We start from the raw sequence: 51,935 nt of genomic DNA, 5'->3' as shown, positions 1-51,935 counted from the left end.
AGAAGGCACAAGGGCGCGAATACATCAAAGAGGCCGAGGTAGCACCTCATCAAGAGCCCGGATATAAGCACGCAATCACACTAATAATGCTAAAAGTGGCTTGTACAATTGGAGGAGTCCATATAAGGTGGTTTATCCGCCGATAGGTTGCAATGAAGTTCCGGCAAAAACCATGTACATAAAAACCCGTTACAGTAATGCAGCGGGTTTTTTGCTGTTTGGGGTATAGAGATTTGATAGATATAAAACCTCGCAAGCCAATCAACACATCGCGAGGTAAACTCGCTTCTACCACCGAATACACAGCATTGTGGGAGTGCACGCATCCATGCGTTTATTTCCTGAGTTGCTAAACTGCGTTTTTGGACTTGATTATGAAAAGACGACTGTTTTATTGCCGTTAATGAAAAGCTTATGCTCGCAGGCTAATTGTAACGCGTTACAAAATACTGTTTTTTCAATGTCTCTACCGATTTTTGCCATCTCTTCAGCATTTTGAGCATGGCTAACTTGCGTGACATTTTGGGCAATAATAGGTCCTTCATCTAATTCATCATTAACAAAGTGAGCGGTAGCGCCAATAATTTTCACGCCACGCTCAAATGCCTGATGGTAAGGTTTTGCACCGATAAAGGCAGGCAAGAATGAGTGGTGAATATTGATAATTTTCCCGTCAAAGCGTGATACAAATTCCGGTGTTAAGATCCGCATATACTTTGCCAAGCCAACAATATCAGGATCATATTGTGCGATTAAATCGGCCATTGCACTGTCGTGTTCAGCTCTACTCAACCCTTCATGTGATACCAGATGAAAAGGAATACCAAAGCCTTTAACAAGGGGTTCCAACGTATCATAGTTTGCGATAACGGCTTGTACTTCAATATTGAATGCTTGTTCGTATTGTTTAAGCAACACGCCACCTAAGCAGTGCGCTTCCTTCGTCGCAAGTAGCACCACTTTTGTTCGTTCTTGCCCGTATAGGTTTAATTTGGCGCCAGTTGGTAATGACTGACGAAGTTGTGTCAGAAAGTTATCACTGGGTGTGCCTGTGAGCTCTGTACGCATAAAGAAGCGCTGTCCTTCTTTATCTACAAACTCATTATTACGCGTGATGTTTAGGTCGTGCTCATGACAAAGGCTAGTGATCTTCGCGATCAGTCCGATGTCATCTTTGCACTCTGTCGTTAGTATGTAACTCATTTCCTCATTCCAATTCGTCTAAGCGAACTTTCAGAATACTGCGAATTGGCAGTGAGATAAATGCTTAACGACAAAAAACTTTGCGATTGCTATCGTATTCAACAGCTGTCTGTACGCTCACCGCCCATGGTTGAGCAGTGCCTTGAGTTTTGCTGGTTTTACTGGCTTAGACAGGTAATGGATCTGCTCACTCTTAGCGGCGACTTTTACTTCTTCATCCCTCACGGCGGTAATTAAGATAGCAGGAACCGTATCTTGCCACACGGTGCGTAGCGATTTGATCAAAGAGATCCCATCACAGTTATCGTTAAGTTGGTAATCCATTAAAATAACATCTGGTGCGGAATTATGTTTTGCGTAAGCAAGCGCATCTTCTACTTTGTAAAACAGCTGATAGTAGCAATGCCATTTATCTAGCAGGCTCGCCATGGCTTCTAGGTTTTTCGGATCGTCATCAACCGCGATGACATTAAGTTGAGTTTTGCTTTGCGGTTTTTGGCTAATATCTTCTTTTACTTGGAGTAAATCCACATTGCCATAGGGTATGTCTATGGCAAAGCGGCTGCCTTGATTGACAACCGAGTTCACAGAAATTGTGATGGATAAGAGATCGCATAGACGTTTTACAACACCAAGCCCAAGCCCAATACCTTTATTATCGCCTGCTTGAATACGATAAAAATCGTTAAAGATCTTATTCTGCTCATGGTTTGAAATACCTGGACCGGTATCCCACACTTCAAGCCTTAAACTATGTTTACGGCGTCGACAGGCGATGAGCACTTTGCCACTGTCGGTATATTTAACGGCATTGGAAACCAGGTTTTGAATGATCCGGCGCAGGTAAGTGGTGTCACTGTGCACAATGCTGTGGGAGCTTCTCACCTTAAGTTCTAGACCTTTCTCTTTTGAAATGATGGCATACTCATTTGCCAGTGGTAGTAAGATATCGTCAATGTTAAAATGCCTAGGGGTTGGTTTCATTGCACCTTGTTCAAGTTTTGCAATATCCAAAAGCGCACTCATCAGATGTACGGTGGAGTCTAGGCTATCGGTGAGTTTTTCAAAGTTACCCTGATCTTTACTTATTAGATTGTGGGTATCAATCGCTGCTAAGTATAGGCGTGCGGCATTGAGTGGCTGCAAAATATCATGACTCGCAAGCGCTAAGAAGCGGGTTTTACTCTCATTTGCTTGTTCTGCTTCTTTTTTAGCTGCCATTAACGCCTGCTCTGTTTCGTGACGATTGGCTATTTCCGCTTTAAGATCCATATTAATAGTGCGGATCTCTTGGGTTCTGGCTTCAATACGGTTCTCTAGATCCATATTGATTTCTTCCAGTGCGTTTTGCGTCGCAATATGCGTAGTGATATCTGAAAAACTCGTCACAAACCCGCCTTCAGGCAGCGGGTTCCCCGTCATCTCAAATACTTGGCCATTACGACGGTGGCGAATAAAGTGGTGAGGAGTGCCATTTTTCAGATGTTGAACTCGTTTATCGACGTGTTTATCAATTTCACCAGGACCGCATTCACCGCGCTCGGCGTTAAATCGGATCACTTCCTCTATCGGTTGTCCGACTTCTAAGAAACCATCTGGGTAGGCGAACATCTCGTGATAACGCCTGTTCCATGCAACAAGTTTTAGATCTTTATCAACAACCGAAATCCCATGGCTTAGGTTTTCTAATGAGGTATAAAGTAGGTTTTGGTTGAACTGTAGTGCTTGTGTGGTTTCATCAAAAAAGTTAACCACCTCTTCAAATGCCATTTGGCGACCCGATGACACGGTACGGATCAGAGCTTGGGCAGATGAAGCACCGAGCACTCCCGTGAGTGCGCGCTCGCAGAATGAGATAAATTCAGGAGCTGGGTACGCGTCATTATCTTCTAAAATATTATTTTGAGCATAGTGCCCGAGCAGTTGCTGACTACGCTGAACGCCCAAGAAGGTTTGTAGTAGCACTTTAAAGTCATACACGGTAGCGCGAACTTGTTTATTCAAGCGTTTAGAGAGAGCAGCCTGATCTTTAGGGTTTACGAATGCCGCGGCCTGAATACGGTCGATTAGGCGCTCCTGTGCACCGATAGAAAAGCTAATATAGCAGCTAATGTTAGCGAGCAGTGCAAGTAAAGTTCCTCGGGTGATAAGGGTCTGACGCATTTCATAATCAAGTAATCCTCCAGCTTCCAGAATTGGAAACATAAGAAATAGCATCCAGCAGATAAAACCCGCGATGAGCCCCGCATATACGCCATACGCATGGCCTTTACGCCAATAAAGTCCACCGACAATCGCAGGCAATAGCTGAGTAACTAATGAGAAGGCAACTAACCCCATATTCGCGAGAGCTTCACCATGACCAAACCATTGCTGGTACATATACGAAAGTAATAAGATGGCGGCGATAACAAAGCGTCGAACTAAGAGTATTTGACTCTTAAAACTGCTGTTTAGAATGTTCTTCTTAAATTTACGCTTGAACAACAAAGGCAATACCACATCGTTTGATAACATGGTGCTAAGTGTGAGAGTCGCAACGACTATCATGGCCGTTGCCGCTGATAAACCGCCGATAAAGACAAATGTAGCGAGGATCGGATGCTCCATCATGATAGGTAAAGCAAGTACGAAACTATCCGGTGCGGCGCCATAGCCAATATCGGGGTGGATAGCGGCGGTAGCGATTGGGATGATCATGGCTGCTATCAATAACAAGTAAAGCGTAAATGCCCAGCGTGCGGTTTTTAAGTGTGAAGTATTGTGGTTATCTACTACTACAACATGAAATTGTCGGGGCAAACAGACGATGGCAGCCGCTGCCATAAGCGTTTGTCCAACGAAGTTGAAGTTAAAGAAGTCAAAAGATTGCCAATGTTCGCTCAATGCTTCAAATGAGTCTGGAACTTGAGCTAAAGATTGCCATGCAAGCACGGCAACAATACCGAGTGCGAGTAACTTAACGATAGATTCAAAAGCAACGGCCAACATCAACCCTGAGCGATACTCAGTCACATCTACCTTTCTAGTGCCAAAGAAAATCGCAAATAATGCCATGATCAAGGTGCCAGCTAATGCGAGCGCAGTGCCAGATACTTGCTCATCCTGCTGTAATAACAAAAAGCTACTACTCAAGGCTTTGAGCTGGAGTGCAATATACGGAATGGTTGCCAATAGGGCTATCATCGTTACCATGACGGCCGTAGTTTGGCGTTTACCGTATCGTGCCGAAATGAAGTCGGCAATGGTGGTGATATTCTGCTTTTTACTGACCAATATGAGTTTGCGCAAAAACCCCTGACCGAACAAAAACAGTAAAATGGGCCCTAAAAGAATGGGGAAGTAATGCCAACTACTGGTGGCCGCAGTACCTACCGAGCCGTAATAAGTCCAAGAAGTACAATAAATCCCTAAGGAAAAGGCATAAACAAACGGATGATGACTAATTTTGAGTGCGCGGGGGGTGGTTTTATCTCCCCAGTTGGCGAGCCAAAAAAGTACACCAATATAAGCAGCGGCAACAAGGAGTAAAATGGCAGTCATAATGTTTGTTATAGTTTTTGGTATTAATATCGTCATACTTTAGCAAACAAATGGCACCCATAGTCTAGTTTGCTCTATAATTTTATTTGAGATTTATATCTTATTTAAAATCAAAGTGTTATAGTTTTGTTTGGTGAGTAAAGAGGTTCATTCACCATTCAAGTTAGACTAATGTCTTACTGTCGTACCCACTCATTGAAAATACATCTTCATCCAACCTGTTTTGATTTATCTATTTGTTTATAAAGACTTTTTAATTCTAATGAATACCACGTATTTGCAGTTTACGTAAACGTTAACTTGGCGTTACGACTAAGGTCTCAATTTCAACTTACTAAGCCGTTGCTACTCTCATTAAGGTCTATTAACACAACTTGCTCCATGTTGGAGCGGGTGATAGGAGATTTAAAATGGCTTTTAAAAGTGAAGAACAAGCGAAAGCATATTGGTCAGAAAATCTCGCCTTGATGTTTAAGCTACTCGCTATCTGGTTTGTCGTTTCATTTGGATTCGGCATCCTGTTAGTTGATGTGCTCAACGAAGTTCGTTTTTTTGGATTTAAACTCGGATTTTGGTTTTCTCAGCAAGGCGCAATTTATACCTTTGTTGCGTTAATTTTTGTCTACGTTTCAAAAATGAATGCGTTGGACAAAAAATACGGCGTGGATGAGTGAGGAGCTAATCGATGGATGTTCAAATTTTAACTTTTATTATCGTCGGCCTTAGTTTTGCGCTTTATATCGGTATCGCTATCTGGGCGAGAGCTGGGTCCACGAATGAATTCTATGTTGCTGGCGGCGGTGTACCTCCTGTTGCAAACGGTATGGCAACTGCAGCAGATTGGATGAGTGCAGCGTCCTTTATTTCAATGGCGGGGATTATTTCCTTCGCTGGTTACGACGGCGGTGTTTACCTTATGGGGTGGACCGGCGGTTATGTATTACTTGCCCTGTGTTTAGCACCTTATTTGCGTAAATTTGGTAAGTTCACGGTACCAGATTTTATCGGTGATCGTTACTATTCTCAGGTTGCACGTGTGGTTGCGATCCTGTGTGCTATCTTCATCTGTTTTACCTATATTGCCGGTCAAATGCGTGGTGTTGGTGTGGTGTTCTCTCGTTTCCTTGAAGTGGATATTGAAACGGGTGTTTACATTGGTATGGTGATTGTATTCTTCTACGCGGTACTTGGTGGTATGAAGGGGATCACTTATACACAGGTCGCTCAATATTGTGTACTTGTCTTTGCTTATTTAGTTCCTGCTATTTTCATCTCACTGATGATGACGGGCCATTTACTACCACAAACTGGTTTTGGTGCAACGTTGGCTGATGGCTCGGGCACCTATCTACTCGACAAGCTAGATGGACTCAGTACCGAGCTCGGTTTTGCGCAGTACACCGAAGGCTCTAAGAGTATGGTTGATGTGTTTGCTATTACTGCTGCACTTATGGTTGGTACTGCTGGTCTGCCACATGTAATCGTTCGCTTTTTTACCGTTCCTAGAGTAAAAGACACTCGTATTTCAGCCGCTTGGACCTTAGTGTTTATCGCTATCGTATATACAACTGCACCCGCTGTTGCTTCGTTCGCTCGTGTAAACATGATCGATACTATCAACGGTAAAGATGGTAGTGGCACGGTATATGAAGAAGCACCACAATGGGTGAAAAACTGGGAAAGAACAGGCCTTATCGTATTCAATGATAAGAATGGTGACGGCAAAATGCAGTACTCTGCAGGCAAGATTGATGATCCTGCAAGTGCAAACGAAGTGAAGATTGACCGCGATATTATGGTATTGGCAAATCCAGAAATTGCGAATCTACCTGCGTGGGTGATTGCATTGGTCGCTGCAGGTGGTATTGCTGCGGCGCTATCGACAACCGCTGGTTTGCTACTGGTTATTTCAACATCGGTATCACATGACTTGTTGAAGCGTACCATCAAGCCGGATATCAACGATAAACAAGAATTGCTGGCTGCGCGCTTAGCGGCGATGGTCGCTATCGCAATCTCGGCATACTTTGGTATAAATCCGCCAGGGTTTGTCGCCTCGGTGGTTGCATTTGCCTTTGGTTTGGCTGCGGCGAGTTTCTTCCCTGCGATTATTATGGGGATATTCTCTAAGCGAATGAATAAAGAAGGTGCGATTGCTGGCATGGTTACGGGTATAGGCTTCACTGCAGCTTATATTATTTACTTTAAGTTTGTCAGCCCTGAGCTAAATGCCCCTGCAAACTGGTTGTTTGGGATTTCTCCTGAAGGGATCGGTATTGTAGGTATGCTAGTGAACTTCGTTGTAGCTGCACTGGTTATGAAGGTAACCGCGGATACACCTGAAGAAGTCAAAGTGATGGTTGATGGGATCCGTAACCCTAAAGGGTCTAGCGCTGCTCACGCACACTAAGCAATGCTAATCGAATTTGCCCAGCCAGTGTGCTGGGCAAATTTGTTTTTGATAGTGCAAAATTGTAGACGATTAAAAGGACAGTTAGGTATGACGCCAGAAATTCAAGATGTCTTTCAGTTTGTTTATAAACAAGCCCCGTTTTCTGAATTGCCCGAAGCGGCTGCCAGCTACTTTTCAAAACATATCGAAATTGTTTATCTTAGCCAGACGAATCAACAAGATTGGCTTCAAGATGGCAAGCCAAATCTATATTTGCTGCGCTCGGGTGTGGTTGATCTTATCTCAGCAAAAGACGAAGTCATTGGTCGTATGAGCGAGGGAGACTACTTTGGTTATCCTTCTTTATTAACCGGTGATGCCATTCAAAATCGCATCGAAGTTCAAAAAGATGGCTTGGTTTATATTCTCAATGAGCAGAACTTTGATTTTTTGCGCCGAGAATATAAACCTTTTGAGCAATACTTTGTTAGAGCACACGCTAACCGACTACTTTCTTCTCGTTATAAACAGCAAAGCGAAACTTGGTCAGAGCGGAAAATATCTGAGCTAATGACTAAAGATGCGGTTACTATCGCGCCGACAGCGAGTATTCGTGAAGCTGCCAAATTGATGAGCCAGCATCGTGTTTCATCAATTATGGTCACGGAGCAAGCGCGCTTGGTTGGCGTTGTGACGGATAGAGATCTGCGCAATCGAGTTCTAGCGCAAGACAAAGATCCCAGTGCTCCACTTGCTGAGATCATGACGGAAAAGCCAAAACATATTTTTGAAAACAATCGTGTGTTTTCGGCCCTGCATTTAATGCTTAAGCACAATATTCATCATTTACCTGTGTTAAATGAAGCGTATAAACCATTGGGCATGCTGACCAGCACCGATCTGCTGAGACAGCAAAAAAGTGATCCAGTGCAACTTATTGGCAGGATCTATAAAGCACAAAATCTTCTGGCTATCAAAAACTGCGCTCAGGAGATCCCAGATCTATTGCGTCAATTTTCCTATCATATCGAAGATATTTCACTGATTGGCAAGCTATTAAGTGGCCTCACTGATGCGCTAACATCAAGATTAATCTATTTATATCAACAGCAGCATGGTGCCGCGCCATGTCGCTTCGCGTGGATCTGTTTTGGCTCTCAGGCACGAGAAGAGCAGACCTTACATTCAGATCAAGACAATGGTTTATTGCTACCAGACAATATCAGCGAAAACGATCGTCGTTACTTTGCTGCTTTAGGCGCGTTTGTCTGTGAGCAACTCAACGAGTGCGGTATTCAATCTTGCCCGGGAAATATCATGGCTAGTAATGCAGATTGCCGTGGCACAGTTGCCCAGTGGACCGCCAAATTTAGCAAGTGGATCTTGTCTCCTACGCCAAAAGCGATGCTTAATTGCAAGATCTACTTTGATATGCGTTTTATTGATGGCGCCAGCGATCTCTATGCGACCCTGCGCCAATCTTTGGAGCAGATCAGTCGAAACGAGTTGTTTTATGCGGCAATGGCGACAGACATCAACGCAAACTCGGTACCGATCGGGATCTTTCAACAATTTAAGCTGGAAAAAGACAAGAGCAAACATAAGTATTTAGATCTGAAAAAGCGTGGGGTTGCTATTATCAACGATGTGGTTAGGTTGTATGCGCTAAAAGTGGGGGTTGCAAGAGCTAACACCTTAGAGCGCCTAGAGGCACTGACTAAAAGCCCATTGCTTGCTAAGTCGGATATCGACAATCTAAAAGACTGTTGGCGATTCTTAACACAATTGCGGTTAAAGACCCAAATTAACCGTGAAGGATTACCTGGAAATTGTATTAACCCAGAAAACCTCTCTTCTCTTGAACGCCATCAACTCAAAGAAGCATTTTATTTAGTCAAACAAGCACAGCAGGCGAGTGCGTTTAAGTTTGCTCGAGGGAGTTTATAAGCAATGAACTGGTTTTCTCACTCTGTTGCTAAGTGGCGCTATAAACATCAGCCGTTTGCGCAAGCCGAGTTGGTGGTGCTAGACCTTGAGCTCACCGGGCTTGATCCAAAGCGCCATGAAATTGTGTCGGCTGGTTGGTTGCCGATTAAAAATATGCGGATCCAGGTGAAAGATGCACAGTATCATTTGAACAGTGAAGTGCGAACGCTTGCACAAAGTCCAGTTTTTCACGGTATTGATAGTAGTCAATTGGCAGATGGTGAGTCCTTACAAACTTTGTTGCTGGCGCTTCAGCGCGCGCTCCACGGTAAAGTGTTGGTATGTCATAACGTACAGATGGATTGGGCGTTTCTTAAGGCGGCATTTCAGCGCTTTGAGCTAAACGTAAGACCTGCTTTGTTGTTAGATACCATGCAGATAGATAAGCGTCGTGTGTTAAAGCAAGGCTATCCGTTGGCGCAAGATGCATTAACACTAAACGCTTGTAGAATGCGTTATGGTTTACCTCCTCACCAATTGCATGATGCGCTTAGCGATGCTTTAGCGACAGCGGAACTACTGTTGGCGCAATCTCAGGCCATTTGTGCTGGCGGTAAATGTAAAATTGCGGATTTAACTTGAGTTAAAAAATTGCCCTAGCCCCTTACACATTTCACTCAGGTCGATTACAATAGCGCCATCAAAACGAAGGGGAACTTTCGTACTTGCGACTTCATGGATTTTCAATTTAATGACAATCAAGCTTGCAATTAATGGCTTTGGTCGAATAGGGCGTAATATCGTAAGAGCACTCTATGAGTCGGGTCGTCACCACGAAATACAAATTGTAGCCATCAATGAGTTGGCGGATCCTAAAGGGATCGCGCATCTTCTAAAATACGATACCTCACATGGGCGTTTTGCTTTTCCAGTTTCGTTAACAGAATCTTTTTTGGAAGTAGCTGAGGATAAGATCCAGTTATTTTCAGAGCCAGATCCAAGTCACCTGCCTTGGCGCGCGCTGGATGTTGATGTGGTGCTCGATTGCACTGGCGTCTATCATTCTCGTCAGCACGCACTTGCGCATATTCAGGCTGGGGCAAAGAAAGTATTATTTTCACATCCTGCGGATGCTGATGTTGATGCGACGGTGATCTTCGGTATCAACGAAGAAATACTGTTACCTGAGCACACCATTGTGTCTAACGGCTCATGTACAACAAACTGTATTGTTCCGGTAATTAAAGTGCTAGACGATAAGTTTGGTGTTGAGTCCGGTGCTATTACTACTATTCACGCCTCTATGCATGATCAACAAGTGATTGATGCTTATCACAGTGATTTGCGTCGTACGCGTGCGGCAAGCCAATCCATCATTCCTGTTGATACTAAGCTGGCTCGCGGTATTGAACGTATTTTACCTAAGTTCCAAGGTCGTTTTGAGGCGATCGCGGTACGGGTGCCAACAATCAATGTTACGGCGATGGATCTGAGTGTGACGCTCAATGAAAATGTCACAATTGATGCGGTAAACTCAGTTCTAAAGCAGGCTGCTGGTGGCCGTTTAGAAGGGGTACTGAGCTACACTGAAGAGCCGCTAGTGTCGGTTGATTTTAATCACGATCCACATTCTTGTATTATAGATGGTACGCAAACTCGAGTGAGTCACAAGCGCTTGGTTAAGCTACTAGTTTGGTGTGATAACGAGTGGGGTTTTGCTAATCGTATGCTTGATACCGCTTGCGTGATGATGCGTGGCTAATCATTTGTTTCAGACGCTGTTATAATCAAATTGTCTGCACAAAATTAAAACAATAATTCAAACCGAGGTAGCAAACGATTGCTGCCTTGTAGATAACAAAATGTATCGTTCTTTAAGGAGATGTCCAATGTCAGTCATTAAGATGGCGGATTTAGATTTAAACGGCAAGCGTGTGTTGATCCGCGAAGACCTAAATGTGCCAATTAAAGATGGCAAAGTCGCGTCGGACGCGCGGATCCGTGCTGCACTACCTAGTATCAAATTAGCGCTAGAAAAAGGTGCTAAAGTGATGGTGATGTCTCACCTTGGTCGTCCAACTGAGGGAGAATATGATGCACAATATTCTATGCAGCCGGTTGTGGATTATCTTAATGATGCGTTATCTCAAGATGTACGTTTAGTGACTGACTATCTTGACGGCGTGGATGTACAAGACAATGAAGTTATCGTATTCGAAAACGTGCGTTTTAACGTTGGCGAGAAGAAAGACGATGAAGTACTTGCGAAAAAACTAGCAGCGCTTTGTGATGTCTACGTGATGGATGCCTTTGGTACTGCGCACCGCGCACAGGCTTCAACACATGGTGTTGGCTTGTATGCTGAGGTGGCTTGTGCAGGTCCATTGCTTGCGGCTGAACTAGACGCACTTGGCAAAGCACTAGATAACCCAGCTCGTCCTTTGGTGGCCATCGTTGGCGGCTCTAAAGTATCAACCAAACTAACCGTGCTTGATTCATTGTCTAAGGTTGTTGACCAACTCGTGACTGGTGGCGGTATTGCAAATACTTTCATTGCTGCAGCGGGTAACCCTGTCGGTAAGTCGCTGTACGAAGCGGATTTGATCCCTGAAGCGAACAAGCTAGTGGCCGCTGCTAGAGCGAATGACGGTGATATTCCTGTTCCGACTGATGTGGTTGTAGGTAATGAGTTTTCAGAATCTGCTGTTGCTACCATTAAAGATGTAAGCGAAGTTTCAGACGAAGACATGATCTTCGACATCGGTCCTGATACAGCAACTCAACTTGCTGATATCATTGCAAATGCTGGCACTGTGGTTTGGAATGGCCCTGTGGGCGTATTCGAATTTGACCAATTTGGTAATGGTACTGAAGCGATTGCCAATGCTATCGCTAAGTCGTCAGCATTCTCAATTGCTGGTGGTGGTGATACGTTAGCTGCTATCGATAAGTATGGTGTTGAGCAAGATATCTCTTATATTTCTACAGGTGGTGGTGCTTTCCTTGAATTCCTTGAGGGTAAAACGCTTCCTGCGGTCGCCATGCTTGAGCAGCGAGCTAGAGACTAAAATTGATTGAGGTAGCGTTAAGCTGCCTCTTAATATCAGGTAAACATCACTCTCTCACATACTTGATGTTTACTTGACGACGCGTAGCGTCCGGTTAGCCAACAAATAAAGTGGTTAACTTCATCAGTTTAAGCTGGTGTAAACATATTATCCGTTCAAACCGATAGCGGTGGCTATCAACAATTGGAGAAAAGCAATATGGCTTTAATCAGTATGCGTCAACTTCTCGATCATGCAGCTGAGCATGGTTATGGCGTTCCGGCATTTAACGTGAATAACCAAGAGCAAATGCGTGCGATCATGGAAGCTGCGGACAAGACAAATAGTCCGGTTATCGTGCAAGGTTCTGCTGGTGCACGCAAATATGCTGGTGCACCATTTATCCGCCACATGATTTTAGCGGCTGTAGAAGAATGGCCTCATATTCCAGTTGTAATGCACCAAGATCATGGTACTTCACCTGCTGTATGTCAGCGCTCAATTCAACTTGGTTTCTCATCAGTCATGATGGACGGCTCTCTAATGGAAGACGGTAAAACGCCTTCAAGCTACGAGTATAATGTGGATGTTACTCGTCGTACCGTTGAAATGGCGCACGCGTGTGGCGTGTCTGTTGAGGGCGAGCTAGGTGTACTTGGTTCTCTTGAGACTGGTGAAGCTGGTGAAGAAGACGGTATTGGCGCTGAAGGTAAATTAACAGAAGATCAGCTACTAACAGATCCTGAAGAAGCCGCAGACTTCGTCAAGAAAACCAATGTAGATGCGCTTGCTATTGCATGTGGTACATCACACGGTGCTTATAAATTTACTCGTCCACCAACGGGCGATATCTTAGCAATTAACCGCATCAAAGAAATCCACGCTCGTATTCCTGATACTCACTTAGTAATGCATGGTTCGTCTTCAGTTCCGCAGGACTGGTTAGCAATCATCAATGAGTTTGGTGGTGAAATCCCTGAGACTTACGGTGTACCGGTTGAGCAAATTGTTGAAGGTATTAAATTCGGTGTTCGTAAAGTTAATATCGATACCGATCTACGTTTAGCATCAACAGGTGCTATTCGTCGCCACCTTGCGCAAAACCCAAGCAATTTCGATCCACGCAAATTCTTAGCTGAAGCGACGAAAGCGATGACTGAGATCTGTATTGCGCGCTACGAAGCGTTCGGTACAGCAGGTCAAGCAGCTAAGATCAAGCCAATTTCACTTGATGATATGCACTTGAGATATCTAACAGGTGAGTTAGATCCTAAAGTGAAATAACTTACCGGATCAAAATTTGACTAAGTAAAATTGTGCATCGCACTTTGATACCTCAAAAAGCCTCTGAAATAGAGGCTTTTTTGTATCTGATCCTTGATTGGAAGCCAATGTTCAATAGCGCTTGCAAGGTGAAAATATACTTAGATCGCCATTTTACTAGCGAGGTAAATAACCTGAGCTGCGGATAATTAATGTCTTTCTAGCAGCCAGTTTTAGCGCTAACTGCGTCCAGCTATTGGTGCGTAAATTCGCCTTGTTTTCCCTAAAACTCTCTGGCTAGACAAGGAAAAAACTAAGTTGTGGCTTAGTAACAATAAGTTGGAACATTTCTTATCCAAACCTCAGGTTAAATAGGGATCAGATCTTTACTAACAAAGATCATTGTTTGACTAAGTGGATATATTTCAAAACCTCAGATCAATAAGTTAGCTTCGCTTAGATCATTTTTATACCAACTTGATCCAGCGTGAAGCAGTAAGAAGTTAGTAAGAAAATGATCTTGGGGACGATCTTGTTAGTAAAAATCTGATCCTGACAGTGGATGATCCCTAGCAGTTAATAAAATACTGATCCCGGAGTCAGTTTCTTGATCTCCAGCTAAAAGTGTCTAACTTTAAAAATACGAGATCTGTTCGCTGCGTCCTCTCTGTCTGGCTTCGGCATCTCAAACCTTGTTGTACTGCGCCCAAATACTATCCAAGGTGATCAAAGATGAAAATGAAATACCTACCATTTGTTGCTCTAAGCCTTTGCTCTATGAGTGTTTGTAGTTATGCAAACGAAGCTGTATCTCTATACGGTAGAGCTCATGTCGGTGTACAGAATTCTGATAAAGATGGTGACAGCGATACTTCAATTGAAAGTTATAACTCTCGCATGGGATTAAAGGGAGCTGCAAAGCTGCAAGAAGGACTTGAGATTTTTTATAAATATGAATTCCAAGTTGAGATCACGGATCAAGACAAAGATGGTAAATCAGGTGATAACCTTACAGCACGCTCTCAGTATCTTGGGGTTAAAGGGAGCTATGGTCAGCTCCTGATCGGCCGTGATGATACACCGATGAAAAAGTCGCAAGGCAAAGTGGACTTAATGAATGACTTTTTTGGTGATATTAATTCGTTCTTTGTTGGTGAAAATCGCCTTGGTGACACCGTGCAATATACGACTCCAGCGATCAATCATTTGCAGTTTACGGTGAGTTATATTGCCGAAGACAACAGCAAACAAAATGGTGAAGATGGCTTATCTTTGTCGGCAAGTTACGGTGATAGCAAACTCAAGAAAACCAATGTATATGTTGCTGTTGCCCATGATAATAAAGTCGCGGGACAAGACATTAATCGCGTGACGGTACAAGGAAAACTAGGGGACTTTAAACTCGGCGGTATGTATCAACAAAATGAAGCGATAGATAGTGATGAGGAAGTAGACAGTTTTATGGTGAGTGCTGCCTACCAAATTGAGTCATATACCTTACTGGCTCAATATCAAGATTCGGATGGGGCAGCAGGTAAGCTGAAGGACTCTGGCAATGCAGCCTCTGTGGGTGTGGAAAAAAGTTTAAGTAAACAAGCTCGTATGTATCTTTGGTATTCGAAATTTTCTTTGGATAACAACGAAGATCACAACACGATGGCGGTCACATTGAGGTATGACTTTTAATTTACAAAAGCGTATGGCTATTTACAAAAGGCGTGCTGATTTTGCGGTGAATTGCGGCGTCGCTTTTATTGTATGGCTTGGAGGTCTTAGTCTATATTTCGAAAACACTATTTTGAAACCAATGTTTAGCATAAAATATGTTTAAAATCATATGACTATAAATAAATAAGGTATTCCCTTTGTAGCCAAAAAAGAGATTTTTTTGGCTTGTTTTGCGTTTACACGTTACACTTTCATAAAAATGTCACAGTTAGTCATAATAATGACATCAACAACGTCGGTAACGAGAGAACATTGGGAATGTCACGTAAAGTACTTGTAGTTGATGATGAAGCACCTATCAGAGAAATGTTGGTGTTCGTACTAGAGCAAAATGGTTTTCAAGCAATTGAAGCGGAAGACTATGATTCAGCGGTTGCTGCTATGGTAGAACCTTATCCAGATATGGTGCTACTAGACTGGATGCTGCCAGGAGGCAGTGGTATTCAAATTGCTAAAAAGTTTAAGCAAAGTGAATATACCCGTCAGATCCCAATCATCATGCTAACGGCAAGAGGTGAAGAGGAAGACAAAGTTAAAGGATTAGAGGTTGGTGCGGACGATTATGTGACAAAGCCTTTCTCTCCCAAAGAGCTAATGGCTCGTATCAAAGCGGTAATGCGCCGAGTTTCGCCTACGTCGCTAGAAGAAGCGATAGAAGTTCACGGATTACGTTTAGACCCTATTTCTCACCGAGTGACATCTGCAGGCACTGAGTTAGATATGGGGCCAACAGAGTTTCGTTTATTACATTTCTTCATGACACACCCTGAACGTGTTTATAGCCGTGAACAGCTGTTAGATCACGTATGGGGTACTAATGTGTACGTTGAAGATCGCACTGTAGACGTTCATATTCGTCGCTTACGTAAAGCTATCGCACCGCTTGGTCATGATCGCTTAGTGCAAACCGTACGTGGTGCAGGTTACCGCTTTTCGAGTAAACTGTAATTAGTATTCCAAGAGGAACTGAATTATTTGGTTCCTAAATGGATTTAGTCTATGTATCGAGTGATTGATAAGCAGGCGTTAACAAGACGCCTGTTTTTGTATTTCCTACCATTAGCCTTAATTGGCTATTTAGTCAGTGCACCTTTTCTGTTTCTTTTCATCGGTGCTTTCGTCTTATTAGTTTGGCATTACAAACAACTCTATCGTTTGAGCGACTGGCTGCTCAACCAACGTAGTTTTAATCCACCTGAAGGTAAGGGCGCTTGGGAACAAGTGTTTGAAGGGATCTATCAGCTTCAACAACGTAATCGCAAAAAGCGTAATGAACTCGCTGAACTGATCCGACGTTTTCGAGAGGGCGCTGAAGCTATCCCTGACGCGGTCGTTGTACTGCAACAAGATCTCAGTATTGTGTGGTGTAACCAATTAGCCTTGAAAGTGTTAGGTTTGCAATGGCCTACAGATCATGGCCAAAGATTGGATAACCTTATCCGAGATCCTAAATTTGTAAAATACATGCATGAACATCGCTTTGATGAAGCATTAGAGCTTGAGACCGGGCTTGCACATGAGCAAGTGTTGGAAATACGAGTAATGCCTTATGCCGAGCAGCTTATGCTAGTGGCGCGTGATGTTAGCCGACTAAAGCAATTAGAGCAGATGCGCAAAGACTTTGTTGCAAACGTATCTCATGAGCTAAGGACGCCGCTAACCGTCATGGCTGGCTATCTAGAGATGATGGATAGCGATAATATGCCACCCCCCGCAATGTGGGCTAAAGCACATGGTACTATGATAGATCAGTGTAAACGGATGGACAGTCTGGTAAATCAGCTTCTTTCCTTGTCTCGAATCGAAGGGGCGAGAAAGCAAGACAATGACAAAGCCGTGAATATTCCAGCGATGCTTGACCTTATTCATACCGAAGCGAAGTCACTTAATCAGGAAAAGGGCCATGAGCTCGTTTTTGATATTGATCCGACTTTGGATATCAAAGGGGCTGGGGATGAGTTACGCAGTGCTTACTCAAATTTAATTTTTAATGCTATTCATTACACCAAACCCGGTGGGCATATTCATGTACGTTGGTATTTAGAAAACGACTTGCCGACGTTTAGTGTCGTCGATAATGGCGATGGTATCGCGCCTGAACACATTAACCGACTAACTGAACGTTTTTACCGTGTGGATAAAGCACGAAGCCGAAAAACAGGCGGCTCGGGCCTTGGTTTAGCAATTACTAAACATGTGTTGTCTCGCCATGACTCAGCTTTACATATTGAAAGCAAAGTGGGTGAAGGCTCTCGCTTTTGGTTTGCTTTCCCCAAACAAAAGCGAATTTTTATGACAAATGATGAAAGTCATAAAAGTGTAATTTAAGGGTAATTTTATTGTCATTTTATCGCTGCACAATGAGCTGCGTAAAATAACTGGGACCAACAACTGGAGTGACCCCAATGAAATTTAAAAGCTTAGTTGCCGCAATGGGTGTGGCTATTACTACATTAGTTTCTACTCAAGTATCTGCTTTAGACGAAAAGTTACCAGAGTATAATAAAACCAGCGGTATCTCAGGAAACTTCTCTTCTGTAGGTTCTGATACGCTTGCCAACATGATGACGTTTTGGGCAGAAGAATATAAAAGAATTTACCCTAACGTAAATATCCAAATCCAAGCTGCTGGTTCTTCTACTGCGCCACCAGCACTAACGGAAGCAACGGCAAACTTCGGCCCTATGAGCCGTAAGATGAAGTCAAAAGAAATCGAAGCTTTTGAAAAGCGTTATGGTTATAAGCCAACAGAAATCCGCGTAGCAATTGATGCGCTAGCGGTATTTGTACACAAAGATAACCCAATTGAAGGCTTAACAATTGAACAGGTTGATTCAATCTTCTCTTCAACGCGCAAGTGTGGTTCGGCAGCACAGGCAAATCGCTGGAGTGATGTTGGTCTAACGGGTGATTGGGCAGCAAAAGATATTCAGCTTTATGGTCGTAACTCAGTATCTGGTACTTATGGTTACTTCAAGAAAAAAGCACTGTGTAAAGGTGACTTCCGCAATAATGTTAACGAGCAGCCAGGTTCTGCGTCTGTAGTACAGTCTATCTCGTCTTCAGTGAATGCGATTGGCTATTCTGGTATCGGTTATAAAACGTCAGGCGTACGTACCGTACCACTAGCGAAAAAAGGCACGAACTACGTTGATGCAACATTAGAAAATGTGGCACAGGGTAAATACCCACTGGCTCGCTTCCTATACCTATATGTGAACAAGCACCCTAATAAAGAATTAGCACCTATCGAAGCTGAATTCTTGAAGATGGTATTGTCTAAAGAAGGTCAAAAAATTGTTGAGAAAGACGGTTATGTTCCTCTTTCTAGCGAAATGGCGACACGTGAATTGAAAAAGTTAGGTTTACTTTAATCAATTACTCAACCCGCTAATTACTTGTTGTTATTGATGCCGCTCATTGAGCGGCATTTTTTATTTTCACACTTCCATGTTCCCAGATTGAATAATTTGTTTAAATCTTCATCCTCAAGCGGCAAAAAAGCTGGAAATATTCTATATTTAGTTAAAATTTATAATAAATCAGTCGATAATGAACTCGTCTTACTTCAAAAGGTGTATATATGAGTCTAGGTACTGCTTTTGCTGATCTTAGTATCACCAAAAAGATCCACGCAATTACGCTCGTTGCGGTTGTCGCTTTTGTGGTTATCGTGTTTGTTAATTACAACGCTATTAGCTCTAATCAAAGGGCATTAAATGAATTAGAGGAGCAGACATACAAAATTCTTAACCTCGCTACAGAAAACGCAAATAAGCTGCAGAATTTAGATGAGCTATTCACTCAAGCTGTAACCTTCGGGGATGCTGAATTACTAGATAAAGCAAAAGAATATCAACAGCAAATCCAAGCTAACCTGCAAAAAATTGAGTCGGTACAAAGCGGCTTTATGCCTTCAGATAATAGCGACGAACTTGCACAATACGGCAAAATTGCGCAACAAATTGCTGGGGGAATGATAGATGGTACAGCCGATTTTTCCCGTATCCAAGAAGATGCCAAAAAGAAAACTGAAATCTACGAAGGCCTAGTTGCAGATTTTACCAAGGCTAAAACGAACGCGAATGATCGTTTTGTTGAATTACTTCAAAATACCGAAGAGCGCTCAGCAAACGCGCTCACGATAATGTTGATTGTGGCCGTTATTTCTTTACTTGTGCTGGTTTTCTTAGCGGTTGTGATTGCAAGAGGTATTGGCAACTCTGCTAAGGATGCGGCGCAAAATCTGAAACTATTAGCGCAGGGGCAGGGTTCTTTGTCTACTACGCTCAATGTACGCTCTCACGATGAAATTGGCCAAGTATCTATAAACTTCAATGAGTTTGTTGCGTTACTAAAAGGGGCGGTTGTCGAGGTGATGAGTGTCGTCGAGCCTTTGATGAAAGACTCAAGTCGTCTAGTTCAGGGGATGGAAAAAGCAGAAGGGGCAACGAATCAACAAACGCATGACGCGGAAGTGGTACGTCAATCTATGGAAGAAATGCGGTTAAGTGTGGGTGATATCTCTCACTCGGCGTCACAGGCGTCTGATGCTGCCCAGCTGGCCGAACAAGAAGTTGAGCAGAGTAAGCGCCAAATTCAGGTGTCAGTTAACGAATCACAAGCGTTAAGTGAAGAAATTAATCATGCAGCAGAGACGATCAATAAGCTAGCTGATGATACGCAGAACGTGACGCAAATATTAAATGTGATCACATCAATTGCAGAGCAAACCAATTTACTAGCCTTGAATGCTGCGATTGAGGCGGCTCGTGCTGGTGAGCAAGGTCGAGGTTTTGCGGTGGTTGCCGATGAAGTCCGCGAATTAGCCTCAAGAACAGCAAAGTCGACCAATGAGATAAGAGAACTTTTAAATGTGTTAACAGAAGCGGCAAATCAAGCGGTGAAAGCAATGACAAGTGCAAGCAGTATGGCAATTAATAACGCTGAAGCTGCAGCACAAACCGGGCAGTCGATTGAGCAGATAGCAGCACAAATCTTGTCAATTAATAGCATGAATGGTCAAATTGCTGCGGCAACGGAAGAGCAGACCTCGGTAGCAGCTATGGTAGTAAATAATGTGACATCTATGCACCAGTCTTTCCAAGACACAATGCAAGCGTTGAATGAAGTGCAAGACGTTGCTGAAAATCTCCATGTACTGTCCGACAACTTGAAAGATGCAACCTCAAAATTTAGAGTCTAGTGGCTTAATTTGTAAACGATAAATAAAAACAGCCACATTAAGTGGCTGTTTTTATTTGATAAGGAATATTAGGGCCTGTTTATCTTTCAAGTTTGCTTTTGCAGCAGTTTGATTGGTATTTATACAAGGCAGAGCCTGCGTAGCATAGTCATTCTATGTGGGTCAGGCGAGAACACAGTAGAAATGCCAATCAAGCGCTGCCCTTTGGGTTCACCTGAGTGCGCTTTGTTCATTGTTGCTCAACCTTTGTCTAGATCACTAGGCGGCAAGTCGAGCGTCGCGACCAAAAAACACTCAGAAGAACAAAAATCAAACAGCAAAGGTCAACAGGCCCTAGTATTTACCAATCACTTTGACGGCTCCGGTTACTTTACTTGCATCAATATAACCGATTGCGTCTGCATTGCTCGAAACAAAATCGATTACCGCTTGATCGCTATCTAGCTTCTTCGGAGGTGTTCCTTTACCGGTGAATACTAATTTAGACCAATGGGCATTTAGTTGAGAGCTCGATTTACCAATCACTTTGTCGTTAAACTCGTCAAATACAGCATTACCATCCTGATTCACAGGGGTCGCACTACTACCATCGGCAAATGATTTGCTTTTGCCAAGGAATAACTTTTTGATAGTACCGTCATCCACAGTAGATGCATTTGCTGAGTTCACGATAACGGCAACATCTGCTAAAGCTGCTTGGCTGGCTAACAGTAGCCCTAAGGTCATTATTTTTTTAATCATATTAGCCTCCGTTAGAATACTAAATCGATACCGAAGCTCAACAGTTCAACTTTTTGATCTGTCAATGTGTTATCGAATTGGTTTAGTTCAATCTTGAATGCTGCTGACGGATGGAAGTCATAACGTGCACCAATACTCCACGTTTCTGATTCTGCACGAGCACCTGCAAGCGCACCATTAACAAGTGTTCTTAAATAAGGTGCATTTGGATTGGTTGGATCGGTCGTGACAGGAATGGTTACACCATTTGGAGCGGTGATGGTGAGTGGGACAGAGTTAAACTCGTCATTCTCATTCTTATCTTCATTGTGTTCGTAGGTTAGGTGGACTGTCCATGCATCAATACGGTAACCGAGGGAAGCGTAATACTGCTGTTGTTTAGCTAGTATGCTGTTATCCACTTCAAACTGAGTGTATTCTGCATCGAACAAGATATCGTTATAGTCGATAGCAATACCAATCGCGGCAAAGTAAGCATCATCCTTATCGACAGCAATATCATCCGCTTGTTGAGTTAGCCCATAGCCAGTTAACCCTGCCAACAACCCCGATAGTTCAGGGCTATTAGCTGCACTAATGCTCGCTTCGGTAGCAAAGTAGGCCGCACGCGCACTAAACCAATCTCTGCTTAGTGTCCAGTTAATACCTACTGTGTTGTTCAACTCAGCTTCATCTGAGTAGGTAATAGCAACAATGTCGTCATCTACGCTGCCTAAAGCTAGCTGTACAGTGCTTTCCCACTCCCCTAATGTCGAATTATGGATATAACTCAATCCGTTATAGGTGCTAAAGCTTAGGTTATATACAGATTGAGGTGGTTTAACCCAGCGGTATGCATAACCCACATCTAAAAAGTCAGAATAGCGATAGAATGGTATACGCATTTTACCTGCGCTTATCTGTGACGAGTCTGAAATCGCATAAGTTAAGTATGCCCATTCAAACTCGGCATCAAAGTCATTCTGACCACGGCCTACGATCTGTGCTGTGGCAGTTAGACTTTCTTGTAGATCGGCGGAAAGTTGTAGGGCGAATAAACTACGGTTTTCCATATCAAAATCATTGTCATAGCCATATAGTGTGTCGTCACTATCTAGCGTTTGACCACCAATAATGGAAGCAAAACCATTAATTCTGATCTCAGCGGCGCTGTGAAAACTCACTGTCCCAAGCGCTATCGCTAAAGCAATTGCTGACTTTTTCATATTGATTCCCATTTTCTTTGCAAAGAGTCGTGTCTGTAACACTCATTAAAAGCGCTGATACTGAGCTCAACAATAGTGTTACTTTTGTCTTAGAGATTAGAATAAAAACCAGAAATAACAAGTTATTAAGAAAAGTTAGTGCTCACTGCTTGCATTGTTTAAGAAACCAAGTCTTGAGCCAAGTTAAGTTGGTGTTGTATGTCTATCTCATCAGACCAGTTTATTGTATCGCAAAATATTCTAAAAAGGTGAATAAAAAATAACGGCGGGAATTAGAAAGTGCTTGTATTTAAAAGAATATTAAGGGAATTTTTTTGCCAAAAAGAGCAAACTATCGTTTGCTCTCGGTAATTTTTTCAGCCTGTACTTTGCAGGCATTATACTGCTCAATACATTTATCAGTGCATATCTGTAAAGACATTGTCTCTGGTGTGTTTTGCATCTCACAGCTGCGTTCGCATTGATAGTTCTGCTGTGCACACTGATTCAACTCAGGTGAGATAGAGTTACTGCACCCCAATAGGGTGGTAGAAAATACTAATAAGGCGAACGCAATTTTCATTATTATTCCTTAGACTGTGACTTGAATATTATCAATCAGTCTGACTTTGCCAAGAAAAGCTGCGGCAAGAATGACGAGTTGATTATCTTCGAGTGTAGCAGGTTTCAAGCTATCTTTTTGACAAATGTTAAAATAATCCAACTTTAAACCCGCATTATGCAGCATTTCTGTTGCATTTTTTGTTACCTTCGAAAAGTCTTTTTCGCCATTCTCTATAGCGCCAGCTGCTGCTTTTAGCGCTTGAAAAAGTACTTTAGCAGTATCTTTTTCAGATTCAGAGAGGTAACCATTACGTGAGCTCATCGCCAGTCCAGAAACTTCTCTTTGAGTCGCAACACCAATCACTTCAACAGGAATAGACAAGTCTTTCACCATTGTTTTGATGACCTGTAATTGTTGAAAGTCTTTTTCACCAAAGCAGGCAAAATCAGGTTGCACTAAGTTAAACAGTTTAGTGACAACCGTTGCAACGCCACGAAAGTGTCCAGGGCGTGTACCACCACAGTGTCCTTCAGATACTCCCGGCACATCAACAAAACTCTGCGCATTTAGGCCGTTAGGATATATGGTCTCAACGGTAGGCGTAAATACAATATCGGTTTCTAGTTCTGCAAGGCCTTGCTTGTCTTGCTCAAGCGTACGTGGGTAGCTGTCGAGGTCTTCGTTCGCACCAAATTGCATTGGGTTTACAAAGATACTGACAACGACTTTATCCGCTAGGGTTTTCGCTTTTTCTACTAAGGAAAAATGACCACGGTGAAGGTTGCCCATCGTTGGTACGAAGGCAATGCTCAACCCTTGTTGGCGCCAAGCTTTAGTCTGGCTTCGTAACGATTTAATCTCAGTAACTGATTGCATGTTGTACTCTAACTCAATAATAACAATACCAACCCAAACAAAACGCTTGGATCAGACTCAGCGATAAGCATCGCTCATCGCAAATTTAATTAAATTCGTGATCAGGCCCTGGGAAGTCACCTGATTGCACGTCTGCACAAAACTTTTTCACCGCATCTGGCATGTTGCCAGTTTCGAGCAGGAAGTTCTTCGAAAACTTAGGAATATAGCCTGCAGAAATACCGACCAAGTCATGCATAACCAAAATTTGGCCATCGGTCTCTTTACCAGCGCCAATACCAATGACCGGAATTGCCACGGCGTCGGTAATACGTTTAGCCAGTGCTGAAGGCACACATTCAATCACAATCATTTGAGCACCAGCACGTTCTAACGCTTGTGCATCGGCTATCATCTTTTGCGCTTGTGCTTCTTCACGACCTTGAATTTTAAAGCCGCCAAACACGTGCACTGATTGTGGGGTTAAACCTAAATGACCACAAACTGGGATCCCTTGCTGAGTAAGCAGTGCAATGCTGTCGTAAAGCCATTCACCACCTTCAAGCTTAACCATATTAGCACCAGAGCGCATCAAGGTAGCTGCATTCTGACAGGCTGACTGCGGATCTGAATAGCTCATAAAAGGCATATCGGCGATAACGAATAGCTCTTTACTACCAGCTCTGACACAACGGGTGTGATAGGCAATGTCATCCGTGGTAACGGCTAAAGTGTCTTCACCACCTTGTAAAACCATACCCAGAGAATCACCCACTAAGATGACATCTACGCCATTATCGTGAAATAACTTTGCAAAACTTGCATCGTATGCGGTGAGGGCTGTTATTTTTGTTCCTTCACGCTTCATTTTGGCAAGTGTTGAGACGGAAATTTTTGCCATGGTAAACCCCTTGGATTGGTTTATTTGAGGATTGCTAATCCGTTAAGTGGTAACTTTTGTGTTAAAGAGCTAAGCTCAGTGCCATCAGGTAATTTGAGCTCTGGCGCTATCTCTTGTAGTGGATAGACGACAAATTCTCTTTCTTTCAAGCCGTAATGCGGTACCGTAAGTCTATCGCTGTTAATGGTGTCGGTATTAAAAAGCAGAATATCTAAATCGAGCGTGCGCGGTCCCCAGCGCTCAGCTTTGCGTACACGACCATGTTCAAGCTCTATTTGTTGCAACACATCGAGTAAAGATTCTGCTGTTAATGATGTCGCTAGTTTTGCTACGGCATTCACATAATCAGGTTGATCTTGAGGGCCCATAGGTTTTGAGCCATACAGGCTAGAGTGCTGGACAAGCGAGAGGTCAGGATGGGCGGCGAGCACATCGAGTGCTCGCTGTATTTGTGCCATCGGTTCGGATAGGTTTGCACCCAATCCAATGTACGCAATATTCATTTAATCTTCTTTTGGTTTTCTTTTTGGCTTACGTCTATTATAACGACGCTTAGGCTTGCTTTGGTTACCTAAGTTGCGCACCATGTCTTTTTGGCCGGTGACATCATTCTTGAGGTAGTCAGTCCACCAAGCTGCAAGTTCTTCTTGCTCTTGCTCACCACTTTCAACACGCAATAATAGGAAATCATATGCGGCTTTAAATCTCGGCTGCAAGCTTAGGCGGTAAGCACGCTGGCCTGAACGTTTATCTAGGCGTTGTTGAATATGCCAGATATCTCGGGCACCTAAAGTAAAGCGTTTAGGCACAGCAACGTGTTTAGCATTTTCAGCAAGGACGTGATTAATGGCTTGCATAAAGGCATCATATTCATTCATACCTTCGGCCGCGAGCGCTTCGCTTTTAGCTAAAATCGGGAACCATAAAAGTGCTGCATAGATAAATGCAGGGGTTACTTTTTTATCCGCGTTGATACGGCTATCCGTATTGGCAAACATTTGCTGAATAAAGCGACGTTCAAAGTCATTATCAGGCTGTGCTAGGATTTTATCTAACGCCGGGAATAATTGTGCAAACAAGCCGTATTCACGCATCTGAAGAAAGTTTTCTTCCGCTTTACCATTTAAAAATAGCTTTAGCGTTTCTTCGAACAAGCGTGCAGCTGGAATATGCCCAAGTAACGGCGCTAGTGCTTTAATCGGAGTGCGGGTCGGGGTAGCAATCTCCATATCCAGTTTGGTTGCAAAGCGGATAGCTCTCAGCATACGTACCGGATCTTCGCGATAGCGAGTTTCAGGATCGCCAATCAGCTCAATTTTACGTGCTTTAATGTCAGCAACACCGCCGGCAAAGTCGCGTAAAGTAAAGTCATTGATCGAATAATATAGCGCATTGATAGTAAAGTCGCGGCGCTCGGCGTCTTCTTCAATACTGCCGTAGACATTGTCGCGTAATAGCTGCCCGTGTTCGCTGGCTTGACTTGTCGTGGCACAAGAATCATCACTTTGATGGTGGCCACGCATGGTGGCAACTTCAATAATTTCACGTCCAAAAACAATGTGCGCAAGGCGGAAGCGACGACCTATTAAGCGACAGTTACGGAAGAGCTTTTTGATTTGTTCAGGTGTTGCATTGGTAACGACATCAAAGTCTTTAGGCTCTATTCCTAGCATGATATCGCGTATACAACCACCAACTAGGTAGGCATCATAGCCACCGTCTTTTAAGCGATAGAGTACTTTGATAGCGTTAGGGCTAAATTGTTTACGAGATATACCATGCTCGCTGCGAGGAATTATCGCAGGTGTCGGGCTGGCCATTTTCACCGTCTCATCGCCTTTTCCAGTTACAAACTGGCGGCAAAAGTTTACAAGCTTGGAAATAATAACTCGTCTCCTGAGCAATCAAGTTTTCTATTCTAGTCGTTGTGAACCACTGCTTTTGTCTTAAAACAGGTCGCATTTAAGGCTCGCTATCATATACTCAAATGAGACTAAATTGAAGTACTTGAAAACAGTGGGCGAAAAGCAAAATCGCCATTTTCTAGAGAGTCTAGTTGAATTTCCTGTACTTTAGGAACGCTATCTAGACTAAAAATATCACTAGCGTGAGTCAGTAATGCGTCAACATCTTGATAATTATGGAGAGAATCAACCGGCACATGCAAATAACGCAGCGCGGCATAAAGGGTTGGTAACGGGTTCTGGTTATCAATAGCTGGAGCATGATTCTGCTTAGATAACTTAAATCCGGGCTCTGCGACAGCCAATGGGACGTGAGCGTACTCAGGTGATGGCTGATTGAGTTGTTGAAATAAACTAATTTGTCTTGCTGTGGGTTCTAGCAAATCGGCACCACGCACGATATGACTAATCTTTTGCTCTATGTCGTCAACGACCACCACCAATTGATAAGCAAATAAGCCGTCGCGGCGTTTAACGATGTAATCTTCATGCGCAATTGCAGGGGGAATGACAACCATGCCTTGTATTGCATCATTAAATTCAGTAACTGGACAGCGCTGCTGTAGGCGCAAAGCATTATCTTGCCAACTTAGCGCTAAAGCTCGGCAATGATTGTTATAAAACCCACCCATTGCTTTAATTTGCTTTCTAGTACATTGACACGCATACATAAGGGAGTCTGATTTTAGTGTCGTCAAATAGGCCTGGTATAGGGCATGGCGCTGCGATTGATAGACAACGTCTTCATCCCAGTAAAGGCCATATGCTTCAAGAGTGGTTAATATATTGTCGGCAGCACCCGCAACTACACGCGGTGTGTCTATATCTTCGATGCGAACGAGCCATTTACCTTGATTGACTTTTGCATCTAGATAGCTACTCAGGGCGGCCACAAGAGAACCGAAATGAAGCGGTCCGGAAGGCGAGGGAGCAAATCGACCGCGATAGCTCCCAGTTTGCTTTAAGCTTGGGGACACAGGGCTGAGATTATCCTCTGCCTTGTTGTTTTTCTTTGATTTCTGCGAGAGATTTACAATCAACACAAAGATCAGCTGTTGGACGCGCTTCTAAACGGCGAATGCCGATTTCAATACCGCACGACTCACAATAGCCGAAATCATCATCTTCGATAAGTTGAAGTGTTTTCTCAATTTTCTTGATTAGCTTACGCTCGCGGTCGCGAGTACGCAGTTCAAGAGAAAACTCTTCTTCTTGCGCTGCACGGTCCACAGGATCAGGAAAGTTTGCCGCTTCGTCTTGCATGTGTGTCTTAGTACGGTCTACTTCATTACGTAGATCGGCACGCCATGCTTCTAATATCGCTTTGAAATGAGCACGTTGTGCTTCATTCATGTATTCTTCGCCTGGCTTTTCTTGATAAGGTTCTACACCGGCTTGAGCCAATAACCCTAGTTTTTTCTGGTCTGGCATACCATTCTCCTAAATCCTTAATACATAACCCCAGCTTTCGCCGGCGGGTATAAATAGCAAAATCTTTACCCCTTAGCAAACACTTTTTTACTGCAAATGTCAGCCACTTTTTTCAATGTTTAACTATTTGGGGGAGAAAACTATCACGGCTATATGTGGGCAGCATGAAAAAAGTCAAGCGTAATCAAAAGGAATTTCTTCAATTAATTGTACTTGGTTGTCGTCAATATGCGCTCGATAAGCAATGATTTCTACTCCATGAGAAATTGCTTCTTTTACTAACGCTGCATATTTTTGATCGATATGACTGGCTGGTTTGACACAATTGATCCCTGTATGGAGCGCGGCAAACAGTAACACCGCACGATGACCTTGCTGTTTAATGTGGATTAATTCTCTAAGATGTTTTTGACCTCTTAAGGTTTCTGCATCAGGGAAAAAACCTTGCTGTTGCTCAAGCAAAGTCACCGACTTTACTTCAACGTAGCAGAATTGCGAGGATTGTCCATTTTCGAGGTTGCTCAACAAAATATCAATTCGGCTATTTTCAGCCCCGTATTTCACCTCAGTTTGAAGTGTTTTGTAGCCTTGCAGTTGCGTTATTCTTCCTTGCTCAATGGCCTCTACAGACACTTTATTCGCCACCGCTGTATTTACACAAATAAAGTGACCATCATTATCTTGCGTCAGCTCCAACGAATGAATGTACTTCCGTTTAGGGTTATCGCTGGTGGAATAATAGGCTGTAAATCCCGAGTCTGCACAATTGGTCATTCTACCAGTATTGGCGCAGTGTACGGTGAATTCGTCACCACTTGGGGCGCGTAAATCGACAAGAAAGCGTTTATATCGTTTGAGCAAGGTTGCTTGCTGTAATTGCCTAGAAAACTTCATTGGTCGCTTTAGGTTGGGTGTATTTAGTGGCTAGTGTACACTTAACCACACTTACAAGCACAAGAGTGAAAAGAGAATGTCAGAGAAATTTATTGTACGACTGAGTGAAGACGCAAAACCAGAGTATTTATCTGTTGGTGCGGCATTGTCGTTTGAAAAGGACGGTGCTTTTATCCATTTACAACAAGACGAAACGCTGAAGAATATTCAAAAAGCGGCTCGTAGCATCGCACAACAAGGGATTAAACAAGTTCATCTAGAAGGTGACTTGTGGTGTACTGAATCTCAATGGGCTTTTTATCAAGGGTTTGTGTCACCAAAAGCGTTAGATGGTGTGGTGTTTGTTGACAACGACCAGTCAGATCTAAAAGAGCTTGATGCATTAAAAGCATCGGCAACATGGATGCGTCAGATGATCAACGGCACGGCCGAAGACATTTATCCTGAAAGCCTTGCTGGAAAAGCGGCTGAGTTTATTCAGTCATTGGCACCTGAGCATGTTAGCTATCAAATCATTAAAGGCGACGCGCTGTTAGAGCAGCAATGGATTGGTATCCACGAAGTGGGACGCGGCAGTGAGCGTCCACCAGTATTGCTTGAGCTTGACTACAATCCGACGGGTAATGATGACGCTCCAGTTAGCGCTGCGCTTGTGGGTAAAGGGATCACGTTTGACTCAGGTGGTTACTCAATTAAGCCAAGTGAAGGCATGCTTACGATGAAGTGTGATATGGGCGGGGCGGCAACCGTAACCGCGGGTTTAGCGCTGGCTATTCAACGTGGTTTTGACCGTCGTGTTAAGTTGTTCCTATGTTGTGCTGAGAACCTTATCTCAGGCCATGCCTATAAGTTGGGTGATATTCTTACCTACAAAAATGGTACCACAGTGGAGATCGTAAATACGGATGCAGAGGGCCGCTTAGTGCTTGCTGATGGCTTGATGGCTGCTGGTGAAACAGGCGCAGAGCTTATCATTGACGCCGCGACATTAACGGGCGCTGCGCTCGTTGCTGTAGGCCAAGAGTACAATGCGTTATTTGGTTTAGACAAAACACTTGTTGGTGATGTGCAGCAGTTCGCGAGTGACGAATTTGAAGCCGCGTGGCCATTGCCTCTAGAAAAGTGGCACCAAAATAACTGTCCATCGCCTTATGCGGATACAGCTAACAGCCGGGCGCAAAAAGGTGGCGGCTTTGGTGGTGCATCAAATGCAGCGGGTTTCCTGTCTCGCTTTGTACCAAACGAAGGTCAAGGTTGGGTGCATATCGACCTTGCAGCTTCTTTCCAAAATAGTGCTGGTGGTCAATGGGCTGCAGGCGCAACGACCTTAGGTATGAGAACCGTAGCGAGAACGCTCCAAGAAAAAGCGTAATCATGCTGATAGCCGAGTGTATTCCGCGAGACAGTGGAATACACTCGCTTGTTACCACGTTTAAGACAAGAGTGCAGCAGCGAGCCGCACAAAGTCTGATGAAGTCAGTATTCCAACCAATTTGTTTTGCTCGTCTACCACAGGCATACAGCCATGGCGATTATCGACAAAAAAGCGCACCACATCTTGTAGTGATTGACTTGGGCGCACGCTCGCAAAATCGGTCGCCATAATATCTTGTACTTTTGTTTGCTTTTCTTTTCTTGCAAGCGCATTTGCGCCATAGGTTGCCATTATTCCCATTACCTTGGCGATCATAATCTTTTGCGTGAGCATACCAACCAAGGCTCCTGCTTCATCAATCACTGGAATGTGACGGACATTTTTTTCTTTCATTAAATTATGCGCATCTTGCAAGGTATTTTCAGCAATCACTGCGAACGGATCTGGGGTCATTAAATCAGCTACGGTTTGGGTCATCTGCTACTCCTTTTCACTCCATATGCTTATGTTGAGTTTAGCCTGATCTGTTTGGCATGTATGGAATTGAGATCAAGTTTTGAACTATTTCTCGAAGTACTCCTCTTATGAAGATAACAATAAGAAAGGATAACTCAATGAAAAAGTTACTGATGTTAGGTGCTGTTGCGAGCTTACTTTGCAATTCGGTTTTCGCCGCTGAGCGAAGTGTTGAATATGGTGAGATTAATCAAATTCTAGATTTAATCGCCAACAAAGCGCAGTCGCAATATATCTTGTCTAAATTTACTGTGGAAGTGAAGCAGCCTGATATCGCGCTAGAGGATGTTAAACTTTGGCTGGAGCAAGATGACAAGATCATTGCCAACGGTATCATAGACAAAGACGGCAATATTGATTTACCTATTCTCCCGCAGTCACGTGCTGATCAAGTTAACTTAGTGATCAATCAAGAAAAAGATGCCGTTGCGATTATGGTCAATACGGATATAGCGCCGCTGACTAAGCAGCGGGTTATGTATCGCGATTTGTTTATCCTTTTAGAGGATATGGACGCTTTTGTTGAGTTGATGGCAGGTAGCTTGTCTTGGCTTGCTCCAAGCTTTGATGAACTAGAGTTTACATTTACCGAACCTGCATCAATCCAGTTTGTGGATGCAAAAGGTAAAACCCAAAAGTTTGTGACGGATGATGAGTTTAAGATCCAAATCCCTAATAAGAAAAAGTGGATGAAGCAAAATCCATCCTTGCAATTTAGTGCCTTACCAACGCAGTTTGCGCCCATAGATTAGGGAAGAAAGTCCGTATGCCTGCTAGCAGGCGGGCATATCCTTTTCCATCAGGTAGTTAGTTAACACTTCGCCTCGAACCTTCACTTGTTGTTCCTTTATCACTTGGAAACCAAAATGTTCAAAGAAAGGTTTAGCCGTTTTACTAACATGGGAAAATAAGCGCGTTGTGTTGGTTATTTTGCTGTGTTCTAAGAGTGCGAGCATAAGTGCTTTACCTATGCCTTGGCCTTGATGTTCTGCATGGCAAAAAAAGTGATCAATAAGACCGTCAGCTTGGATATCGGCAAAGCCAACAATTTTACCATTTAGTACGGCGACAAGGGGCTGATTGCTCCTTAATCGGTCTTGCCAGCTTTTATCGACAACGTCGCTATGTGCCCATGCATTAACTTGGCTATTGGAGTAATGCTGTATATTTACCGAGCGTATTGTGTCAAACATAAGCTTGCGTAACACGGCTTCTTCGCCGCTTTGAAATTGTCTGATGATAATCATTGTTAATCTTTATTCTTGGAGCCTTAATTGCCCGGAAATAGCGTGTTGCTCAGCAATCTCTGCAAGTCGTACGTATTTTTGTTCAACCAGTTGAGACACGGGAACCAGTTTGGCATCAATACTTTCAAGCTCAGCTAACTTGGCTGCAAGAAAGGCGGCGGTTTCCTTATATGGGTGTGCAATGATAATAACATGCTCGTGATTATCAAGTAGCTTAAGCATATGTTGCCACTGCTTGTTGAGCGCCTCGGTGGATATATCATTGTCTAGAAAGACCTGTCGAGCGACGTTTTTTACGCCATAAAGGTTGGCCGCATATTGGGCTTGGCTGTGGCTAGTGGTGCGGCTATCTAAAAAGTATAATCCGCGCTTTTTTAGTATTTCCATTGTCCATTTCATTGGCTCTATTTGTTCGGTTAATGCTGAGCCCATGTGATTATTTACGCCTTTAACCTGAGGCAGTGTCGATAGCGCATTGCCAAGTGTCATTTGCAACTGCCACTTTTCCATGTCGGTGGTTAATGCGCCCGGGCCAAGGGCCTTTTCCGTGTCTTGTGCCTGCATTGGCACATGTAATAAAAGCTCGCGTTGTTGACGGCTGGCTGCAAAGGCAAATTGTTGAGAAAAAGGCGTATGAGGCAGGATCGAAAAGGTGATCCCACCCGGCAAAGACAGTAACTCTAAGTCACGTTGGTGATTGCCAATGTCGTCTATAACAATGGCAAACTGTTTTGCTGGCACTGCAAAAGTCATGCAGGCCAGTATTATCCCGATTATTTTTTTTAGCACACAAATTATTATTATAGTTTACAGCCCTACAGGGCTGTTTTTTATTTACTGTGATTGAACTAACGCCAGCGCCTTAGGCCAATGCGAGGCAAGCTGCTCAATACCTGTTGTTTTGATTGATTCTTCACCAGTGATTATAGCGCTTTTATCCAACAGGGAAAGCGCTTGTTTGGTAAAATATACATCGGGCTCTATGCCTTTACCTTCAATTGATGTACCTGCTGGTGTGTAGTATCTCGCTGTCGTTAACTTTAATGCAGTAGTACCATTGCCAATTGGGATCAAGGACTGAACCGAGCCTTTACCATAGGAACGTAAGCCAACGACTAAGGCACGTTTATTATCCTTGAGTGCGGCGGCTAAAATCTCGGCCGCTGAAGCGGAATTATTGTTGATTAATACCAAAATAGGCGCACCATTTAAAATATCTCCCCGCTTTGCAATGTAAGCCTGATTGGCGTCATAGAAGCGGCCTTTGGTCGTGACAATTGTGCCACTATCTAAAAAAAGATCTGAGATTGCCACTGCACTATTAAGTGTACCACCGGGGTTGTCACGTAAATCAATAACCAGCTTTTTCAATGGACTGCCTAACTGTACTTGTAGTCGGTTTATGTGTCTTGCAACATCATGATAGGTGTGATGATTAAAACTGTTGACGCTTAAAAAACCGGTACCGTCGTTTAAGAGTTTACTGGCGACACTTTCAATGACTATCTCTTGACGTTTAAGCTCAAGTGCAACTAACTCGTCTTGTCTTAATACTACTAAATTGATGAGATTTTTATTTGCAGCTTTGAGTAGGGCAGACACTTCTTCTATCGATTTACCCGCGACATTAGCGCCATTGATTGAGTGGAGTTTATCACCGCTCTCTATGCCTGCTTGAGCTGCAGGTGAGTTGGGCAGGGTATCCAAGATAATCACGTAATTATCTTGCTCTTCGACTTCAATACCAAGCCCCGTGTAGCGTCCATTTGCTGCACTGAAGATGGATTCTAAGTCTTCCTCGTTGAGGTATTTAGAGTAGGGATCTAAATTGTCAAAGAGGCTCGACAAGTTGCCCGCGTTGTAGCGACTGAGAGGCAAGTCTTCAACATAATAGGTGTGAATATGATATAGGATTTCATCGATTTCTTGAGCCGAGAACTTTTGTGTAGACGCGTGACTAAAAGCGCTAAAACTTAACAAAAGCAGGAAGCTTAATAATGCAACATAGCGCGCTGCAAGCGCGTAAAAACGGGTTTGTCTATTCATGTGCTGCTCCTCATCAAGGTGCAGCACGGGTTATTCAGTTAACTGGATCTGCACCATTTTATCGGATCTACAGCGCTTCCCTTATGCCGTATTTCAAAGTATAGACCAGGATCTCTTTGTCCGCCGCTTTGTCCTACCAAAGCGATCACTTCACCACTGCGAACTTGATCGCCAACATCGCGAAGCAGCGTTTGTGCGTGGCCATATAGACTCATAAAACCATGACCATGATCGAGCACAATAACCCAGCCAAAGCCATTTAACCAATCTGCATACACGACTTGACCGGGAGCGACACTCGTAATTTCAGCCCCTTCTTTTGCGCCAATGAGGACGCCCTTCCAGTTCATGCCAGCATGCTTGCTTTGGCCGAATTTATACTTAATTCGACCTCTGGTCGGTAAACTCATTTTGCCTTTTAGTTTGGTTAGTCCATCCAAGCGTACTTCGGCTTCTCTTTGCGCTTTGGCAAGCTCTTCTAACGTTTGGATTAAGGTTTGCTCATTTTCTTTTAAATAAGCGATAGCAGAGCGTGTTTCACTGAGTTTGTTATTTAGGTTTGCAAGCTGGTTTTGACGTTCTTGCTGCGCCTTATTGAGCACTTCTAAGCGTTCATTCTGATGGTTTTGTAGCGCTTCTAAGCGTGCTTGTGTTCTTGCTAACTCAGCTTGAGTCTGTGCCAATTCTTGGCCGATAGATTTGAGCTGTTCGAGTTGTTTAATGCGCGCTTTATTTAGGTAATCATAATAGGCAATGGTGCGCTCTAGCTTTGTTGCATGCTCTTGATTAAGTAACATTCTAGAATAATCATGAGAGCCCGTCATGTAGGCACTTTTTAGTTGAGCCGCAAGGATCTTTTCAAATTTTTTCTTGTCGTTTAACAGCGTGATTTCTTGCTTTTTAAGTTCGGCCTGCTCAGTTTGGTTTTCTTTGATCCCGATTTCTGTGAGTGAGATAGCTTTGGCACTTTTGGCAATATCAAGTTCGAAGGCTTTGAGCTTTGCTTCGTGACTGTTAATTTCACCGCGCTGCTTTTCTAATGCTTGTTGGCTCGCTTTAAGCTGTTGCTGAACTTCGCTTAAGTCTTGTTTGGTTCTAGATTCGTTGGCAACAGCGCCCGCTGTTGCCATAAGTAGCGCCGCACCGAGAAGTGCGGCATAGTGAAATGTCGTTTTTAACGGCATACAGGCAGGCCGTTATTTTAAACGCATAATTGGAGTGCCTGTCATCTCGCTAGGCTGCTCCATACCAAGTAAATGCAGCATTGTTGGTGCAACATCGCTTAGGGCTTTTCCTGCTTGTGGCTCTGCATCACGACCTACATAAATAAATGGTACAGGCTCACTAGTGTGTGCTGTGTGAGCTTGGCCCGTTTTCGGGTTTTGCATTTGCTCAGCATTGCCGTGGTCTGCTGTGATCAGAGCTTCACCACCGGTTTCTTCTAACGCTGCAACCACACGACCGATACACTTATCAACGGCTTCACATGCTTTAACTGCGGCTTCGAATACACCTGAGTGTCCAACCATATCACCATTCGGGTAGTTACAGATAATGACGTCAAATTCACCGCTATGAATGGCTTCAACTAACTTATCCGTTAGCATTTCCGAGTTCATCTCTGGCTGCAAGTCGTAAGTGGCGACTTGTGGAGAAGGAATAAGCTCACGTTTTTCACCTTCAAAGAGATCTTCGCGACCGCCGCTAAAGAAGAAAGTGACATGGGCATATTTTTCCGTTTCTGAAATACGCAGCTGAGTTTTGTTGTGCTTAGCTAGCCATTCACCTAACACATTGACAAGTGCTTCAGGCGCGAAAGCGATAGGGGCTTTAATATCGGCAGCGTACTCAGTCATCATAACAAACGCACTTAGGTCCGGTGCTTTGCGTTTTTCGAAGCCGTTAAAGTCAGCATCGACAAAAGCACGGGTCATCTGGCGCGCTCGGTCTGCACGGAAGTTCATAAAGATAACTGTATCACCATCATTGATAGTTGCAGCGGGTTGCCCAGCTTCGGTGATCACAGATGCTTTAACAAACTCATCATTTTCATCACGCGCGTAAGCTGCTTGTAGCGCTTCAACACCATTACTATAAGTAAAATCAGCGTCGCCACTTACCATCAGGTTATAAGCCGACTCGACGCGGTCCCAACGATTGTCACGGTCCATAGCATAGTAGCGGCCAATAATAGACGCTAGGCGGCCACAATTGAGTGACTGCATCAAGGCTTCCATTTTCTCAATTGACGCTTGTGCGCTACGAGGTGGTGTATCGCGACCATCCAAAAATGCGTGCAAATAAACGGTTGCACCGCGCTCAGCTGCTAATTTAATTGCTGCAACAATGTGGTCTTCATGGCTGTGAACGCCACCTGGGCTCAATAACCCCATTAGGTGAACGGCTTTGCCCTTTGCCACGGCTTTGTCGATATTCTCAACCAGAGCTGGATTGTGCTCAAATTCACCATCGTCAATCGCTTTAGTGATCCGCGTGAAGTCTTGATAAACCACACGTCCCGCACCGAGGTTAACGTGGCCAACTTCGGAATTCCCCATTTGTCCATCCGGTAGACCAACATCAAGGCCTGAACCTGAAATCAAGGTGTGCGGAGCAGAGCGCCATAGTTCATCTAATACTGGGGTATTGGCTGCTAAAATAGCATTGCTCTCGCTTTCTTCGCGATAGCCCCAACCGTCTAAAATCATTAATACCAATGGCTTTTTCTTAGCTGTCATTTGCGCTCCTGAAATCCTGAATTAGGCACGATGTTGATGTCTTATAGCAAACGCTGCAAGGTTAGATTTACTAACTTGGGCTACAGCGCTGCGATAAGCTTGCTCTGGTTGCTGGTAAGTAGAATACCTGTTTTTGTATGAATATTCAGCCCCACAGTGATGAATTATCAACTTTGAGATTGATATTTGCTCATGTTGAACAAGTCTGTTTTGTCGAGAATAAAGCAGGTATACTTGCTGCCACTTTATCGTTTAATAATTTTTGGTTGATAAATTAATGGAACAATACGTTGCGTTTTTAGGTAACCATCCGGTACTTAGCATCATTTGGGTTGTGTTAGCCGCGATGTTAGTAAGTAGTTGGTTTAAGAGTCAGTTTTCTAAAATTAGACAAATTAATCCCCAGCAGTTGACTATGCTTGTTAACCGCCAAGATGGTCAGGTACTCGATATGCGTGCAGCAAAAGAGTTTAACCAAGGTCACATTGCAGGTGCTGAGCAGGTGAATGCGGAAAAACTCAAGCAAAAAGATTTTGCTGGTCTTGAAAAACATAAATCTAAGCCCATTATATTGGTCTGTAACACAGGTATGACGGCATCTGCTGTTGCTGATAACATGCACAAAGCTGGATTCGAGCAAGTGTACGTATTATCAGGTGGTATTGGCGCATGGCAAAGTGCGGGTTTACCAATCTCTAACGGAAAATAACTGAGGTCTATGATGAGCCAAGTCGTAATTTACACCAAAGACTATTGTCCTTTTTGTCATCGTGCAAAAGCACTATTAGATGCAAAAGGTGTCACATACACTGAGTATGATATTGGCGCACAGCCTGAGCTTCGTGACGAGATGATCGAAAAAGCCAACGGTGGCTATACTGTGCCACAAATCTTTATCGCTGAGCGCCATATTGGTGGTTGCGACGATATGATGGCGCTTGAAGCGACAGGCGAACTCGATAAGCTATTACAAGCATAAGATTGATTGAGCTTTGGCTCAGCTTACTTTTTTATAATGACTGCTAAGAATTAGCAGGATCACAACAGAATTTAGGAAATTATCATGGCAGAACAAAACCAAGCAGCAGAACAACAACAAGAAGGCGCTCAGTTCAACATTCAACGTATCTATACTAAAGATGTATCGTTTGAAACGCCAAACTCACCAGGTATCTTCCAAAAAGAGTGGACACCAGAAGTTAAGCTAGACATGGACACACGTTCAGCAAAGCTTGATGACAACGTTTTTGAAGTTGTTCTAGCGCTAACGGTAACGGCAACTATTGGTGAAGAAACTGCATTCCTATGTGAAATCCAACAAGCTGGTATCTTTGCAATTGCAGATCTTGAAGAAATGCAAATGGCACACATGCTAGGCGCATTCTGCCCTAACATCCTATTCCCATATGCGCGTGAAGCGGTAGCTAGCCTAGTTAACCGTGGTACTTTCCCACAGTTAAACCTTGCGCCAGTTAACTTTGACGCATTATTCGCTCAGTATATGCAGCAACGTGCGGCTCAAGCACAGCCTGAGCAAACTGCTGACGCATAATTGATGAGTACAGCAAAATCAGCTGTAACTGTATTGGGGGCGGGGTCTTATGGCACCGCCCTTGCTATTTGTTTTGCCCGAAATGGTCACCAAGTGACACTGTGGGGCCGCAATAGCGAACACGTTGAGGCGCTAGCAGCTGAGCGCAAAAACCAACGTTATCTTCCTGACATCCAGTTTCCAAACACGCTTGAACTTGAGGCCGATTTAGAAACGGCTGTTAAGTCTAGCGAGCGTATTTTGGTGGTTGTGCCAAGTCATGCGTTTGCAGACACCTTGAAGAAGATTAAACCTATGCTACTTGAGAATGCAAAAGTAGCTTGGGCAACCAAGGGGCTTGAACCAAATACTGGGCGATTATTGCAAGAGGTTGCATTGGATGTGTTAGGTGATGATGTGCCGCTGGCGGTGCTAAGTGGACCTACTTTTGCAAAAGAAATGGCCGCAGGATTACCTACTGCTATTTCAGTGTCTTCGATTTGTGCAAAGTTTCGTGAAGAGCTCGCAGAGCTGTTGCATTGCGGTCGCTCGTTTAGGGTGTATAGCAACGAAGACTTTATTGGTATTCAGCTCGGTGGTGCGGTCAAAAACGTTATCGCAATTGGCGCGGGCATGTCTGACGGCTTTGGTTTTGGTGCGAATGCCAGAACGGCGCTTATCACCCGAGGACTCGCTGAACTTTGTCGTTTAGGATGTGCGTTAGGCGCGCGCTCTGAAACCTTTATGGGTATGGCAGGGCTTGGTGATCTCATTCTCACTTGTACGGATAACCAGTCGCGTAATCGCCGTTTTGGTCTTGCACTTGGCTCGGGAAAGTCGGTCGATGAGGCGATGTCGAGTATAGGTCAGGTGGTCGAAGGCTATCGCAATACCAAAGAAGTTTATTTACTTGCTAAACGCACTGGTATTGAAATGCCGATCACTGAGCAGATCTATCAAGTGCTTTATGAGCAAAAAGATGTGAAAGAAGCCGCAATGGCGTTGCTTGGTCGCGAAAAGCGAGCTGAGTGATAATCGAATAGAGAGGCGTAGCTACCTCTCTATTACTCTCCAAACTTAATGTTATAGCGACGTTTAAACCACAGTAAAAATGGGATTTCAATCACGCTAAATGCGACAATCGTAAACACCACCCAATTACTCTTAAAAAACACTAACGAAAATTCGATATCCTTACCATAGTACAAACTTCCAGACACGACTAAAGAAACCGCAGTAACCAATAAATCTTGTTTGCTGATACTGGCGAGACTTTTCTCTTTCAACTTTGGGTAAACGAATACGTAGGCCACAAAAAGTAGAATAAAGTTGAGTAAAATAAGCGTTAGCTCAGGTGACATGATTACCTCTATGCCTTGTGTGTCATTCGGCACAAGATAACATAATTTCTTAGCTTAATGCCTCGTGGAAACGCTTTTTATCTGATACTGAACAGGTATAATGGTAAATCCAACTTTTGAGGTGCACATGATCTCCAAGAATCAACAAAAACTACTTCGTGCTTTAGGGCAAAAAAAATATCGCAAACAACATGGCCTGTATTTAGTACAAGGTGAGAAGAATGTGATTGAGTTAGTTGATGCTGGGTTGGCTGTTGAACAGCTGTTCGCGACCAGTGAGTTCATGACAAAGTATAAATCCAAACTCGTTAATATTGCCTGTGTAGAAGCAGAAGAAGATGTGCTGAGTAAGGTGAGTACTTTGGTATCAAATAATGCGGCGATAGCGGTCGTTGCAATGCCGCCAGCAGAAGAAATCAATACTGCTGGGCTGGTGTTGGCATTAGATGGAGTCTCAGACCCGGGTAATCTCGGTACCATTATTCGTCTTGCTGATTGGTATGGATTAACGCAGCTTGTGGTGAGCGAAAACTGCGCCGATCAATTTAACCCTAAAGTGATCAGTGCCACCATGGGCTCATTTGTGCGTGTTAATGTGGTGAGAACCGATCTCGAGGCCTTTTTAAAGCAATATCAAGGTGAGTGCTATGGTGCATTCCTTGGTGGTGAGAGTGTGCATCAGTGCCAATTTAGTCGTAATGCCGTGTTGGTCATGGGCAGCGAGTCTCATGGTATTAGCGATACCATCGCGGCGCACATCAATAAAAAGGTGACTATTCCTGCGTTCGGTGGTGCTGAATCATTGAATGTAGCGATGGCTACCGGGATCATTTTGGATAATATCAAACGCTGTCATTGCTAACTCATAGATCTTACTAATGAATTGCCTTATTCTCAAAAGTAACCGCGAACAACAATAATAAGCTATGCGACTGAGTAGCATCAAACTGGCCGGCTTTAAATCTTTCGTAGAGCCAACCAAGATCCCGTTTCCTGACCAGATGACATGTGTGGTTGGGCCAAACGGCTGTGGTAAGTCTAATGTTATTGATGCAGTGCGCTGGGTACTGGGAGAAAGCTCTGCGAAAAACCTCCGTGGCGATGCCATGACGGACGTTATTTTTAATGGTTCAACCAAACGTAAACCTATCTCGCAAGCTTCTGTAGAACTGATTTTTGATAATACTCAAGGCCGGTTGCCCGGCACGTTTGCAGATCGTAATCAAATTGCCATTAAGCGCTTAGTAACGCGCGATGGCCAATCTCTTTATTTTTTAAATGGTAGTAAGTGCCGTAAGCGCGATATCACGGATATCTTTTTAGGTACTGGCCTAGGTCCTCGCAGTTACGCAATTATCGAGCAAGGGATGATCTCTCGCTTGATCGAAAGTAAGCCGCAAGAGTTAAGAGTTTTTTTAGAAGAAGCCGCCGGAATTTCAAAATACAAAGAGCGTCGACGAGAAACCCAAACTCGGATCAAGAGTACCCGCGAAAACATGGAGCGTTTGCTCGATGTTAGGCAAGAGCTACAGAGTCAGCTAGATAAACTGGCACTTCAAGCACAACAGGCGAGCGAATATAAGTCTTTAAAGTCGCAAGAGCGTGACTTAAAGTCGTGGATAGCAATTTTAAAGTGGCAAAGCCTTGAGCAAAAGCAGGCAATCAAAGCCAAAGAAATTGCCAAACTCAACGAAAAATTAGCATTTTTTAATGAAGCTCACAGTGGCCATGACAGCATTTTAGCGACGCTAGAACATGAAATTAAGCACTTCAATGATGGCTATGAGCAAGCACAACATAGCGTACACCGAATTGAAACCCAGTTGGCAACGCTTGAGCAACAGAAAGTCAATCTAACAGATAAAAAGCGTCAGCTTATTGAGCAGTCCCAAATACTGAAATCACAACAGCAAGAAGTGATTGAGGCGCAAGACGAGCAAGCCGAGTATGTGGCGAGCAGCGCTGAAAAAGTCGCTGAAGTTTCTGAACGACTTGAAATTGCGCTATTGCAACTGGAAGAAATTCAACTCGCAAATGAGCAAAGTGACACAGAGCAAACTCAGTTAGAAGCGCAGTTTAGTGGCGCACAGAAGCAGTACCAACAAATACATGCTCAGGTACAGCAAGGGGCAAGCCAATTAGCGCAACAACAGCAAGCTAAACTGCACGTAGATAAGCGTCAGGCTGAGCTGCTGGAACAGGCCGAAACGCATCACGCATCTATGTTGGAAAATGACTTGGCTGAAGCTCAGGATGCACATCATCAGCTAGTTCAAGCGATGGCAAAATTACAAAGCCAAGCTAGTAAGTTGCAAGGCCAAGAGCAAGCCAATAAAGAAGAAATCTTACAGGCGCAGACTCATGCTCAAAAAGCGCTTCAGGCGCTACAAGAAGTGCAATCTGAAATAAAAGCGTTATCACGCTGGGCAGAGGAAACGTCGGAGACTTCAGCTGCGACTATGTTATCGCAACTTGTTGTTGAGTCTGGGTATGAAGAATGCGTGGAAGCGGCACTGCTTGGGTTGACGCATTTAGTCGTTGAGCAAAGCGAAATGAATACGCTATGGCCCATTGAACTCGAAGTTCCCGTTGATTCCGTCGCGACAAAAATAAGCTCAGGACTGTTCCCCAGCTTTTTAACGAAAATAAAATTATGCGCTGAATCTACAGACTTTAAATCGTGTGAACAATTTCTTCTCGGCGTGACGGTCAGTGGCGTTATTGTGGGGGATAACTTTAAGGCCAAGGCGAAAAGCAATGAAGAGAGTGGCGCGTTAAAACGCTATGCCCAATTGCAGTCATGCCATACTCAGCTTCCTCATTTGCAACAACTCGCTGAAGAGGCTGAACAGGTTGTAGCGCAAAAACACATTGTTCTTGAGAACACGCAAGCTGGCTTATTAAAAACACAGCAATGCGTTCACGAAAAAGCCCAAGCGATCGCCAGCCATAAAACCAAAGTTGAAATGCTGGATGAGAATCTGAGCGCTTGGCGTGAGCAAGGACAAAAAATTCAAGAACAGCTTGATGCCATTGCTCAAGAACGAGACGAGGTCATCGAACAACTTGAACTTTATACTGAACAGCAATTACAACGTGATGAGTTGCTAGCGCAAGTACAACAAACACAACAACTGGCCGAGGCTAAGTTGGCCGAGTTTAAACAACATAGTCAATCTCGACGCGCCGCATTACAAGACGCGCAGCAATTAGTTCATACTACTAAACTTGCGTCGCAGCAGGCAGAAAGTGAACTACAGCTCAGCAATTCTAAGTTGGAACACTTGCAACATCGTCGCGATGAAATAAACCAACGCATCAAACAAACACAAGAAGACATTGTACTTTGTGAAGAGCCACTCGCGGAGGCACATGAAGATATAGAGTTATTGCTCGCCCAACATCTAGAAGCCAAAGCACAAAAGCAAACGATGTTGGATACGCTTAACCAAGCCAAGGAAAACCTCTCCCAAAAACAAGCGGCATTAAAAGATGCACAAGGCGAAGTGAGTAAACTCAATGAGTCTTTGCAACAAGTGAAACTTGAAGAGCAAAGCTTGATGATAAAGGCGCAAGCGGCACTTGAACCTTTGCAGGAGCTTGGTCGGACGCTAAAAGCGGAGCTGGCGCAATTACCTGAAGACGCAAACTTGGGCCAGTATCAAGCCAATTTGAATCGAGTCAGTAATGATCTTGGTAAGTTAGGGGCTGTAAACTTAGCCGCAATTGAAGAGTTTGAAGAAGCGAAGGCACGTAAAACCTATTTAGATACACAGCTGGATGATCTCACTAATGCGTTAGAAACGTTAGAGACGGTGATCAGAAAAATTGATAAAGAGACCAAAACCCGCTTTAGTGCCACCTTTAATCAAGTGAATGAAGATTTAGCCGAGTTGTTTCCTAAAGTGTTTGGTGGGGGGAATGCATATCTAGAATTGACTAGCGATGACCTGCTAGAAAGTGGTGTTTCTATCATGGCAAGGCCGCCAGGTAAGAAAAACTCGACAATTCATCTGTTAAGTGGTGGAGAAAAAGCGCTGACCGCATTATCATTGGTGTTTTCAATATTCAGGCTTAATCCAGCCCCATTCTGTATGCTGGATGAAGTAGATGCACCGCTTGATGACGCAAACGTAGGGCGATTTTGTCGTTTGGTTGAAGAAATGTCGCAAACAGTGCAATTTATTTATATCAGTCATAACAAGGTCGCTATGGAAATGGCGGGTAGACTGACGGGGGTAACCATGGCAGAACCCGGGGTGTCGCGCATGGTTGCCGTAGATATAGAACAAGCGGTGCAAATGGCACAGGCATAACAACAAAAAAGGTGAGCAATGGCCACAGAGTTAAGATGGGCATTAATCGTGATCAGTGCGTTGGTCATAGGCGGGTTACTCATACATGGACTTTGGTCTGTTCGTAAGAAGAACAGCGATAAAGCTTCAAAAAAGGAGCCCAATGAACTCAAAGAGCAAACGCCGAATCATGATAAAGAGTCTGACGAACCTGAAATTGGAGAGATGACCTTTAGTGCGGTGGATGACGAGCCTGCGACTGAGGGCATTATAGCGACGGAAGAGCCTGAAACTGAGGTGCAAACCGAGAGCAGTGGATCTGAAGAGGCTGAGCCTGAAGAGAGTGCATTAGAGCCACAAGACTTTATTATTCTTCACGTTGATATGCCTGAAGGCCTGAAAATGGCAGGTTCAAGGTTGTTACCAACCGTGTTAAGCCTTGGATTTAAATATTCTGATGAGGGCTTCTTTAATCGCCATTTAGAGCCGTCCGGAAATGGTCCTGTGTTATTTAGATTGGTAAACATGTACAACCCAGGTACGTTTGATATCGATAACATGGAACAATTTAGCACCGCTGGCATTAGCCTATTTATGACCTTACCTTGTGAAGGCGATAACTTGGCTGCATTTAATATGCTTCACAGTGCATCGAAAAAACTAGCTGAAGAGTTTGGCGCAACCGTACTTGATAAAGACCGCGAACCGTTAACGGTTGAGGCCGTGCGCGGTTATGTTGAAAAAGTGCGTGAATTCGCCGCTTAATCGCTACTTAGAATCATTTTTAAGCCACTGGCATCCGCTGGTGGCTTTTTACGTTTAGAGGTTTAAATGTCAGACAACATTGAAAGCCAAGTTGCAGCACTTAGGCAGCAACTCGAAGATTACAATTACCAATATTATGTTTTAGATAACCCAAGTGTGCCTGATGCGGAATATGATCGTGTGATGCGCCAGTTGATGGCGCTTGAGCAGCAGCATCCTGAGTTACAAAGTCCTGATTCCCCATCGCAGAAAGTGGGTGGTGAAGCGCTTAGCAAGTTTGAGCAAGTAACACACAGAGTACCTATGTTGTCGCTTGATAATGCCTTCGACGAGAGTGAATTTACGGCATTTAATCGCCGTTTAAAAGAGCGCCTACTGACAAGTAAAGATGTTACTTTTTGCTGTGAACCAAAGCTCGATGGCTTGGCGGTGTCTATTTTGTATCGTGATGGTGTGCTCGTTCAAGCGGCGACAAGGGGAGACGGTCAAGTTGGGGAAAACATCACTGAGAACGTCAAAACCATTCGCAATATTCCGCTGAAACTGCGTGGAGAACATATTCCGCATGAAGTAGAAGTGCGTGGTGAAGTTTTTATGGATACTGCGGGTTTCATTAAGCTAAATGAAAAGGCGCAAGCGAAAGGTGATAAGACCTTTGCAAACCCAAGAAATGCGGCAGCGGGAAGTCTGCGCCAATTAGACTCAAAAATTACCGCTAAGCGTCCGTTGATGTTTTATGCTTATTCTATGGGCTTGGTTGAAGGCGGTGAACTGGCCAACGAGCATTATGCGCAGCTACAGCAATTACAAGGTTGGGGCTTGCCAATGAGCCCTGAGACAAAGCTTGTCGATAATGCACAGCAAGCTTTGGCTTATTATCAAGATATCATGACGCGCCGTGCTGAGCTTCCCTATGAAATTGATGGCGTAGTGATCAAAGTGAATGATAAAGCGCAGCAAGAGCAGCTTGGTTTTGTTGCTCGCGCGCCGCGTTGGGCGATTGCATTTAAGTTCCCTGCACAAGAAGAGATCACTCAGCTGCTTGATGTTGAGTTTCAGGTCGGTCGTACTGGTGCTATCACGCCCGTTGCACGTTTAGAGCCTGTTTTTGTTGGTGGTGTTACGGTATCGAATGCCACGCTTCATAATGGTGATGAAATTGCGCGGTTAGGTGTAAAGATTGGTGATACCGTTATTGTACGCCGAGCTGGGGATGTGATCCCTCAGGTAACTCAGGTCGTTTTAGATAGGCGTCCTGATGATGCCAAAGAGATTGAGTTCCCAGATACTTGTCCGGTGTGTGATTCTCATGTTGAACGTGTTGAAGGAGAAGCGGTTGCGCGTTGTACTGGCGGTTTAGTGTGCCGTGCACAACGTAAAGAAGCAATTAAGCACTTTGCATCGAGAAAGGCCCTCGACATAGATGGGCTTGGCGACAAAATAGTTGAGCAGTTAGTTGAGCGAGAGCTTATCAAGACGCCTGCTGATTTGTTTATCTTAAAGCAGGGCCATTTTGAGTCTCTTGAACGTATGGGGCCAAAGTCTGCTAAAAACTTGGTTGCGGCACTTGAAGAGGCAAAGCAAACAACGTTAGCCAAATTTTTGTATTCGCTTGGGATCAGAGAAGTCGGTGAAGCGACAGCACAAAACTTGGCAAATCACTTCCTGACGCTTGAAAAAGTGATGGCCGCCTCCATTGATACTCTACAGCAAGTAAGTGATGTTGGTGTTGTTGTTGCGCAGCACATTCATAGCTTTTTTGCCGAGCAGCATAATCAAGAAGTGGTAACTGCATTGATCGAAGTGGGTGTAACTTGGCAAGATGTTGCAGCACCGTCAGAGGATACACAACCTTTAGCAGGGCTAACTTATGTATTGACTGGAACCTTGAGCCAATTGAACCGCAACGATGCTAAAGCGAGATTGCAAGCGCTTGGCGCTAAGGTCGCGGGTAGTGTGTCGAAAAATACGGATGCAGTTTATGCCGGCGAAAAAGCAGGCTCTAAGCTCACTAAGGCACAAGAACTAGGTGTTGAGGTGTTCGATGAAGAGGCGCTGATCGCACTGTTAAACAAATACGAGTAGTAAAATGAAATCAGTAACACGATACGGCCCTGAATACTGGGATAAATATGGCGTTTATCGTACGCCAATCGCTTTTAATTTAGCGCTGGTTGTGTTGCTCCGCCCGTTGCTTATTTGGGTGTTTTCTGCACTTGCGAGACGCCCAGACTTGGATTTGATGTCGTTATTCTTTGAGTCTAAGTTTCACTTTTTTGTCGCGACAGGGATCGCTTGTATCGCGCTCATACCAACCGTTGTGTTTTCTCTTAGGCGACCAACAAGCTCTCCAAAGCTGGCAGCCGTCTGGCGTTATATGCGTTTGCCACTTATATTAACAGCAGTACTCGATTTAGCGTGGTTGATCCTGCAAGCTGGGAAAACCCATTATAGTTTTTCTCCTTATATTGCCGTACAAATTGTGTTGGTGAGTTGGGTACTTTTATATTTAATTAAAAGCCGCTATCTAAGTTGCTTTTTTGGCGATTGGCCACTTCCTGTTGAAGAGCAAAAGACAGAAGTAAACAAGAGAGAGAATTGAGATGTTAAAGTGGTTAGACATACTAAACTTTGCCAGAAATGGTAATCCTGTTGCTCCTCGCCGAGTTGAAAAATCGGACCAGCAATGGCAATCAGAGCTTGCTCCAGAAATTTACATGATCACCAGGAAAAAGGGGACTGAACGCCCGTTTAGCTCACAAAGTTGTCAGCTTTTTGAACCTGGTAAATACTACTGTGTATGCTGTGGCGAGTTGTTATTCGATGCCGAAGAAAAGTTTGATAGTGGCTCTGGTTGGCCCTCGTTTACACAGCCTGCAGCAGTGGAAGCGGTTGCGTATCATGGCGATAAGAGCCATGGAATGACGCGCGTCGAAATCACTTGTAACGTGTGTGATAGCCACTTAGGTCACGTATTCCCTGACGGCCCTGAACCAAGTGGACTGCGTTATTGTGTTAATGCCCTTGCAATGGAAAAGAAATAGCTCAATTGCAATAAAACAAGTGATTACTCAAAGTCGAGTTTCATTTCATTTAGTTTAGCTTTGAGTTTACCGTAGCGGATCTGCTGTTCACTATCCAACTCAGACTGATTTAGCAAGGTAGTACAACGCTTTGCTAAATTGGAATTAAATGTACTTCCTGACTTAGCGCAACTATCACTCATACATTGCAGTAAATTCAGCGCTATTCCCGAGTTTTTAGGCATAATTCTAAATGCTTGAGTGAATGCCTCCAAAGCGGTTTCATATTGTCCTTTGTTAAACTGTGTGACCGCATGGTTATTGAGCTCTCTTGGGCCCATGGTGATCTCTTTTTTCTCTTGCTGCTGCTGATATAGATAGTGCATTGTGATGGGATCTGCGCTTGAGTTGTGGCGCTCACAGTGTGCAATAACTTGACTAAATAGCTCCTGAGCTTTGTGGTTTAATCCCACCTCATGTAGTGCTTTTGCTTTGTCTAAAGTGGAATCTACCGAGCGAATAACGGGTTCATCTTCTAACTGTTCTAGCAGTTGTTTCGCTTTTTTATGCTCATCTTTTAGATAATGGACGCGGGCGTTGAGGACATCGATTTGCGCTTGGGTTTGTGCGTTTGGAAATTGGTGCTTTAAATCACTCAAGTATTGTTGTGTCTGCCTTGTGAGACGAGTAACTTGGTCTGATTGATCGGTACTCAGGGCAAAGTCTATTCCAGCTCGTGCTGCATTCAAATACACTTCGGGTTTGTCATGGATCGAGTAGCGCGCGAAACTTGCGATATCTTTATGTGCTTTATAGCTGGCTTCATAGTCGTGATTAATTTGCGCAACTCGACCAAGTGACTGTTGCCTATTTATGTTTCTGGGTGCCATCTCAATTGCTTGCTCTAACAATTGTTGGGCATTCTCATATTGGTTTAGCTTTATTTCGAGTTTGCTCAATAAATCGAGCGCAGGAAGACGAGTTTCCGGTCGCTCGATTAAGGTTTTTAACATCTTTTGAGCAATAACATCTTCATTGTTGGTAATGAGCGCCTCGACCAAGCCTAGCTTAGCCCATGTAAACTTTTGCAGAGCCAAAACCGACTTGTAAAAAGACTTAGCTTCTTCTAGTTGATTAAGTCTGAGTAGAAGTTCTCCTTTTAGCTTTAGGAGTAGGGAAGTGTAGTTATGATCTTTGTTGTCTAGTTCTAGATCTAGCGCTTTTAAGGCCTTTGAATAGTTCTTATCGTCTACAAGCAAGTTTATATGCCTTAAAGCCTGTTTACGCTTTAAAACTCGTTCTATACGGTTTTGTAGTTCTTTTATTGAAAAGGGCTTAACTAAAAAGTCATCGGGTTGGAGTTCGATAATACTATGGACTAACTCGGGGCTAGTTTCAGAAGAAATAAAAATAAAAGCGGTACTTGAGCGAATTAACTGTTTGGACCGTAACTCTTCATAAAATTGATAGCCATTTTGCTTTTTTGCTAAACCAAAAGAGCATACGATGAGATCAAACTTATTGATAGTGCAAAGCTCTTTTGCACTGTCTGCACTTTCTGCAAATTTTAAATTTCTGAAATCTAACTGTTCTAAAGATTGTTTCATATAGCTCAATGCTAATGGTTGATCTTCAACGATTAACATTTTGGCATTTTGAATAGATGGAGCTGACATAGAAACAATTTTTAGACAATGGCTTTGCTTCTAGTCTAGTACTTAGGTGTAGTTTTGAAAACAAAAATTAACTCATTTTTAGTAGGTTAGTCTATTTAGCTTATCCCAACTATTTACTGAGGTTAGTGGCAAAATTGTTAAGGATATAACTAAAATTTGGGAGGCTAAGAAGAGTAACTAATTAGTTAATAAATGAGAAAAACGAGGTTGTTTCTATGGGCTTTATGGCAGGTTTAAATTTATTCAGTTTGATGTGCTGTTTGAGTATGTGACAAGTAACAATGACTATAAATAAAGTGAAAAAGTGTCTTGTACTAGATTTAAAGTTATGGTTTTAGCCTTGCTTAGATTTAGCGTGATGTTTTGTATCGGCCACTCTATCTAGAAAATAAAGTGGTGGGTTGTACTGGACTTGAACCAGTGACCCTCGCCTTGTAAGGGCGATGCTCTCCCAACTGAGCTAACAACCCGAATTGTGTTTCAATTTATACTCTTGAATCGAGTTTAATGTCCAATTCTAATCTAAGAGTAGAAATGGTGGGTTGTACTGGACTTGAACCTGTGACCCTTGCCTTGATCAGGCTTAGTGCGATGCTTTGCATCGATCACTCTATCTAATAAAGAATAAAGTGGTGGGTTGTACTGGACTTGAACCAGTGACCCTCGCCTTGTAAGGGCGATGCTCTCCCAACTGAGCTAACAACCCAAATTGTGTTTCAATTTATACTCTTGAATCGAGTTTAATATCCAATTCTAATCTAAGAATAGAATTGGTGGGTTGTACTGGACTTGAACCAGTGACCCTCGCCTTGTAAGGGCGATGCTCTCCCAACTGAGCTAACAACCCAAATTGTGTTTCAATTTATACTCTTGAATAGAGTTTAATGTCCAATTCTAATCTAAGAGTAGAAATGGTGGGTTGTACTGGACTTGAACCAGTGACCCTCGCCTTGTAAGGGCGATGCTCTCCCAACTGAGCTAACAACCCAAATTGTGTTTCAATTTATACTCTTGAATAGAGTTTAATGTCCAATTCTAATCTAAGAGTAGAAATGGTGGGTTGTACTGGACTTGAACCAGTGACCCTCGCCTTGTAAGGGCGATGCTCTCCCAACTGAGCTAACAACCCAAATTGTGTTTCAATTTATACTCTTGAATCGAGTTTAATATCCAATTCTAATCTAAGAATAGAATTGGTGGGTTGTACTGGACTTGAACCAGTGACCCTCGCCTTGTAAGGGCGATGCTCTCCCAACTGAGCTAACAACCCAAATTGTATTACAACGTCTGCCGTTGTGGGGCGGTATTATAGGTTTAGTTTGAAAAGAGTCAACACTTAACTTTAAAAAACTATACTGTGTGATGTTTTTATGTTCAATGCTTTAAGCTCTTCATTATAGAAGAGGTGAGGGGTCTTATATTTTTGGTCCAAGAATCTCTTAACTTGGGGGAAATAGGTTGCTGAGCTTTGTATGCTATAGCGCGGGATCAAGCTGGATTAGGTACCATGCTGAAAAAGAAAAGAGCCGTAAATCACTCTGGCCTAATTGGATGTAAAACAAAAACGCAGAGGTGCGGTAACTATGCGTTTTAAATTGTGTAATAAATAATCCAATTCAAGGTGTTAGGCTTGCAAAGGGGAGCTGTTTGGTTATATTCTACGCTTCTTGATTTAAAATGAATCAGTTAGAAAAAACTTTCATAAAAGTTGTTGACTTTATTTTTGCTCCTGCATAGAATGCGCCCCGCACTCAGCGATACAGGCTAGCAGTTCAAGTCTGACTATTATGGGGCTATAGCTCAGCTGGGAGAGCGCTTGCATGGCATGCAAGAGGTCGACGGTTCGATCCCGTCTAGCTCCACCAATTTATCGTTAGTGCATATGTCCTAGTACATAATTCAAATGGCAACGCCTCGAGTGCGAAGTTGTTTGATATTGTGTCCCCTTCGTCTAGAGGCCTAGGACACCGCCCTTTCACGGCGGTAACAGGGGTTCGAATCCCCTAGGGGACGCCACTTATTTTGGTAGGTAACTCGGTTAGCAAGAGGATAAACAGCTAAATAAAGTCCTAGTGACACAGAAAAACTTTCTGTTTTTTGATAAGACCATTCGCCTCGCAGGCTCGGTCTCATCTAACGCAGAAATAGCAAATCGATGATTTGCAAAACAATTTCTGCGTCCCCTTCGTCTAGAGGCCTAGGACACCGCCCTTTCACGGCGGTAACAGGGGTTCGAATCCCCTAGGGGACGCCACTTACTTCGGTAGGTAACTCGGTTAGTAAGAGGATAAACAGCTAAATAAAGTCCTAGTGACACAGAAAACTTTCTGTTTTTGATAGGGCCATTCGCCTCGCAGGCTCGGTCTCATCTAACACAGAAATAGCAAATCGATGATTTGCAAAACAATTTCTGCGTCCCCTTCGTCTAGAGGCCTAGGACACCGCCCTTTCACGGCGGTAACAGGGGTTCGAATCCCCTAGGGGACGCCACTTACTTTGGTAAGTAACTCGGTTAGCAA

The 51,935-nt window shown here is 43.7% G+C and carries 44 protein-coding genes and 10 tRNA genes; 28 read left to right on the top strand and 26 right to left on the bottom strand.

Annotation, left to right across the window (positions count from 1 at the left end):
- Window positions 1-372: 372 nt before the first annotated feature.
- Entirely contained in the window at window positions 373-1,203 is an 831-nt protein-coding gene (gene purU, locus MHN30_RS22830; RefSeq protein WP_239361201.1) for a formyltetrahydrofolate deformylase, read from the bottom strand.
- Window positions 1,204-1,320: 117 nt separating this feature from the next.
- Window positions 1,321-4,746, bottom strand: a complete 3,426-nt coding sequence (locus MHN30_RS22825; RefSeq protein ID WP_239361199.1) for a PAS-domain containing protein — start codon at window positions 4,744-4,746, stop codon at window positions 1,321-1,323.
- 410 nt (window positions 4,747-5,156) lie between these two features.
- Between MHN30_RS22825 and MHN30_RS22820 the strand changes: the two genes are divergently transcribed.
- The 12 genes from MHN30_RS22820 to MHN30_RS22765 all read left to right on the top strand — a co-directional run bounded on the left by MHN30_RS22820 (window position 5,157) and on the right by MHN30_RS22765 (window position 20,308).
- Window positions 5,157-5,420, top strand: coding sequence for a DUF4212 domain-containing protein (locus tag MHN30_RS22820; protein WP_010607553.1), 264 nt, complete (start codon window positions 5,157-5,159; stop codon window positions 5,418-5,420).
- A gap of 11 nt (window positions 5,421-5,431) precedes the next feature.
- Window positions 5,432-7,156 carry a sodium:solute symporter family protein gene (locus MHN30_RS22815; protein ID WP_017216580.1) on the top strand — a complete coding sequence of 575 codons (1,725 nt, stop codon included), beginning with the start codon at window positions 5,432-5,434 and terminating at the stop codon, window positions 7,154-7,156.
- A gap of 90 nt (window positions 7,157-7,246) precedes the next feature.
- A complete protein-coding gene (locus tag MHN30_RS22810) occupies window positions 7,247-9,085 on the top strand; it encodes a DUF294 nucleotidyltransferase-like domain-containing protein (RefSeq protein ID WP_069022152.1) in 1,839 nt (612 codons plus the stop codon).
- A gap of 3 nt (window positions 9,086-9,088) precedes the next feature.
- Entirely contained in the window at window positions 9,089-9,706 is a 618-nt protein-coding gene (locus MHN30_RS22805) for a 3'-5' exonuclease (RefSeq protein ID WP_039491478.1), read from the top strand.
- 109 nt (window positions 9,707-9,815) lie between these two features.
- A complete protein-coding gene (gene epd / locus MHN30_RS22800) occupies window positions 9,816-10,826 on the top strand; it encodes an erythrose-4-phosphate dehydrogenase (RefSeq protein WP_010607557.1) in 1,011 nt (336 codons plus the stop codon).
- Window positions 10,827-10,953: 127 nt separating this feature from the next.
- On the top strand, window positions 10,954-12,132 hold the full coding sequence (locus MHN30_RS22795) for a phosphoglycerate kinase (RefSeq protein WP_069022155.1): 1,179 nt from the start codon (window positions 10,954-10,956) through the stop codon (window positions 12,130-12,132).
- A 198-nt stretch (window positions 12,133-12,330) separates the two neighbouring features.
- Window positions 12,331-13,395: a class II fructose-bisphosphate aldolase gene (fba, locus tag MHN30_RS22790; RefSeq protein ID WP_010378749.1), complete on the top strand. Its 1,065-nt coding sequence runs from the start codon at window positions 12,331-12,333 to the stop codon at window positions 13,393-13,395.
- A 711-nt stretch (window positions 13,396-14,106) separates the two neighbouring features.
- Window positions 14,107-15,060 carry a porin gene (locus MHN30_RS22785; RefSeq protein ID WP_239361197.1) on the top strand — a complete coding sequence of 318 codons (954 nt, stop codon included), beginning with the start codon at window positions 14,107-14,109 and terminating at the stop codon, window positions 15,058-15,060.
- A 300-nt stretch (window positions 15,061-15,360) separates the two neighbouring features.
- Window positions 15,361-16,050 carry a phosphate regulon transcriptional regulator PhoB gene (phoB, locus tag MHN30_RS22780; RefSeq protein ID WP_010378755.1) on the top strand — a complete coding sequence of 230 codons (690 nt, stop codon included), beginning with the start codon at window positions 15,361-15,363 and terminating at the stop codon, window positions 16,048-16,050.
- A 51-nt stretch (window positions 16,051-16,101) separates the two neighbouring features.
- Window positions 16,102-17,430: a phosphate regulon sensor histidine kinase PhoR gene (phoR, locus tag MHN30_RS22775; RefSeq protein ID WP_039491473.1), complete on the top strand. Its 1,329-nt coding sequence runs from the start codon at window positions 16,102-16,104 to the stop codon at window positions 17,428-17,430.
- Window positions 17,431-17,507: 77 nt separating this feature from the next.
- The gene (locus tag MHN30_RS22770; protein ID WP_239361196.1) at window positions 17,508-18,476 is read left to right on the top strand and encodes a phosphate ABC transporter substrate-binding protein; all 969 of its coding nucleotides are present in this window, start codon (window positions 17,508-17,510) and stop codon (window positions 18,474-18,476) included.
- A 209-nt stretch (window positions 18,477-18,685) separates the two neighbouring features.
- Window positions 18,686-20,308 carry a HAMP domain-containing methyl-accepting chemotaxis protein gene (locus tag MHN30_RS22765; RefSeq protein ID WP_010378764.1) on the top strand — a complete coding sequence of 541 codons (1,623 nt, stop codon included), beginning with the start codon at window positions 18,686-18,688 and terminating at the stop codon, window positions 20,306-20,308.
- A 333-nt stretch (window positions 20,309-20,641) separates the two neighbouring features.
- On the opposite strand, the gene MHN30_RS22760 is transcribed toward MHN30_RS22765, so the two are convergent.
- From MHN30_RS22760 to sfsA, 10 genes are all read right to left on the bottom strand, one after another.
- Entirely contained in the window at window positions 20,642-21,049 is a 408-nt protein-coding gene (locus MHN30_RS22760) for a phosphate ABC transporter substrate-binding protein (RefSeq protein WP_045990319.1), read from the bottom strand.
- Between the two features lie 11 nt (window positions 21,050-21,060).
- Window positions 21,061-22,254, bottom strand: coding sequence for a porin (locus MHN30_RS22755; protein WP_069022159.1), 1,194 nt, complete (start codon window positions 22,252-22,254; stop codon window positions 21,061-21,063).
- A 331-nt stretch (window positions 22,255-22,585) separates the two neighbouring features.
- Complete coding sequence (locus MHN30_RS22750; RefSeq protein ID WP_039491465.1) at window positions 22,586-22,816, bottom strand: hypothetical protein; 231 nt, start codon at window positions 22,814-22,816, stop codon at window positions 22,586-22,588.
- A gap of 9 nt (window positions 22,817-22,825) precedes the next feature.
- Window positions 22,826-23,674, bottom strand: a complete 849-nt coding sequence (panC, locus tag MHN30_RS22745) for a pantoate--beta-alanine ligase (protein WP_130163424.1) — start codon at window positions 23,672-23,674, stop codon at window positions 22,826-22,828.
- 85 nt (window positions 23,675-23,759) lie between these two features.
- The gene (gene panB / locus MHN30_RS22740; RefSeq protein WP_017216568.1) at window positions 23,760-24,554 is read right to left on the bottom strand and encodes a 3-methyl-2-oxobutanoate hydroxymethyltransferase; all 795 of its coding nucleotides are present in this window, start codon (window positions 24,552-24,554) and stop codon (window positions 23,760-23,762) included.
- Window positions 24,555-24,574: 20 nt separating this feature from the next.
- Window positions 24,575-25,057 carry a 2-amino-4-hydroxy-6-hydroxymethyldihydropteridine diphosphokinase gene (gene folK / locus MHN30_RS22735; protein ID WP_222241452.1) on the bottom strand — a complete coding sequence of 161 codons (483 nt, stop codon included), beginning with the start codon at window positions 25,055-25,057 and terminating at the stop codon, window positions 24,575-24,577.
- The gene (gene pcnB / locus MHN30_RS22730; RefSeq protein WP_029215927.1) at window positions 25,058-26,374 is read right to left on the bottom strand and encodes a polynucleotide adenylyltransferase PcnB; all 1,317 of its coding nucleotides are present in this window, start codon (window positions 26,372-26,374) and stop codon (window positions 25,058-25,060) included. It abuts the gene before it with no gap.
- A gap of 173 nt (window positions 26,375-26,547) precedes the next feature.
- Window positions 26,548-27,495 (bottom strand): tRNA glutamyl-Q(34) synthetase GluQRS, encoded by a 948-nt coding sequence (gene gluQRS, locus MHN30_RS22725; protein ID WP_239361195.1) that lies wholly within the window; start codon window positions 27,493-27,495, stop codon window positions 26,548-26,550.
- Between the two features lie 10 nt (window positions 27,496-27,505).
- A complete protein-coding gene (gene dksA / locus MHN30_RS22720) occupies window positions 27,506-27,949 on the bottom strand; it encodes an RNA polymerase-binding protein DksA (RefSeq protein WP_039491461.1) in 444 nt (147 codons plus the stop codon).
- Window positions 27,950-28,123: 174 nt separating this feature from the next.
- Window positions 28,124-28,843: a DNA/RNA nuclease SfsA gene (gene sfsA, locus MHN30_RS22715; protein ID WP_045990313.1), complete on the bottom strand. Its 720-nt coding sequence runs from the start codon at window positions 28,841-28,843 to the stop codon at window positions 28,124-28,126.
- Window positions 28,844-28,919: 76 nt separating this feature from the next.
- On the opposite strand from sfsA, the gene pepB reads away from it, so the two are divergent.
- Window positions 28,920-30,215 carry an aminopeptidase PepB gene (gene pepB, locus MHN30_RS22710; RefSeq protein WP_239361194.1) on the top strand — a complete coding sequence of 432 codons (1,296 nt, stop codon included), beginning with the start codon at window positions 28,920-28,922 and terminating at the stop codon, window positions 30,213-30,215.
- Between the two features lie 60 nt (window positions 30,216-30,275).
- Here pepB and MHN30_RS22705 read toward each other — a convergent pair whose 3' ends face one another.
- Complete coding sequence (locus MHN30_RS22705; RefSeq protein WP_010378791.1) at window positions 30,276-30,695, bottom strand: CBS domain-containing protein; 420 nt, start codon at window positions 30,693-30,695, stop codon at window positions 30,276-30,278.
- A 137-nt stretch (window positions 30,696-30,832) separates the two neighbouring features.
- On the opposite strand from MHN30_RS22705, the gene MHN30_RS22700 reads away from it, so the two are divergent.
- Window positions 30,833-31,486: a DUF2987 domain-containing protein gene (locus tag MHN30_RS22700; protein WP_211858584.1), complete on the top strand. Its 654-nt coding sequence runs from the start codon at window positions 30,833-30,835 to the stop codon at window positions 31,484-31,486.
- A gap of 21 nt (window positions 31,487-31,507) precedes the next feature.
- On the opposite strand, the gene MHN30_RS22695 is transcribed toward MHN30_RS22700, so the two are convergent.
- From MHN30_RS22695 to gpmM, 5 genes are all read right to left on the bottom strand, one after another.
- Entirely contained in the window at window positions 31,508-31,981 is a 474-nt protein-coding gene (locus MHN30_RS22695) for a GNAT family N-acetyltransferase (RefSeq protein WP_239361193.1), read from the bottom strand.
- 9 nt (window positions 31,982-31,990) lie between these two features.
- Window positions 31,991-32,734, bottom strand: a complete 744-nt coding sequence (locus MHN30_RS22690) for a divergent polysaccharide deacetylase family protein (RefSeq protein WP_045990310.1) — start codon at window positions 32,732-32,734, stop codon at window positions 31,991-31,993.
- 81 nt (window positions 32,735-32,815) lie between these two features.
- On the bottom strand, window positions 32,816-34,027 hold the full coding sequence (locus MHN30_RS22685) for a S41 family peptidase (RefSeq protein ID WP_239361192.1): 1,212 nt from the start codon (window positions 34,025-34,027) through the stop codon (window positions 32,816-32,818).
- Window positions 34,028-34,065: 38 nt separating this feature from the next.
- Window positions 34,066-35,211: a peptidoglycan DD-metalloendopeptidase family protein gene (locus MHN30_RS22680; RefSeq protein WP_239361190.1), complete on the bottom strand. Its 1,146-nt coding sequence runs from the start codon at window positions 35,209-35,211 to the stop codon at window positions 34,066-34,068.
- A gap of 12 nt (window positions 35,212-35,223) precedes the next feature.
- Complete coding sequence (gene gpmM / locus MHN30_RS22675) at window positions 35,224-36,765, bottom strand: 2,3-bisphosphoglycerate-independent phosphoglycerate mutase (protein WP_010607579.1); 1,542 nt, start codon at window positions 36,763-36,765, stop codon at window positions 35,224-35,226.
- Window positions 36,766-37,042: 277 nt separating this feature from the next.
- Between gpmM and MHN30_RS22670 the strand changes: the two genes are divergently transcribed.
- The 4 genes from MHN30_RS22670 (at window position 37,043) to gpsA (ending at window position 39,328) form a co-directional block, all read left to right on the top strand.
- Complete coding sequence (locus MHN30_RS22670; protein WP_045990306.1) at window positions 37,043-37,474, top strand: rhodanese-like domain-containing protein; 432 nt, start codon at window positions 37,043-37,045, stop codon at window positions 37,472-37,474.
- A 12-nt stretch (window positions 37,475-37,486) separates the two neighbouring features.
- Window positions 37,487-37,744 (top strand): glutaredoxin 3, encoded by a 258-nt coding sequence (gene grxC, locus MHN30_RS22665; protein WP_069022190.1) that lies wholly within the window; start codon window positions 37,487-37,489, stop codon window positions 37,742-37,744.
- Between the two features lie 84 nt (window positions 37,745-37,828).
- Window positions 37,829-38,317 (top strand): protein-export chaperone SecB, encoded by a 489-nt coding sequence (secB, locus tag MHN30_RS22660; RefSeq protein ID WP_010607582.1) that lies wholly within the window; start codon window positions 37,829-37,831, stop codon window positions 38,315-38,317.
- 3 nt (window positions 38,318-38,320) lie between these two features.
- A complete protein-coding gene (gene gpsA, locus MHN30_RS22655) occupies window positions 38,321-39,328 on the top strand; it encodes an NAD(P)H-dependent glycerol-3-phosphate dehydrogenase (RefSeq protein ID WP_010607583.1) in 1,008 nt (335 codons plus the stop codon).
- Between the two features lie 32 nt (window positions 39,329-39,360).
- On the opposite strand, the gene MHN30_RS22650 is transcribed toward gpsA, so the two are convergent.
- Entirely contained in the window at window positions 39,361-39,657 is a 297-nt protein-coding gene (locus MHN30_RS22650; protein WP_010378819.1) for a hypothetical protein, read from the bottom strand.
- A 127-nt stretch (window positions 39,658-39,784) separates the two neighbouring features.
- Here MHN30_RS22650 and MHN30_RS22645 point away from each other — a divergent pair, with 127 nt between their 5' ends.
- The 6 genes from MHN30_RS22645 (at window position 39,785) to msrB (ending at window position 47,761) form a co-directional block, all read left to right on the top strand.
- A complete protein-coding gene (locus tag MHN30_RS22645) occupies window positions 39,785-40,519 on the top strand; it encodes an RNA methyltransferase (RefSeq protein WP_205992050.1) in 735 nt (244 codons plus the stop codon).
- 64 nt (window positions 40,520-40,583) lie between these two features.
- Window positions 40,584-43,973 carry an AAA family ATPase gene (locus MHN30_RS22640; RefSeq protein ID WP_239361188.1) on the top strand — a complete coding sequence of 1,130 codons (3,390 nt, stop codon included), beginning with the start codon at window positions 40,584-40,586 and terminating at the stop codon, window positions 43,971-43,973.
- A gap of 18 nt (window positions 43,974-43,991) precedes the next feature.
- On the top strand, window positions 43,992-44,717 hold the full coding sequence (gene zipA / locus MHN30_RS22635) for a cell division protein ZipA (protein ID WP_130163430.1): 726 nt from the start codon (window positions 43,992-43,994) through the stop codon (window positions 44,715-44,717).
- A 66-nt stretch (window positions 44,718-44,783) separates the two neighbouring features.
- A complete protein-coding gene (gene ligA / locus MHN30_RS22630) occupies window positions 44,784-46,802 on the top strand; it encodes an NAD-dependent DNA ligase LigA (RefSeq protein ID WP_239361186.1) in 2,019 nt (672 codons plus the stop codon).
- A 4-nt stretch (window positions 46,803-46,806) separates the two neighbouring features.
- Window positions 46,807-47,319 (top strand): DUF2919 domain-containing protein, encoded by a 513-nt coding sequence (locus MHN30_RS22625; protein WP_045990300.1) that lies wholly within the window; start codon window positions 46,807-46,809, stop codon window positions 47,317-47,319.
- A 1-nt stretch (window position 47,320) separates the two neighbouring features.
- Window positions 47,321-47,761 (top strand): peptide-methionine (R)-S-oxide reductase MsrB, encoded by a 441-nt coding sequence (msrB, locus tag MHN30_RS22620; protein WP_039491435.1) that lies wholly within the window; start codon window positions 47,321-47,323, stop codon window positions 47,759-47,761.
- A gap of 23 nt (window positions 47,762-47,784) precedes the next feature.
- On the opposite strand, the gene MHN30_RS22615 is transcribed toward msrB, so the two are convergent.
- From MHN30_RS22615 to MHN30_RS22585, 7 genes are all read right to left on the bottom strand, one after another.
- Complete coding sequence (locus tag MHN30_RS22615; RefSeq protein ID WP_039491432.1) at window positions 47,785-49,416, bottom strand: response regulator; 1,632 nt, start codon at window positions 49,414-49,416, stop codon at window positions 47,785-47,787.
- A gap of 394 nt (window positions 49,417-49,810) precedes the next feature.
- Window positions 49,811-49,886 (bottom strand) — tRNA-Val (locus MHN30_RS22610).
- Between the two features lie 160 nt (window positions 49,887-50,046).
- Window positions 50,047-50,122: transfer RNA gene (locus tag MHN30_RS22605), tRNA-Val, on the bottom strand.
- 65 nt (window positions 50,123-50,187) lie between these two features.
- Window positions 50,188-50,263 (bottom strand) — tRNA-Val (locus MHN30_RS22600).
- Between the two features lie 65 nt (window positions 50,264-50,328).
- Window positions 50,329-50,404, bottom strand: a tRNA-Val gene (locus tag MHN30_RS22595).
- Window positions 50,405-50,469: 65 nt separating this feature from the next.
- Window positions 50,470-50,545, bottom strand: a tRNA-Val gene (locus MHN30_RS22590).
- 65 nt (window positions 50,546-50,610) lie between these two features.
- Window positions 50,611-50,686: transfer RNA gene (locus tag MHN30_RS22585), tRNA-Val, on the bottom strand.
- Between the two features lie 519 nt (window positions 50,687-51,205).
- Between MHN30_RS22585 and MHN30_RS22580 the strand changes: the two genes are divergently transcribed.
- The 4 genes from MHN30_RS22580 to MHN30_RS22565 all read left to right on the top strand — a co-directional run bounded on the left by MHN30_RS22580 (window position 51,206) and on the right by MHN30_RS22565 (window position 51,906).
- A tRNA-Ala gene (locus MHN30_RS22580) sits at window positions 51,206-51,281 on the top strand.
- 75 nt (window positions 51,282-51,356) lie between these two features.
- Window positions 51,357-51,432: transfer RNA gene (locus MHN30_RS22575), tRNA-Glu, on the top strand.
- 162 nt (window positions 51,433-51,594) lie between these two features.
- Window positions 51,595-51,670 (top strand) — tRNA-Glu (locus MHN30_RS22570).
- A gap of 160 nt (window positions 51,671-51,830) precedes the next feature.
- Window positions 51,831-51,906, top strand: a tRNA-Glu gene (locus MHN30_RS22565).
- Window positions 51,907-51,935: the final 29 nt, after the last annotated feature.

The sequence above is a fragment of the Pseudoalteromonas sp. OF7H-1 genome, from assembly GCF_022347825.1.
GTDB lineage: Bacteria > Pseudomonadota > Gammaproteobacteria > Enterobacterales > Alteromonadaceae > Pseudoalteromonas > Pseudoalteromonas maricaloris.
This window is presented reverse-complemented; position numbering and strand designations above follow the sequence as displayed.

Coding starts and splice junctions, on each gene's coding strand:
- purU (WP_239361201.1), bottom strand. CDS start 1,203: ATGAGTTACATACTAACGACAGAGTGCAAAGATGACATCGGACTGATC.
- MHN30_RS22825 (WP_239361199.1), bottom strand. CDS start 4,746: ATGACTGCCATTTTACTCCTTGTTGCCGCTGCTTATATTGGTGTACTT.
- MHN30_RS22820 (WP_010607553.1), top strand. CDS start 5,157: ATGGCTTTTAAAAGTGAAGAACAAGCGAAAGCATATTGGTCAGAAAAT.
- MHN30_RS22815 (WP_017216580.1), top strand. CDS start 5,432: ATGGATGTTCAAATTTTAACTTTTATTATCGTCGGCCTTAGTTTTGCG.
- MHN30_RS22810 (WP_069022152.1), top strand. CDS start 7,247: ATGACGCCAGAAATTCAAGATGTCTTTCAGTTTGTTTATAAACAAGCC.
- MHN30_RS22805 (WP_039491478.1), top strand. CDS start 9,089: ATGAACTGGTTTTCTCACTCTGTTGCTAAGTGGCGCTATAAACATCAG.
- epd (WP_010607557.1), top strand. CDS start 9,816: ATGACAATCAAGCTTGCAATTAATGGCTTTGGTCGAATAGGGCGTAAT.
- MHN30_RS22795 (WP_069022155.1), top strand. CDS start 10,954: ATGTCAGTCATTAAGATGGCGGATTTAGATTTAAACGGCAAGCGTGTG.
- fba (WP_010378749.1), top strand. CDS start 12,331: ATGGCTTTAATCAGTATGCGTCAACTTCTCGATCATGCAGCTGAGCAT.
- MHN30_RS22785 (WP_239361197.1), top strand. CDS start 14,107: ATGAAAATGAAATACCTACCATTTGTTGCTCTAAGCCTTTGCTCTATG.
- phoB (WP_010378755.1), top strand. CDS start 15,361: ATGTCACGTAAAGTACTTGTAGTTGATGATGAAGCACCTATCAGAGAA.
- phoR (WP_039491473.1), top strand. CDS start 16,102: ATGTATCGAGTGATTGATAAGCAGGCGTTAACAAGACGCCTGTTTTTG.
- MHN30_RS22770 (WP_239361196.1), top strand. CDS start 17,508: ATGAAATTTAAAAGCTTAGTTGCCGCAATGGGTGTGGCTATTACTACA.
- MHN30_RS22765 (WP_010378764.1), top strand. CDS start 18,686: ATGAGTCTAGGTACTGCTTTTGCTGATCTTAGTATCACCAAAAAGATC.
- MHN30_RS22760 (WP_045990319.1), bottom strand. CDS start 21,049: ATGATTAAAAAAATAATGACCTTAGGGCTACTGTTAGCCAGCCAAGCA.
- MHN30_RS22755 (WP_069022159.1), bottom strand. CDS start 22,254: ATGAAAAAGTCAGCAATTGCTTTAGCGATAGCGCTTGGGACAGTGAGT.
- MHN30_RS22750 (WP_039491465.1), bottom strand. CDS start 22,816: ATGAAAATTGCGTTCGCCTTATTAGTATTTTCTACCACCCTATTGGGG.
- panC (WP_130163424.1), bottom strand. CDS start 23,674: ATGCAATCAGTTACTGAGATTAAATCGTTACGAAGCCAGACTAAAGCT.
- panB (WP_017216568.1), bottom strand. CDS start 24,554: ATGGCAAAAATTTCCGTCTCAACACTTGCCAAAATGAAGCGTGAAGGA.
- folK (WP_222241452.1), bottom strand. CDS start 25,057: ATGAATATTGCGTACATTGGATTGGGTGCAAACCTATCCGAACCGATG.
- pcnB (WP_029215927.1), bottom strand. CDS start 26,374: ATGGCCAGCCCGACACCTGCGATAATTCCTCGCAGCGAGCATGGTATA.
- dksA (WP_039491461.1), bottom strand. CDS start 27,949: ATGCCAGACCAGAAAAAACTAGGGTTATTGGCTCAAGCCGGTGTAGAA.
- sfsA (WP_045990313.1), bottom strand. CDS start 28,843: ATGAAGTTTTCTAGGCAATTACAGCAAGCAACCTTGCTCAAACGATAT.
- pepB (WP_239361194.1), top strand. CDS start 28,920: ATGTCAGAGAAATTTATTGTACGACTGAGTGAAGACGCAAAACCAGAG.
- MHN30_RS22705 (WP_010378791.1), bottom strand. CDS start 30,695: ATGACCCAAACCGTAGCTGATTTAATGACCCCAGATCCGTTCGCAGTG.
- MHN30_RS22700 (WP_211858584.1), top strand. CDS start 30,833: ATGAAAAAGTTACTGATGTTAGGTGCTGTTGCGAGCTTACTTTGCAAT.
- MHN30_RS22695 (WP_239361193.1), bottom strand. CDS start 31,981: ATGATTATCATCAGACAATTTCAAAGCGGCGAAGAAGCCGTGTTACGC.
- MHN30_RS22690 (WP_045990310.1), bottom strand. CDS start 32,734: ATGACTTTTGCAGTGCCAGCAAAACAGTTTGCCATTGTTATAGACGAC.
- MHN30_RS22685 (WP_239361192.1), bottom strand. CDS start 34,027: ATGAATAGACAAACCCGTTTTTACGCGCTTGCAGCGCGCTATGTTGCA.
- MHN30_RS22680 (WP_239361190.1), bottom strand. CDS start 35,211: ATGCCGTTAAAAACGACATTTCACTATGCCGCACTTCTCGGTGCGGCG.
- gpmM (WP_010607579.1), bottom strand. CDS start 36,765: ATGACAGCTAAGAAAAAGCCATTGGTATTAATGATTTTAGACGGTTGG.
- MHN30_RS22670 (WP_045990306.1), top strand. CDS start 37,043: ATGGAACAATACGTTGCGTTTTTAGGTAACCATCCGGTACTTAGCATC.
- grxC (WP_069022190.1), top strand. CDS start 37,487: ATGAGCCAAGTCGTAATTTACACCAAAGACTATTGTCCTTTTTGTCAT.
- secB (WP_010607582.1), top strand. CDS start 37,829: ATGGCAGAACAAAACCAAGCAGCAGAACAACAACAAGAAGGCGCTCAG.
- gpsA (WP_010607583.1), top strand. CDS start 38,321: ATGAGTACAGCAAAATCAGCTGTAACTGTATTGGGGGCGGGGTCTTAT.
- MHN30_RS22650 (WP_010378819.1), bottom strand. CDS start 39,657: ATGTCACCTGAGCTAACGCTTATTTTACTCAACTTTATTCTACTTTTT.
- MHN30_RS22645 (WP_205992050.1), top strand. CDS start 39,785: ATGATCTCCAAGAATCAACAAAAACTACTTCGTGCTTTAGGGCAAAAA.
- MHN30_RS22640 (WP_239361188.1), top strand. CDS start 40,584: ATGCGACTGAGTAGCATCAAACTGGCCGGCTTTAAATCTTTCGTAGAG.
- zipA (WP_130163430.1), top strand. CDS start 43,992: ATGGCCACAGAGTTAAGATGGGCATTAATCGTGATCAGTGCGTTGGTC.
- ligA (WP_239361186.1), top strand. CDS start 44,784: ATGTCAGACAACATTGAAAGCCAAGTTGCAGCACTTAGGCAGCAACTC.
- MHN30_RS22625 (WP_045990300.1), top strand. CDS start 46,807: ATGAAATCAGTAACACGATACGGCCCTGAATACTGGGATAAATATGGC.
- msrB (WP_039491435.1), top strand. CDS start 47,321: ATGTTAAAGTGGTTAGACATACTAAACTTTGCCAGAAATGGTAATCCT.
- MHN30_RS22615 (WP_039491432.1), bottom strand. CDS start 49,416: ATGTCAGCTCCATCTATTCAAAATGCCAAAATGTTAATCGTTGAAGAT.